Here is a 57671-nt window from a genome sequence, read left to right as displayed (position 1 = left end):
TGGGTCTAACCGGATATCTTGTATTTTGTCATAAAACTTTTGTTTTAAAGGCTTTTCTTTCAATCTTTTGAGGAATCTTTTAGCGGGATTTAAATAGATAACGGGGCGCAAATCAGTCACTCCTTTAAGTCACCAAAAAGCTCATTCGTTTCATCATTTTTCGAAGGATTATATTGCTTAGCTGCTTCACGAGATTCAGCAATAAGTTCTTCTACAGCAGGGCGAATTTTGGCTTTTTGGCTTTGGAAAGCTTTGATTAATTCCTGTCCTTCATATCCTTGTGCAATTAAGTCTTTTAAAATTTCCTCAGAAAAATCTGCAACATTAGGTGCTTTGCGCAACACAATTTCGTCTTCTCTTAGTTCACAAATAATTTCATTTCCCATATTTAATTTCTCATAAAAATATTTGGGAATGGTGATTTGACGTTTTTTTGAAACGCTAATGTGCTTCAAATCATCTACTTTTTTATCATTCAACTTTGTTCCCTCCAACTCAGATGTTGGTTGTAAAGAAGTTGTATTCCACATTATACTATGACCTCCTTTGCTGTGTGTATTCAACAAGATTTGTTATTTATTATAACAAAGAAACAATGATATTAGTAATTCTTTGTTTCTTTGAATGAGTGGTGAGTTCTTTGATTTTTGAAATTTATCTCAAAAGTGGAGTAATTAATTAAATAAGTGCAGCTAGTGATCTAATAACTAATCTCCAGTCATACAAAAAAGAAGCACTCGTTTAGAGCGCTTCACGAATAATTTTCTTATAATATAAAACGGAGAGAATTCCGAAGATGGAATACAGTGCGGTGTAAAGTACCATCACGATTAACATAGGTGTCCAGACTTCTGAACCGAAGAAGAACCAGCCTGATTGAACAGCAAAGTAACTGTGTAATAGTCCGACAACTAAAGGAATACCAAAATTGAATATTTGCTTGATCTGAATCCCTTTAATTAAGTCTCCTTCTGTGAAACCAAGTTTTCTTAAAATGGTGTAGCTTGGCTTTTCGCTTTCACTTTCATCCATTTGTTTAAAGTAAAGGACACAACCTGATGTAATTAAGAATGTTAGGCCTAGAAACCCGACAATAAACATCGTTAGTCCCATATTCATTTTCTGGTCTCGACTTGATTGTAATTGTGATTCGTTGCCGCCCTCATTAAGGTTTTCTTGATGGAAGAGGGTGTTGGCACGTTCCAAGTTTGTGGCGTCATTAATATTAATGCCTGTGTAGACTAGTGAGCTTTTTTGGATATCTGGATTCATGTTGTCTTTAAGTTTTTCGAAAATTGATTGATCAACGACCCCTAACGGCATGCCTCCACTATTTGTATAGTATGATGACACAAGGTATTCGCGGTTTAAGCCTGCAAAATCTTGCTTGATTACCGTATCTTGAGCTTTTAATTCAATTTCTCCAGAGTCTTCAATGGTCATATAGGACTGCATTATATCTGAATATCCTGTTAATAATGTTTCGCCCTCTGATAGCTCAATATCGTCAAAATCTTCGTCACTCACAATAGGGAGTGGTAGTTCAGAGGTGTCGACGTTCGTGTTGTCCATATTGACATCAAGGATACCACTGACATCTGCGGTGACTTGAAATACTTCGACTTGATTCTTGTCATATGAAATCCCTTCTTCATTCAAAGCTTGTGTGAATGTTTCTATACTTTTTTCATTGACTAACGCAAAGTCGGCGACTACGTAATCTTCTGCGGTCTGTTCAGCAGAATAATAAGCGATATAGCTTAAGCTCAGAAGACCAATCGAAAGAGCTGAGACAGTAGTGATAATCGTGAGTAATAATGCATTCGATTTCATTCGGAACATAATCGATGACAATGATAACACTTTATTGATACTTAAATAGCCATTGTTTTGTTTACGAATGAGTTGGAATATGAAAGCTACAGACCCTTTGTAAAACAGATAGGTCCCAGTTATGACGGACCCTAAAATAAAGGCCATAGCTGAAAACAGTTGAGTGACAGTTGTGAAATCCCCATCAAATAGCTTTTGTGAAACATAGTAGCCAGAGCCAATCATTACAATTCCGAGAATGCCGATTATAACTTGCCAAATTGACATCTTTTTAACTTTGACTTCAGTTGATTGACGAACTTGAAATAATGCTAAGATGCTTTGTCTTTTAATAAAAATAGAGTTCATTAACATAATCAGTAAATAAATACCGATAAATACGAACAAGGTTTGAACCAAGGCTTCAGATGAGAAACGTAAGGTAGCCACAGCTTCTACACCAGTAATCTTAAAAACGATCATGACAATTAGTTTAGAGATTGAAAAACCAACTAAAATACCAATCGCAACTGATGTGAAATAAATGATGAAGTTTTCTATGCTTAGAATCTTAATGATTCGGTTCTTTGTCATGCCAATTAATTGGAAAAGCCCAATCTCACTACTGCGTCGTTTAATAAATAAGCTGTTCGCATAGATGAGAAAGAATCCGACGATTGCTACTAATAAGATTGATCCTGCTTTTATTGCGGCTTCTCCCCGTACAGATCCTTTGGTGGCATCCATCGACGGATCGTACTGCAACGTCACAAAGGCAAAGTAAATCGCGACACTGAAGATTAAGGCGAAGACATAAAGATAATAGTTGCTCAAATTTTTTCTGAGGTTACGGATCATCAGATGATTAATGCTCATGTTGAACCCCACCTAATACACCCTGTGTTTTCATAATGTCTTTAAAGAAGCTTTGTCTGTCTTCGTGTCCTTTGTTGAGTTGCGAATAAATTTGACCATCCTTAATGAAAATCACGCGACTGCTATAGCTTGCCGCAACTGGATCATGGGTCACCATCATAATGGTGGATTCGCGGTTTTTATTCAGTTCACTTAGTTTGTCTAGAAGGTTAGATGCAGATTTAGAATCCAGTGCGCCAGTTGGTTCATCAGCAAAAATAATACTCGGTTCATGAATAAATGCACGTGCAGCTGAGGTACGTTGCTTTTGTCCGCCTGAAATTTCATTCGGATATTTATCACGAACGTCATATATCCCGAGTTCGTTAGCGACTGCTTCGAATCGCTCATTAGCTTGAGATCTCGACACTTTTTGAATCGAGAGAGGTAAAAGAATATTTTCTTTAACTGTTAATGTGTCTAATAGGTTATACTCCTGAAAAATAAAGCCTAAATTATATTTGCGAAACTCGGCTAACTTTTTGGATTTCATGTTCGTAATCATGCTTCCATCAATCTTAATTGTTCCTTGGCTAACTTGATCGATGGAAGAAAGAACATTAAGTAGCGTCGTCTTCCCGGAACCAGATGCCCCCATAATACTGACAAATTCACCTTTTTCAATGTTAAGGTCAATGCCTTGTAGAACCTCTTGTTTGTTAAATTTGTTTCCGTAGCTCTTGTGAATTTTCTGAGCCTCTAAAATGTTCATGGTTAGTACTCCTTTCAATGAATCTGAATTAATTGTATAAGGGGGACGGGGTTGTTTTCCTTCATTTCACCTAACAATTAAACGACGCATGTGACATTTTTGTCATTCGATTTGTTGTTTTAGGTTTAGTAGAATTTTAACTTTCAAGGGGAGGTTGAACATGATTGGAGCCTAAGATCAATTTCATGAGGCATGTTGAAACATCTATTAATGACTCATCATGCATCCGTAATAGTCACGAAATCATTTCTCTTAGGGAAAATGAGTTTTATTGCTGTACCTTCACCAAGTTCGGAATTGACATGAATATTAATTTGTAAAGATTCTGAGACTTGTTTCGTCAGATAGAGCCCCATACCAGTTGCTGAATTGTCTTGATGTGTGGCAGTTGACGTGAACCCTTTTTCAAAAATCCTTGGCATATCCTTCGCGTCAATTCCCCGACCGTGGTCTTGAATGATTAATATCGTTTGGTTGTCGTTTTGTTCACTACTAATCTCAATATCCGAGTTCTCACTGTATTTCACAGCGTTAGATAGAAGCTGCCTAATGATAAAAGCCAGCCATTTGCTGTCAGTTAACACGGACTCAACTTCCAAATTAATGTCAAATCCGATCTTTTTGTGGATGCACCACGATTTTAATGTCCTGATTTCTTGATAGATCATGGGTTCCAGTTCCGTTCTTTCTATATAGAGGTCATTCTCGATAAAGGACATGCGTTTTTTATGTAATTGTTGGTCGAGTAATAAATGGATGCGGAGCCACTCGTAATTGAGGTCAGCTTTTAACGTGTTATCTTCAATTCGGTCGATGATGAGTTGCATGGCTGTAAGTGGTGTTTTAACTTCGTGAATCCATGAAAGAAGTTCATTTTTTTCTTGTTCTAATGATGTTCGGTTCTGAGACTCTATTTGCTTTAGGTGTTCAGCTTGTTCAGATAAGTTATGGTGGACTATTTTTTCAAAGGGTGAAGCGGGCTCTGGTAACTCAGACTCATCAAATTCATTACCCCAATCGTTCAGGGATTGATAAAATTTCGATTCTTTAACGAAGCGAATACTAAGGAATAAAACAAAGATGGTACTCGATAGGAAAACGTAATACGAAATCGAATTCATAGAGATATTAGGGTCAATATAAGCTATAAACAACAGTAAGAGTTGTAAAAGTATAAATAACATAATCCAACTGCGACGCTCGATTAAAAACTTCCCAATCATGATGGAGTCTCCTCTTTTGCTATATATCCTTGTCCTACTTTTGTTTCGATATTTTGCCCCAGAGCAATCTCATCTAAACGTTTTCTAAGGCGATTGACGTTTACGGTGAGTGTATTATCGCTAATAAACCGTTCATCTTCCCATAATTGGTGAATCAATTCGTCGCGACTGACGATTTTGTTTTTATGTTCAATTAAAGTTTTTAAGATGTAAGTTTCATTTTTGGTGAGTTCAATTGTGCCATTGTCGTTAGACACGCTATTCTTTTCGTAATCAACTGTTGCCCCGCACCATGTCTTAAGGTGGATATGGTCATTATTGTAGTTGTACACACGCCGAAGTGTCGCCTGAACCTTCGCAATTAAGACATCAAAATGAAAAGGTTTCTGTATGTAATCATCAGCGCCTAGTTGCATAGACATCACCATATCAGTTGGGTGGTCTCTGGATGATAGAAAAATAATGGGTACATTAGAATGATTGCGAATCATCCGGCACCAGTGAAACCCATCATATTTGGGCAGTTGGATATCGATGATGACAAGATCCGGTTTAACTTCGCTGAATTCCTCCATCACTTTTTCAAAATTAGATATGCCGAACACATCATAAGACCATTGAGTTAAACGCTCTCTAATTTCAGAGAAAAGTGACTCATCGTCTTCGATGACTAATAACTTGAACATGACGATCCCTCGCAATCTAGAAATACTTGTTAACGTAAGTATAAATGGAGTTTATTGGCAAGACAAGGTCGAGCTGGACGGGCTAAGGTGAATGTTGTTTTCGAATTTTTAAATAGTTGGATCCAGTTATTTAATAATTTAAAGGAGGATTAAAATTGTTCACTCTTTAGACTTGTGCCAACATATTGGTTTTATAAAGAAGAAATCATTTCAGACGATCGAACGACCAACGCTGTGTGAACAAGTTTATCAACAAACTATAGATGTCATTGTTCGACTTGAATTAGAACCAGAATAGAAAGTACGAGAGCAAATTTTAGTGGGGGATTTTTCAGTCAGATGAAGGAACACACCATATCCTCTGATAAACTTTAAGGGCTATTTTGTCCTATAACTATAGACATAAGGCAAGGGGGTCTTTATCTAAGTGCACATTATTATTTGAGTAATTAGTTAAAAAGCATTATTACTTTTCCGATTATTTAAACAGTGTATTTAAGTTGGTTGTTACACTTTTTCTATTCCCTAAATAGTTTAAAGTTTTGTCATTAGTAACTGGAACAGGCGAATTCAGGTTTAATAGCTTAATAGTTATTATTATAACCTTAACTAATATGACAATTTTTAATATGGGTTATCAGTTTGGGGGGAGTAGAGGAGGCATTTATAATGGATTGAAAATTTATAAAGGAATGCGTTTGGCTGAGATAGTTTAATATTAATCATATTATAATTGAATCTTAACTGTAAGGGGGTACAATAATGTCAATTAACTTGACTACCCCCGCATGCTCCACATTCAACTATCTTTCAAACCCAACCCGTTTTGCAACCATCAATACACCCAAAACGGTAGCCATCAACCCTGCGAAGTAGATCCATCCCCACATGAATCCACCTGTTTGATCGACTAATAATCCATATACAGGAGGTCCGATAATAACACCTAATGTTCCGATGGTTAAGCTAACTCCGCTCGATACACCGGAAAACTGCTTAGGGACGGATTCTGCTGCGGCGATCATCCAAATGCCGTTGAAGCCTGATACGGTAAACCCTAAAAACGCAATGAAGATAATAGTCACCCAAAATGGTGTTTCGGCTGGAATGAACGCAAGGGTCGATGCCATGACTCCGCCCACAACTGCAACTATCATTAAAACAATAATTCTATCACCTTGGAAAATTTTGTCACTGATTATGCCCCATAAAATCCTACCTAGTGAACCGAAAATTTCAGAGACAACAAGGGCTAATCCTGCAACGACAAGAGCATAGCCTAAATATTCAAATGAATAGAACACAATGTACGTATTAACGATCATTTGTCCGGCACTTAAACAAGCTGCAGAAATGCTTACTAATAGGAGTGATTTTTTTTGGACGACTTGTGTCAAGTTCTTGATGATGTCTTTCTTACCACCCTGTTCATCTTCATCCTCTTCAGGCTTTGGGAAAACATTAATGGTGCTTAAACTATATATGATTAAAATTAGGCAAGCCACAAACAGCACAACTCTCCAGCCGTACATATTGGCTAGTGGCAGCATGATTAATGCACCTAAGGCCGAGCCTGTTGTTACCCCGGTTTGTTTGATTCCCATAGCGGTTCCTAAATTGTGTTTTGGAAACCAATACATGATTCCTTTATTCGTTGCTGGATGCATCGCGCCGTAAGCTGCTCCACCTATAAAAATACAAAGTATTAATATGCTAAATGCATAGGAAAAAGTAGTGGCCATAAATGCTGAGCTAATAGTAAGAGAAACGATTAAAAACATGACTTTAAAGCCGATGCGATCTGATAAAATGCCGGCTAAAATGGATACTGTTGACTGGCCAATAAAAAAGGCTGTCGGTAGCAATCCAATTTGTGCTTTTGTTAAGTTTAAGTCTTCTTCAATCAATATCCCTAGTGGAGAAATGCTTCGTCCAATCAAGGAAACGAGTATTTGTAAGATAAATAATAAAGCTAACAATCGCCACGGGTTAAGTTTCATGATTTAAAACTCCTTTTCCAAACATAATAGCTTAATTCAATTATATTATAAATATAAAGATAAGATTTACTATTTAAAATGTTGACAATTTTCAGATAACAGTTTACCATACTTTTCAAGGAAAGCGGTTACAAAAATTTAAATTTTCAGAAAGGAGGAAATTCGTGGCTGGTATCATAAAAGCGGAGTCGTACCATATTCAGGCGTATAAATATATCCAGAAATCATTATTGGAGAAAAAATATAAACCTGGAGAACAGATTACGGAAGTCGGTTTAGCGAATGAATTAGAAATCTCGAGAGGTCCAATCCGTGAAGCGATGCGAATGTTAATGCAGGATGGGTTATTTGTTCAAAATGGCTCAAGAACTTTTGTATTCAATCCGTCTTATCAGGATGCGTTGGACTTATATCTTTGTAAAGAAAGACTTGAGCCGCTTGCTGCAAAGTTAGCCGCAAAAAATATTGATGAAGATGGAAAAATGGAACTTTCTAATATGCTGGATAAAATTGAAAATTCCGTAGCCAACGAACAACCGGTGGAGGAAATTACAACATATAATACGGAGTTTAATGATCTAATTCTAACTTTTTCAAAAAATGATCAGCTGATTCATTTCATGAACCTAATTCGATCTAAAACGATTTATATGAGAAATGCATTGTTGGGTGAGGTTAACCGTAGGGATGTGTTTTTAGAAGAATACCGAGCAATCACTGCTGCGATTAATCAAAATGATGATTGTTTAGCAGAACAATTAATGATTAAACATGTTGAAGTAGACTTAGAAATGTTGAAACAATATTTTGAGAACGCAACTGAGGAGGAATAGTAGATGACAGCTACGTTAGAGGGACTTAAAGTTGTTGAACTAGGAAATTTCATTGCAGGTCCATTTGCATCAAAGATTTTTGCTGAGTTTGGTGCAGACGTCATTAAAATTGAATCACCTGAAAAAGGGGATCCATTACGCGAATGGCGTCATGTTTACGAAGGGCGATCGCTATGGTGGAGACTCCAATCAAGAAACAAAAAATCTCTGACAGTAAATATGAAAGAGGAAGAAGGTCAGGAAGTTGTTAAAAATCTAATCAAAGAAGCAGACATCGTCATTGAAAACTTCAAACCAGGCACATTGGAAAAATGGGGATTAAGTTATGAAAACCTAAAAGAAATTAATCCGGGCATCATTATGGTACGTATTTCTGGTTATGGACAGACAGGACCATATAAAGATAAAGCTGGATTTGGGAGTGTTGGTGAATCGATGGGTGGAATCCGCTACGTAACGGGGCATCCGGAATTACCACCACCACGAGTAGGTATTAGTTTGGGGGATCAAATTACTGCAATGTATGCTGTGGTCGGTGCGATGTTTGCAGTTTATCATCGTGATGTCCTTGATACCGGAGAAGGACAAATGATTGATGTGGCTCTTTATGAATCGGTATTTAGTCTAATGGAGGGAATGCTTCCGGAATATGAAAAATTTGGAGCTATTCGTGAAAGGCAAGGGACTTCACTACCGGGCGTAGCACCTTCCAATACGTATCAATGTAAAGACAATAAATATATAGTCATCGGTGGTAATGGGGACAAAATCTTTAAACGATTGATGAATGCAATTGGGCGTGAAGATGTTGCTAATGATGAACGGTTCCAGAACAACAATGGTAGAGCAGCTGAAGCAGACTATTTGGATGAAGTTATTCAGGCGTGGACGGATACGGTCGATTTGAATGAAGCGATGGACGTATTAGATAAAGCAAGTGTTCCAGCAGGTCCAATTTATAACATCGAAGACATCGTAAATGACCCTCAATATCAAGCACGTCAGATGTTTGAAGAGCATCAGTTAAACGATGAAGAAAATATTCGCTTACCTGGCATCGTCCCAAAGATGAGCAAAACGCCTGGAACAACCAAGTGGCTTGGCCCTGATTTAGGTGCACATAATGAGGATGTACTAAGCAATATATTGGGGATGAGTTCTAAGGAAATCAAGGCATATAAAGATAAAGGAATTATTTAATGAGAGGAGGATTTAAGTGATTCATATCCAGGAAGTCGTCACTAGAGATGGACTTCAAAACGAAAGAGAATATGTGCCGACTGAGAAAAAAATTGAATTGATTAATCGGATAAGTCAAACAGGTGTCAATAAAATTGAGGTGACCTCTTTTGTTTCACCGAAAGCCGTACCGAATTTAAAAGATGCAGAAGAAGTTATGAAGAATATCGATCGTAACCCAGATGTTACGTATACTACTTTAATTCCAAATCTTAAAGGCGCTCAAAGGGCGGTAGAATGTGAAGCAGATGAAGTAAATCTATTAGTTTCAGCCAGTAATACGCATAATTTAAAAAACGTAAAGAAAACGACAGAAGACACATTTGAAAGTTTTAAAGAAATAATCGACTATCTTTCGGATAAGAATATCGCACTTAGCGGAGCACTCGGCACTTCGTTTGGTTGTCCATTTGAGGGAAACGTACCAGAAGAAAGAATTCTAGACTGTGTGCAGAAATACATCGACTTAGGTGTTAACCGGATTACATTAGCGGATACGACAGGGATGGCAACGCCAAAGCAGGTATATGAACTATCAAGTAAGGTGTTGGATGAATTCCCTAATATTACGTTGACTCTCCATTTTCACAATACGAGAGGAATGGGACTGGCTAACGTGCTAGAAGGTATCCGAGCTGGTGTGATTCACTTTGATGCTTCTCTTGGGGGCATTGGAGGGTGTCCGTTTGCACCAGGGGCATCTGGAAATATTTGCAGCGAAGATTTGGTGCATATGCTTCATTTTATGGATTATGAACTGAATGTTGACTTAGATAAAATGATTGAGACTTCAAAATACTTACAGACACTATTATCGCATCCACTCGATGGACAAATTATCAATGCCGGTAAAATAACTGATCTACATTCGGTAGATGGCATCTAATTAGGAGGTGGAAGGATGTCACAACAGACGCTGTTCGACAAAGTTTGGGAGAAACATTTGATTGAAATGGAAGAGCAACAATTATTGTTTATTGATTTACACCTGATTCATGAGGTGACTTCCCCGCAAGCTTTTTCAAAACTTCGTGAAGAGGGGCGTCTGGTTCGTCGGCCAGATTTAACATTCGCAACGGCTGATCATATCGTTCCAACAGGAGAACGGGATAATATACGTGATATATTGGCAAAAAAACAAATTGATTTTTTGACGAAAAACTGTGAAGAATTTGGAATTACTCTTTATGATATCGACCACCCAGACAATGGTATTGTACACATTATTGGACCGGAGTTAGGTCTTACGACACCAGGAAAAACGATCGTTTGCGGAGATAGTCATACATCGACCCACGGTGCGTTTGGATCCTTGGCATTTGGTATTGGGTCCAGTGAAATTACACATGTATTGGCAACCCAGACTTTGCCTCAAAAAAAGCCAAAGACAATGAATATTCATATCGATGGTCAGCTCAAAGATTACGTTACTTCCAAAGATATTATTCTAAAAATTATCCAAGAGATCGGTACAAACGGAGGTGCTGGTCATGTTGTCGAATTTACAGGTAGTGCGGTAGATGATATGTCGATGGAACAACGCATGACACTTTGTAATATGATCATCGAGGCAGGCGCTCGTGCAGGGATGATTGCTCCGGACGAAAAAACGTTTGAATATTTAGAAGGAAAAAGATTTGCTCCTAGAGGTGAAGCATGGGAAGAAGCGGTTGCAGAATGGAAGACTCTAAAAACAGATCCAGATGCAAGTTATGATAAAACAGTCGTGATTCATGCTTACGAAATCAGTCCACAAGTGACATGGGGAACAAATCCTTCCCAAGGAACTTCGATTGAGGGTGTGGTACCGGACCCAAATGATCTAAATAAAGGGGCAGATCAAGACACTGCAAAAGCGGCACTAAAGTATATGGATCTGAAACCGCTTACAAAAATTGACGATATATATGTTGATAAAGTTTTTATTGGATCGTGCACAAATTCACGGATAGAGGATTTAAGAGTCGCAGCAGAAGTGTTGAGAGGGTACCAAGTTTCCAGCAAAGTTGAGGCACTTGTTGTTCCGGGATCCTATCATATTAAACGTAGAGCAGAGGAAGAAGGGCTGGATCAAATCTTCATCAATGCTGGATTTGATTGGAGAGAACCAGGATGCAGTATGTGTCCAGGGATGAATCCAGATATGGCTAAACCAGGTGAACGGATTGCATCTACATCAAACCGAAACTTTGAAGGCCGACAAGGAAAAGAAGCAAGAACACATTTAGTTAGCCCAGCGATGGCTGCAGCGACTGCGGTTAAAGGTCATTTTATTGACGTGCGCGATTGGACATTTAAAGAGGACGGTGAAAAAAATGCAACCTTTTAGTCGATTTAGTGGTCAGACCATCTCAATTAATCAAACGGATATTGATACAGATATTATTATTCCAGCTGAATTTTTGAAGCGGATTGAACGGTCCGGGTTTGGAAAATACATGATGTATTACTGGCGCTATGATTCTGATGGAAAGGTGAAAGAGGATTTTCCATTAAATCAAGAGGCTTATGAAAATGTGTCGATTTTAGTTACAGGTGATAATTTTGGTTGTGGATCATCTCGTGAAAATGCTGTCTGGGCATTACATGATTATGGATTTCAAGTGATTATAGCACCATCATTTGCAGATATCTTCAAAAATAATTGCTCGAATAACGGATTACTTACGATTGAGTTGGATCATGAAACGATAGATTTATTACATGCTAAGTCAAAAGCAAAGCCCCCTTATCATTTGGAGGTCGATATAGAGAAACAAGTGGTTTTTGATCATGATGGATTCGAGGCTACTTTTAATATTGATCCGAAAGTGAAGTACAAACTTCTCCATGGCTTGGATGATATCGACTTAACGTTATTAATGGAAGATAAAATCAATGAATACGAATCCGAACGACCTATTTACTTGAATCCATCCACATAAACTTAAGGAGGATGAATGGATGTTTAAAAAAGAACCGATCAAAAACGTTAAATTATGGATTGTGTTAGGTATCCTTTTTCTAGCTAGTGTTCCTTGGTATTTGCCTGCAGGAAGCTATGAACCTATTATTTTAGGAATCCCTTATTGGGGTTGGATTGTTTTGATCGTATCAGTTGCTATTTCAGCGACATTGACATATGCAATTAATAAACTATGGATTTCTGAAGAGACTGAAACAGACGAAAATTAAAAAGGAGTGTTTAGATGTCTGAAGATTTGGCATTTGGCGGCTGGTCTGGCATTCTTATTATGGCTGCTTATGGATTGATTATGCTTGGAATTGGTGTCGTTACTTACTTGCGTAATAAAAATATAAAAGCATCCAATGCGAACTATTACCTAGGTGGTAAAGGTTTGGGTGTTATGGTTTTGTTTTTCACCTTTTATGCAACACAGTATAGTGGAAATACAATTATTGGTTATGCGCCTCAGGGCTACCGATTGGGTTTTATGTGGTTACAATCGGTTACGTTTATGATTTTAGTTATTGTGGGGTATATGATTTTTGCACCAAGACTTTATGCGCTTTCAAAGAAATACAATTTTGTCACACCAACAGACTGGCTGAATAAAAGATTTAAAAATAAAGGAATAACGATTCTTGGCGCTTTCTTAATGTTGTATGGTTTGGGGAACTACTTACTTGAACAATTAGTCGCTGTCGGACAAGGTGTCTCAGGGCTCACCGGAAATACAATACCATATCAATATGTCGTGATCTTTTTCATTTTAATCATGTTAACATACAGTTGGCTTGGCGGTATGAAGTCGGTAGCCTATACAGATACCATGCAAGGAGTTGCGTTGCTTTTCGGTGTATTTATCCTTTTGATTGGCTCTATTACTTATTTTGGTGGATTACCTGCAGCTACCGATTACATGGAAGCTTTTGCGCCGGAGAAATTGGGTGTGCCAGATTTGTCGGGATCGGTCGGGTGGTTTAGCATGCTCTTCCTAGTCACCATCGGCGCAGCCATATACCCACACGCGATTCAAAGGATTTTCTCAGCAAAAAGTGAAAAAACATTGAAAAATTCAATGGTCGGTATGGCATGGATGCCGTTTGTGACAACAGGAGTTGTTTTGTTGGTTGGTATTATTGGAATGAATGTATTTCCGGGGCTGGGAACGATGGAATCGGAACAGTTGGTTGGTATGATGGCGAATGGTATCGCATCTGAAAATCTATTCTTTTATTGGGCTATGGTTCTCTTGTTCGGTGGAATTATCGCCGCCATTATTTCAACAGCTGATTCGGTACTATTATCATTTTCATCGGTTGTTTCCAGAGATTTGTATGGTAGATATATCAATCCGAAGTCGACTGAAGAAAAACAGATTAAAGTCGGTAAAATCGTGGGTATAATTGCCACTTTCCTATTGCTTTACATCGCATGGAATCCACCAGCAACTTTATTTGATATTTTCGTCTTGAAATTTGAAGTGCTGATTCAGATCGCACCAGCCTTCATTCTTGGACTTTATTGGAAAAAACTTCACACCAAATCTGTATTTGTCGGTATGGTGGTTGGAACCATTGTAGCTGCAACATTTACCTTTGCTGGACTTGAACCGTTAGGTGTGCTAAGTGGACTTTGGGGTCTAGCAATTAATACTATAATCGTTGTGATTGGTAGTTTGTTACTCCAAAAAGAAGAGTTTTATTTTGATGAAGAATTAGAATCTGTTTCGGAAGCTGTATAAATGGCGATTGAAGCTGCTTCATAGAGTGGTGATCTCTGTGAAGTGGCTTTTTTATGAGGGAATTGGTCAATATGTCAGTAGTGAGTTGGAGGGATTTGCAAAGTATATTTAATAATTAGCATATTGAAAGTATTAGGTTGAAAAAAATTAAATGGCAGCCAATATACATTAAATTTCGAAAAAGTTATTTGTATAAAATCTGCAGTATTTTTAAGTTATATTTATGAATCATTAATAAACATAGTTTAAATCAATATAATTCTAATTTGATTCATCAAATTAATCAAGACAACATGCTTTATTTATAATCTTGGTCGACATAATCTATGAAACAATCAATTTTCAAAACTAAATAATGTGAAATAAATTTTTCATAAACCCTTGAAATAGGATGGATTATGAAATAAAATTATCATATAGATGAGCAAATGAAATAATTATTTCATAATATATAAAGGGTGTGAAAAATGGATCGTGCACGTGTTGCGCAAGAATATAGTTTTGAAAGCAAGATAGCTGGTTCAGCGAAAGCGCACGAGCAAGCGAAACAGGTGATTCCGGGTGGGGTGACGGCAAATATTAAACATTTCGCGCCGCATCCGATTGTGATGGATCATGCTTCTGGTAGTCGTTTAACAGATGTCGATGGAAACCAGTACATTGATTATCTGCTTAGTTATGGGGCGATGATTTTAGGTCATGGGCATGAGCGTGTGAAAGAAGCGGTTTACCAGCAGATGGAACAATGTGGTTCGTTTGTATTCGGGACACCGCATCATTTGGAGTATAAAATGGCGCAAAAACTGGTCGATATTTTTCCGAGTATGGATCAAGTTCGGTTTACGAATTCAGGTCTTGAAGCGACATTACTAGCAATTCGTTTAGCGCAAGCCTACAATGATAAGCCGAAAATTGCAAAGTTTGAAGGGCATTATCATGGTGGGTATGATCAAGTGCTAGTTAGTGTGAATCCTAATATCGACAATGCTGGTGAGCAAGCGGAACCAAACTCTGTTGCGGAGTCGAGTGGCATGTCGGATTCCGACTTGGATGACACCATAATTTTGCCATTTAATGATCTTGAAGCAACAGGAGCGATTTTACGGAAACGTCAAGATGAGATTTCGGCTGTGATTTTGGAGCCGGTTCAGAGTGGATTTGTACCTGCAGATGAATCATTTATAAAAGGCTTGCGTCAAATTACGGATGAGCTTGGTATTGTCTTGATTTTTGATGAAGTGAAAACAGGTTTTCGTTTAACAGTAGGTGGTGCTCAACATCTTTATGGGATTGAACCTGACCTTACAGCACTTGGTAAAGTGTTAGGTGGTGGATTCCCAGTGGGAGCATTAGGTGGTAAGTTTGACCTGATGAACCTCATGTCTCCTGAACGTGGTGGTGACATCTTAACTTCAGGTGGTGGCCAAAAGGTAACGGACCGCGCCTTGTTCCATAGTGGGACTTATAATGGCCATCCAACTGTGCTAGCAGCAGGCTTAGCGACGATTGAGTATCTAGAAGAAGATGGTGTTATGAGTGACCTGTTGCGCAAAACGGAGCAATTACGCCATGGTCTTGAAACAGTCTATCACCGTTACGGGTTGCCAATGCAAACGGTTGGCTTAGGGACTATATTTAATATAATATTGAGTCAAGAGACAGTTCGGAATTATCGTGATTTAACTGAAATTGACCTAGAAACGCGTAAACAAATCGACTATGAACTGCTTGACTTGGGTATTTATACAAAACCAGGTAATCGTTACTCCATGAGTACGGCTCATACTGAACAGGATATTCAAAAGACAATTGATGCCCATGAAGTGGCGATTAATCGTTTGTTAAATCAATAAAAGAGGTGGAGATCATATGGCTGATTTATATGAAGTGATTCAAAGCAAGCTTCAAGATATGAGTAAATCACAACGGGAAATTGCACGATATGTGATGGGCCATATGAATTCTGTCCCTTTTTTAACGGTTGGCGAATTAGCGAAACAAGTTGGAGTTGGGGAGGCGACAGTGTATCGCTTTGCTACTTATTTAGGCTATAGTGGGTATCCTGAGTTTCAAAAAGCGTTGCAAGAGGCGATGAAAAAGCAGTTGACGACAGTCGAGCAATTGCGGATCTCAGAAGATATGTATGATCAAGAAAGTCAAGCGACGATGGAAATGTTTGAAGAAGAGGTTGAGCGCATTCGTGAAATGTCACAGCAATTGAATATGGATGATTTTCAAAAAGTCGTGGATAAAATTGTTGGTGCGAAGCGGATTTTTATAGTGGCCAATCGGAGTGCTGTTGCGCTCGGATCATTTTTGGAATTTTATTTCGATGTCATGTTGGAAAATGCGGAGTTAATCAGGAATCCACATGGTATTTCAGAGAAATTGTTTCGAATCGATGAAGATGATGTCGTAATTGGTTTGAGTTTCTCTCGTTATACAAGGAGTACAGTAGAGGCATTGTCTTTTGCGCATGACCGTGGTACTCAAGTCGTGTCGATTACGGATAATCAATTATCCCCACTTGTACCATATTCAGATATAGCGTTATTTGCTCGTAGCGATATGTCGTCATTGATCGATTCCTTTGTTGCGCCGTTGAGTTTGATTAATGCTTTGATTACGGCGGTGGGACATGAGAAAAGTGCTGAAATCGAGCAACATTTAGAAGAACTAGAAAATGTCTGGGATCGCTTTAATATATTCAGCGATGACAAGATGTGAATATTTCCTGGGGAATTCTCGGATTGTTAGACACTTAGTGGTTATTGTTAAACAATGAGCGAACATTGTTTAACAATTCAATTAGATTGTTTCATAATCTAGGTTGAATGTTTAACAATTTAAGTAGATTGTCTAACAAAACAGAAAGCCCTTCGCGCAGGCGGAGGGCTTTCTTCAATATAATCAACAATTTAGAGGAATTGTTAATCGCTTAATTGTTAATCCATTCATCAACTGTGTCGCGGTTGTCTTCGATCCATTGCTGTGCAAGATCTTCGTAGCTTGCGTCTTCGTTTTCAGCTTTTTGGATCATGCTTTCAAGTTCATCAACGCTGATTTCCCAGTTTGATAGGATATCATACGCTTCTGAGTATTGTGGTTGATCTTGGATGCCTTGATAAGATAAGACATACACGTTGTCATATTGGAAGTGACCTTCAGTGTCTTCTAGGAATTTAAGGTCATGTTTCGCGAATACTGAGTGTGGTCTCCAACCAGTGAAGACGAATGGTTCTTCATTTTTGATTTTCTGATCGACAACACCTAGCATCGCTGCTTCACTGCTTGGCTTAAGTTCAAAGCCGTCTAGGTTATAATTTTCATCATTCATAACCGATTTGGAAAGTTCAACAATGCCGGCACCTTCACCGATTGTTAGGATTTCACCGTCAAATTCTTCGCCGCGGCCTTCTAAGTCCCCGATTGTTTCAGCATCAACATACTCTGGAACGACCCAACCAAGAGGGACTTCTTCGTAACTTGTTGATACTTTCTGTAATTCGTCCTTGTAGTCTGACCATAAGGCTTCTTCAGTATATGGTAACCAAGCATCCATGAAGAAATGGATTTCTTCATTTGCCATGCTTTCCCAAATAACAGGTTGATCGAGTAGTGTAACTTCAACTTCATACCCAACTTCTTCTAAAATGCTTTTCGCAATCTGAGTTGGAGGTGCTGTACTTGACCATGATGTTTGGCCAATCACAATTTCCCCTTTTTCAGCATCTTCACTATTACCTTCTGAGCTACTGTTCTCTTCTGTCTGTTCGTTACTATCTTGACCTTCTGTTTCTCCATTATTTCCCTCTTCTGAAGAACCGCCGCAAGCGGCTAGCACTAGCACTAAAATTAGTGCACTCATTGCTAAAAGCTTCTTCATGTTTAAAATCTCCCTTTCCTGTAATAGATTGTGTGATGTTACAAAGTGATTGAAATAAGTGATGTTAATATTTATATCAATCTACCGTGATTAATCGGTAGTTGACTGCTGTGGATTAGTGATTTCTTTAAATTTAGCTTCCATTGTGTCTGCTGTGAATTGCATCTGATCAACTTGATCGGCTTTGAAGTAATTGTATTCTTTGCCGTTTAGTTTCTTAATCAGTTCATCAGTGCTAAATATTTTCAAGTTATATACCCAGTTAGTCATGTTGAGCATAGCCGCTTGGTGCGCTCCTTCATTACTAGCTGTACATAAATCATGAATTAAATTGATTTGGTAATCACGGAAATAAGCGTCAAATACGGACGTCATTAAGCACCCATCAGTTACGACACCGCCAATATATAAGTGTTCAACGTCTAAACTTTTCAACATTAAATCAAGGCTTGTATCGAAAAAAGCGCTCCAACGATATTTATTAATTACGACATCATTTTCTGAGGGCTGAATTTCATCGAAAATTTCTATTTGGTCAGTAGCGTCATTATAAAAATAAGGTGTGCCATCTTCATTTAAAGGTTCGTCTTTTGATAAACCGATAGTGTCTTCACGGTTGATTTGTCGAGTGTAGATAATCGGAATATCTGCCTCGCGAAATGCTGGGATAATTTTTTGAGCGTTATCTAAAACGTGATTCATGTCATCTAATCCGAAGTTAGATTCTTTTTGTAGGTCAATTAATACTAAAGCTGATTTATGATTTGTCATTTGAGTTCTCCTTTTCATCATGTTTAGGTAAATGGTTAAATATATCGCCTGATTCGAATGAATTGGCTAGACGCATGAGCCAGTTTAAGTAGTCCTTTGCGTCCTGGATTAGTTCCATATCGCGATTTGCAATTTGTTCAGCTTGGTCATCGTTAGCATTTTCGGCAACCTCGTTAAAAATTGGTTCAGTTTGTTCGATTGCTTTATGGATCAGGTTGCGTTCAGTGCGTAACGTTTTGACGAAATAAGTAAGGAAGTTTCTTAAGAAATCTTTCTCAGCGATAAAGTGATCTTTGCGTTCACCTTTCTTCCAAACTTTCGTCACCATTTCGGTTTCGATGAGTTCGCGAATGCCGTTACTGACACTGGCCTTGCTCATAGCAACTTGGTCTTTAATATTATCTAAAGTTAGTGGTTCGTCGGAAAAATATAGGACGCCGTATATTCGTCCAACTGAAGCGGATACGCCATATACTGTCATGGATTGCGCAATAGCACTGATCATAACGTCTTCGGATTCATGAACGCGATTTAAATCTTCGCTCATATTGATCGCCACCTTCCGTTCAGGTAATCAATTTATTTAATTTATATAATACATTTTAAACGTATTATATATAATGTCAACAGCTGCAGTCCTAAACCCAATAAGGAGATAAGGGTCTAAACCTATTCATTGCTGGTGATTTGAGCGATTGAAAAATTTTAAAATAATCGAAATTTCAGCTCAAATGTTGTATATTGCAATATATAAGGTGTTTTTTGACTAACTGAAAATTGAGGTGTTGTTATTTTGAGCACATACATAAAATTTATTGCTCCATACTCATCGATGGTCACGGTTATTGAAGAGTGCAGTTCAGAAGTAGAGGGAATTGAAATCTCAATTGAAGTTGGAAATATGGAAGATGGTGCGCAGATTGCGAAACGGGCAGAACGTGACAACTACGATATTATTATCAGTCGAGGGGGGACAGCACAATTACTTCGCCATGTGACACGTATCCCGGTGATTGATGTGACCATGTCAGGTTACGATATCTTGCGTGTTTTAATGATGACACACGAATTCAATGAAACCAAAGCACTGATTGGCTATCCGAATATGTTGAGTGGAGCACAAGCAGTTATTGATCTACTCGATTTATCTGTGGATTTATTTACGATTGATTCGATTGACGAAATTGAACAAATGGTTTATGAAGTGCGTGAATTGGGCTATCAAGTCGTCATTGGAGATGTTGGAATTGTCGAATCAGCAAAACGTCACGGCATGGAAGCATTTCTAATTCAGACAGGGCGAGAGACGATTATTGATGCTTTAGAAGAGGCGAGAGCGAGTGACATCTTTTTCAAGTGGAACTTTTCCCGAACAGAGATGTTATCGAAAATTATTAAGCACCAAGATCGTGATGTTATGGTGATTGATGATCAGGGAGATATATTATTTGAAGCTTGGCATACATTTGATCGTTGTCCTATTAATGATACAGAGTTGGCGCAAATTCCTACGACTATTGATTTTAACTATTTAGTTAATTGGCGATATTATATTAAAGGTCACCAACAAGTGGATGTTAAAGTGGAGCATTTCGTACATGAAGAAACGTTATATTTCTTATTACATTTTAATCAACATGATGATATTTTGAATCAACTAGATTGGGTGGAGCAGATTAGTGTGAAGCAGAAACCGACTGTGATTGCTGAGAGTGACCCGATGCAAGCAGTAATGCGCGTCATTCATAATGGGGTGAGTGCGCATCAATTATTCTTTTTGATCGGTGAGACAGGCACAGGCCGTGGATTGCTCGCGCATTATATCCATCATTTGAGCTGGTCGGGTAAAACATTAGTAGAAGTTGATTTAAGTCGTTGTCAGTTTGAGTATTTGGATGAATTGCTATCGCCTGAAGTAGGGACGATTTACTTGCGTCATCTGTCACAAATGTCTATTGAACGTTATCATGTACTTGGGCGATTTTTACAGAAAGCGTTAGCTGCGGATAAACATGTGGTTCTATCGGTTAATCAATCAGTCGTTCATCAGTTTGATACACCATTAATTGACCGAAGTATTGAGGTGTTTGTGCCCCCGTTAGAAGATCGTCCGGAAGATTTTAAAGGTTTAGTAACATTGTTTGCCGCTTATTTTCATCAACATTTTGGGACGAGTGTCATGAAAATTCAAACCGATGTTATTGAGGAATTAAAACGCTATGAGTGGCGTGGTCATGCCCGTGAGTTAAAATCGTTTTTGAAATCAGTCGTTCTTGCGGAGCGGGGTTATGTCTTGAAATATGAGCACGTCAAAAAATATTTACAAGAGAAATATAGTCCTCGTTCAACATCAGTCTATCAATTAGAAGGTACATTGGAGGATATTGAACATCAAGTGATTCAATCTGTGTTAGAAGAAGAGAATTATAACCAATCTAAAGCGGCGAAGCGTTTAGGAATCAACCGTTCGACATTATGGCGTAAATTAAAACAGAATTAGACACGGATGTAGCGTTTTCATTAGCTTGGAAAAGCGATACAATAGTAGAAACAGGCTAGAATCGAACAACTTTAGAGGAGGCTCTAATAAATGGGGGAATACGAAACACAATCAGTTGGGGTAGTCCCTGATAAGTTTGTGCAGGGGTATGAATACATAACGGAGCATATATGTGATGGAGCTCCACTGAAAGATATTTTGAAAAAGCTTGTTAAATACTTTGAAGACCAGTTCGAATCGTCTAAGGCGTCGATTATGTTACTGAATGAAACGGGTGATTATTTCGTTGACGGGATCACTTATAGTTTTCCTGAAGCTTTATTACATCAGTATTACGGTGTTCCGCTTCAAGACGGAATTGGTGTAAGTGGTCATGCCGTTTCTCGTAAATCATTATCGGTCTCATCAAATATTGATAATGATCCATACTGGGATAATTGGCGTCAGATAGTTAATGAATTAGGTATTCAATCGTGTTGGTCCTTACCTGTCATGCGACATGAAAGTGACGATGTCATCGGTGCGCTAACGGTGTATTCATCTGATATCAAAGAGCCGACAGATGAAGAACTTAAACTAGTTGAAGCGTATAAAGCATTGCTAAGTTTAATCATGAATGACTTTTACGAACGTCATAGTGGGGAAGAATCAGGCATACAATCAGAACCGATGCTCCCACCGAAGTCATTATCAGAGAGAGAAAAGTATTTATTTATGATTCGTCGTGGTCTTGAGGAAGGTCAAATTCGTCCGCATTATCAACCGATTATGAATAAATCAGGTGATGTTTATGGATTCGAAGTGTTGGTTCGTTGGCCTCATCCAGAACGAGGCGTAATCCCACCTAATCAATTCATTCCTTTTGCTGAAGAAGAAGGTTTAATTGATGAGATTGATCAGTATGTGGCGGAGTATGCTTGTCGTGAAATGAAGTCGTTAATTGATCAAACAGGTCAAAACTTTATGTTGACGATTAATGTGTCTGCGAATCATATTACGAAGCGCCATTTCATTGAGAAGTTGAAAAGAACCTTGGAAAAGACCGGATTCCCTCCATCTTTATTAGCAGTCGAATTAACGGAAACAACTTTATTAAATGACATGGATGATGCCATTTATGTGATGGATCGGTTGCGTGAATTAGGGGTTCAGTTATGGATTGATGACTTTGGAACGGTATATTCATCGCTTAATTATTTAAAGAAATTACCAGTTGATGTCGTCAAGTTAGATGGCTCATTTGTCCGCGAAATTCATCAGGAAATGGTTGATCGTATGATTTGTGAATCGATTGTCCGATTAGCGCATAACCTTAACTTACAAGTGGTCGCAGAAGGGATTGAGGATGAGTCACAACTTAACGTATTAAGTCAAATGGATTGTGAATGGTATCAAGGTTATTACTACCAAAAACCGATTCACTTTAATGAGTTGCAAAACTATGTGCAAACTGTCAATTGGGTGAAGCGTAAAGGCCTAGCCTAATGGTTGGGATAAGGAGGAACCGTGTTTGAGTTTTTCGCGTGAAATAGTGATTCAAGCACCTGTTGATGATGTGTATCAAGTGGTGACGAAATATGAATATATCTCGGAAGCGAGCCATATTGTTGATGTGTCAATTGACCATGTTGATGATTTAGCGGCGGGAGATCAATTGATTGAGACGAGACAAGTGCGTGGACGTAAAGTGGATTCAACATGGACGATTGATGAGATGAAGGAAAATCAACTTTTCGTCGTGTCGAGCGATCAGAATCAGTTACATTTAACATATATTTATACCTTTTCTGAAGTAGAAGAAGGGACACATATTCGCTTGGATGTCATGATGAAAACGAAAGGTTTACGCAATAAATTAATGAAACCATTCATTAAGAAGATTATTGAAGGCGAAGATGGGGAACAGTTACAATATATTAAAAATTATATTGAAAAGAGTTCATAAGGAGGAACTGAAGTTGGCACTATTAAGTGAAACTGAAGTGAAACAAACATTAGAACAATTACCTGAATGGAAATTAGATGATGGTATGCTTCGCCGAGACTTTCAATTTGATGAGTACTTAAAAGGCGTCGATTTTGTTAGACAAGTCGCGAATCAAGCAGAAGCAAAGGACCATCACCCATATGTCATCATTGATCATACCACGGTGACGATTAAATGGTTTAGCTTTGATCAAGGTGGATTAACGGATAAAGATACAGCTATGGCTGCTTACTGTGATGAGTTATTTAATTTGAAATAATAGAGGACGCTGAGAGCCTGCGCATGTTCAATACATGCGCAGGTTTTTTAGGTTAATGTGAGAAGGCAATAACTCCGCGGAGTTATTGCCTTCTCACCACATTAATTTAATAATTAGGTCGACTTATTTAATAAATAAGAGGATTTATCTAATAAATTCAGAGAGTGAATCACACAAAAAGCAACGCGATGCCCACGCCTACTGCACCAAATAATAGAGCGTAGCCGATATTCCAGAGGGTAAGCTGGTACGGATTGCGTTTAAAATATTGATTAAGCATGGTGATCGGAATATTAAATGTTCCAGTCATATCGTTTGCTACGACTGAAATAACCATCACGATAGAAACACTAAGCGGGCTAATCGTATCGAGAAACGGTGTTACCACAATCCCCTGTAAGCTGAGTGTGACAAGCGGATGGAACCCTGCAAACGCTAGAACGACAGCACTTAAGAAAATAAAGATAAATAACCAGAGCGGTTGTTCTTCTAACCAGGATAGTTGATTTAATAATGGCTCGAAAACACCTGTGTCTTGGACGACTTCATTAAAGAAGCCGATCGGGACTAAGAGCATGACGAAATTTTGCATCGTCCATAATTGTTGGTGCCAGACTTCACGATTGTAATGAATAAAGGTGCGTAAACGGTTGATCGCAAGTGCCCAAATGATAGTAAAAGGAACAATGGTTAAAATAATCGCATCGAAAAATTCAAGAGCTAACAGGTTGTGCGTAATGGCAGCAGTCGTAACAAACAACACGAGAAATAACCCGAGTAAGCCTATGTGTTTCCATGACTGGCTATGTGATTCGGGTTGGTGAGTCTTTTCATCCGTTAACTGATATGATCGATAACGTGTGTAACCTAGACCTACATCAATTGCAGCCATTATCAATGAAAATCCAAGTAAGACGGGAAGCAATTCTAAATAATAAGCTCCCGTTATCCCAACGACGAGCGCGATATAAACTTCGATCGGGCTCCAAGTATTTGCGGTGGCAAGCGGCCGTAAAATCGCTCGAGTCGCGAATTCATGTGTTAAGCGGTCATTGAATTGAGCTGTTTTATCTTTGACTAACTGATAGGATAACGGCACCATAGACAAGAAAATAAATAGCGTTAAGATGTAACTCGTTAAATAGGATTTTGCATAAAAGGACCCGAGATGATGAGTGTTCGACTGCAAAAGTTGATAGATTGATTGGTCAAACTTCCCGACGATCATAAAATGATTAATAAATGGAATTAGGTATAAGAGCGAGATTAATAGCCCCATCGAAGTCATATAAGGTAATAGATTGCTGATCGGTAAATCATAAATGATAAACAAGCCTGCTCCGATACTCGCAAAAATGATACCAATTAATTGATACGTTTTACTCGCATTATGTATGGAAAAGAGTACAGCAACTAACCCAATGCCCCCTTGTATGAAGGTGAGCAACTCATTTGTCGCAAATAAGTTGATGATATATAACAGGACAAATGATGTATACAAATAAAATCGCATTCTAAGCATGGGGGATCGCATCCTTTGTTAAAGAAAATAACCATGCAGCAGCACGGTTATTGTTTATAAACGAGATCAAATTGTTCAACAACGACGGGTAAATCATCCTCAAATGTTTCACCGATTGAGTCCATTTCACGGGAAAAGAAGTTTTCGTGAGCATCGTACCAATACTCATAACTTTGGTCGCCTTCACCTTCTTTTTCCGCAATATCTTCTGGAATCGAACGGAATGGGATGATATCGATATCTGTCACTCTGATAATAGCTTCTGGATTGCCTTGATAATCTGTGACGATGCTGAAGCTACCTTCATCAGCGACTTTTTCATCATGGTATTCGTACATGCGGTAAAGTGAACAAGTGGCTGTTTTTTCACCTGCTTTAATTAAATCGAGTAGTTCTCGTGCCATTGCTTCACCGTCACCAAAATATTCAACTTTATATGGTGTATCTTCATTGGCAAGTTCCGGGCGATCACTTATAAATTGTTGCCAAAATTGTTTCACTAAATCTTCATTCATCATAATACCTCCGTGATGCTATGTATGTTAAGTTATATATTAGCATAGCATGTGTTATTAGTTATAGTAGAATTTTCCTTTTAAAGGAGGACAACCATTTTGCCTTATAACAAACTATTATTACGACTATCTGCGTTATTCGCTGCAGTGGGCGCGATCCTTGGTTCGCACATGGCTGGAGCAGGAAGCCTCGCTTTCAGTACGATTCATGCCCACATTTTACTCGTCGGCTGGTTAACCCTATTTTCATGGTCGATGTTTTACAAAGTGTATAACCCTATCCCGTCTTTATTGACGACGCTCCATGTCTGGTCTGGGATTATCGGCGCGTTCGGACTAACGATTGGCATGTGGTTATATTACATGAATCCGTTTGGGTTACCTGAAGCCTTTGTTACGGTATTCTTTATCGTTGGCGGAACCATATTACTCATCAGCTTTATTTTATTCGTTTTTGTGACATTTCGCAAAGTTGAAGATTAATGATCGATTGCCTGCGCTTAATTAGCGTAGGCTTTTTTGGATTTTAAGACCGTTTTTGGCCGACTAGCACAGTTAGATCAAGTGTCACATGTTGCACGTACTGAAGCTTGTTGATGTCCGCATCTTGGGTGAGTGGTGTCATGTGAATCAGATCCTGGAACATAGCTTCAGTTAATGCTTGATGCGCGAATACGCGATGTTCGCGGATAATATCAAAAGCTTCACCGAATCGATTGACTACATCGGTATTCGAGTAATCGGTTTGGTCTAGTTGTTGACGAATTTCTTTTAAATAAGCTTGATTAGGCACGACTTTGATGACAAAACCATCCTCAGCTAATACCCGTTCAAATTCGGCGTAATTCGATGGGGATAAAATATTGAATAACACATCAACCGATTGATTTGTCAGTGGCATGTTGGCGAGGTCTGCGACGATCCACTGAACATCTTCATCGTGTTTAGCAGCTTGTTGAATTCCTTCTTTAGCTAAGTCGATGCCAATTGGAAAAGGGGTGTTTTGTTGTTTATTGAGCTGCTGTAAATGAGATCCTTCTCCGCAACCAGCGTCTAAGACAATTTTGGGAGCTAAATCTGCTAACTCCTGATCGAGCTGATTGACTAGAGGTTGATAAAATCCAGCTTCGTTCAAGCGTTGGCGCGCACTGAATAGTGATGTGTCATAGATCGTCGACTGTGAGTGTTTGGCCATATTAAGATAACCTTGTTTGGCTAAATCAAAGACATGTCGATTCGGACAGATGATGTTTTGATAATCTTTTAAAGTCACAGTCTCATGACAAATCGGACACCTAAGCGCTGTGATATTTTTTTGTAACCGCTCAGCTGCACGTTGTTTTTTGCTTAGCTTTCCCACGTCCGTCACTCCATAAATTCTGATGTACCTACTATAACGTGAATAGGCAAAAAAGTCACTTGTGTGAAAGTTTTGGCGATTTTGTCTTTAACAAGATGAACGATTGTATTACAGTGGTATATAACATGAGACGTCGTGAGGTGACGATGATGTTTATTTGGGCCATGAGCATATGGGTTTTGGTGCTTGGAATGCTTATTATTCAGGAAAAGTTCATGAAAAAGTCTTACAGGCAAACGACGAAAAATTTGATTGCTAACAGTGGGTTTACGGTTGTGATGTTCGTTGGCACTATTGATCTGTTATTGACAAGAGGTTTGACGTGGGAAGCTTTGGTAATTGGACTCGGCATGATAGTAGGGATTATAATGACTGTCATGTCGTGGAGAAAGTATCGCGCAGATAGATAATAGAGGAGTGATAGGAATGGAAGATCAAATTAAACAACAAGTGGACTTATTTCGAAATCGATTAATAGAAGGACTTGATGAATCGCTTAATCATTCAGGTGTGAATAGCCGACGTGTGGCTGAACGGTTAACGGCATTAGCTGAGATTGGCATGACAGAAGAAGGGGGATGCCGTCGCATTTCTTTTTCACAGGAAGAGAAGCAAGCGAAAAATCTTGTGAAACAGTGGATGGAAGAAGACGGCTTGAACGTACATATCGATGGGTCTGGTAATGTGTTTGGCCGTGTAGAAGGTGAGATAGATGGGCCAGCTGTTGTGTCAGGTTCTCATTTAGACAGTGTTATGCATGGTGGTCATTTTGATGGGCCTTTGGGTGTATTGAGCGCACTTGAAGTAGCTTCAGCTTGGAAAGGTGCTGGAGTGAAACCAACTGTTCCTTATGAAGTCGTGGTCTTCACCGACGAAGAAGGAGCACGTTTTAACGGTGGCTTATTAGGCAGTCAATCGGTTGTCGGTGAACTTGATATGGAAGAAGAAGTGAAGCGTGTCGACTTTAATGGCCGTCCGTTTACGGATGTTTTGGCTGATGTAGGCTTAACACCAGATGGATTCCGTAAATCGAAGCGTGATTTGAATGATGTGAAGGCCTTTATCGAAGTTCATATTGAACAAGGGAAACAACTAGAGAAACGTAATTTACCCGTTGGTGTCGTGACAGGCATTGCTGGGCCGACGTGGTTAAGTGTGACATTTTCAGGCGTTGCGGGTCACGCTGGAAATACGCCGATGAATGATCGGACGGATGCGTTAGTCGCAGCAAGTGAATTTATGTTAAATGTGAAAGACTTTCCTGGTCAAGTGAGTGATTCTGGTGTCGCGACTGTCGGGAAATTGTCTGTTGATCCGAACGGCGTGAACGTGATTCCAGGTGAAGTTACTTTGTCAGTTGATATTCGTGATATTAAGTTAGAATGGAAAGAAGAATTATCGAAGCGGATTAAAGAATATGCTCAACAAGTGAGTGACGCCCATGGTACAACCGTTTCGATCCAAGAATCGATGAATGTGGCGCCAGTCGAAGTTCCTGCTGACATGCAATCACAAGCGGGTGAAGCTATGCGTGAGGTACTAGGTGAAGCCCCGTTTTATCTACCAAGTGGCGCTGGTCATGATGCGATGATTTTAGGCCGCTATGTACCGATGGGAATGTTGTTTACCCAAAGTTTAGATGGTGTTAGTCATAATCCTGCTGAATGGTCGTCCTTGAGTGACTGTGTACAAACGATTCATGTGTTGAAGCGGTTTGTTGAGAAGGTGATGGAAGATTAAGATGACATGTGCTGTGTGTTTATCAACGAGTTAGATGGGGTTACCATCGAGTGAGATAAGCTTACCATCGAGTTGATCAGTTTTACCAGCGACCTACGCCTATTAACCATCGAGTAACGGTAAATTCCATCGCGAGAGAACAATTTACCATCGAGTTGACTAGAAATATCAGCGCGATCATTTTTCCTTCTTGGGTTAGTAGATTGTGATGAATGAAAAAGTCTGATAGAATATTAATTTGTGCAAACGTTTAGAGCAGTTCGCGAAATCCTGCTTAATCAAAACTAAGGAGATGAGAAACATGTCAGAGAATTATTATTTACCTCGGTCTGGGCCGATGCCACGGCCTGAGAGTGTGGAGCATGGGCGTGAGATTTTGAAAGAGGAAGCGTTCCCGGCTCCGAATGTTCAGACGGTATCATTTAATGCATTAGAGTTTACGGCGGTTTGTCCGAAAACGGGTCAACCAGATTTCGGGCGTGTAGAAATTTCGTATACCCCGAATGAAAAGTGCATTGAATCGAAGTCGTTTAAGTTTTATCTATGGTCTTTCCGCGATCAAGGGGCATTTTGCGAGTCATTAGCTGCGCAAATTGCAGATGATTTTGTTTATGCGATTGATCCATTGCACGTTGAAGTAACCGTGCATCAATCGGCACGCGGTGGTATCGAACTGTCGACTAAGGCGGTGCGTGACCGTGATGAGTAAAGACCAGAAATTAATTTTATTAAATATTATTTTTGCGACATCACTCGTCATTGCGAACGTATTAGCGGGGAAATTGGTCGCATTTAGTGAGACCTTCGTTGTTCCAGCGGCGGTTGTCGTTTACGCGGTATCGTTTTTGATTACCGATGTGATTCACGAAGAGTATGGCAAACAACAAGCGAAACAGACGATTATATTCGGCTTTGTGGCACAAATTTTCGCAAGTATCATGATTTACTTCGGGCAGCTATTACCAGTTGCACCGTTTGCACAAGAGTCACAAGCTGCTTATGAAACATTGCTTGGCCAAAATGCTCGCTTCGTCTTAGCATCTGGTGCGGCGTACTTAACATCACAATTTGTGGATGTGTATATTTTCTCCGCAGTGAAAAAGATGACGTCGAACCGCTTTAAGTGGATGCGTAATAACTTAAGTACAGCGTCATCGCAATTTGTAGATACGACGATTTTTATTACGATTGCTTTTGCTGGAAGCGTTCCGAATTTATGGATGATGATCTTGAGTCAATATGTCATTAAACTATTGATTGCTGCAATCGATACGCCGATCTTTTATTGGCTCACACGACAAAATAAATATGAACAGTCGACTGAAGTCGAAGCGAAACAACCTGCCTGAGGGGTAGGTTGTTTTTTTGTAAATAATATAAAAATCGAAATATTCTAAACAAATAGACTTAGTTGTGTTAATTTTATATAAATTAAGAATTGAGAAGGGGGTATTACATGAGAAGAGTTTTTTTGGCAGGAAGACTTGGTGAATCATTGGTTAACGAAATGAGAAATTTAATAAACGAAGATGTACTGATTACGGATCCAAGTGGGGTTGTTACAGCTAGTACTGACCCTGAGAGGCTAGGTCAATTTCATGAAGGCGCATTGATGGCAATTGAGAATAGAGAGAAAAAAGTAATGACTGAACATTTAACGACAGTACTTTCAGGTGTTAGAAAGGGCGTCGTATTGCCAATTTTAATCGAAGGTGAACCAATTGGAGGGGTGGGAATCACAGGTGATCCTCAACTTGTTAGTCCATATGCTACCTTAGTACAAAGAGTAGCGGAGTTATTTATTAGCGATGCATTAATAAAGGAAGCAAAAGAACAATACGCGAGAGAAATTGATTTCTTTATATTTGATTGGTTAAGAACAAATAAGTCAAGAATTGACCTGAATGAAAAAGCAGAACTATTGGATGTTGAAATGGGTTTATACGAGCGAGTTATAGTAATTGAGTCCTATTCAAATTCGATGCAATTTTCATACCAAGATATCAACCTCTTGAAGAATTTATGGAACTATGGAAACAACTTGATTATTGCAAGATGGGGACAAAATAAATTGTTATTTATTGTATCTAATGAGGATGGTGATTTGTCAAAGGATAAACTCTCTTTTTTTAAAGAACAAATAGAGAGTACTTTTGGCGATTCGTTTTCGTTAGGTGTAGGACAAAAAAGTGAAATTGACTTAGCAAGATCATTAGAACAAGCAGAAAGGGCAAATGAGATTTCAAAAAAGAGAGGAAAGGTGATTTTTGAAGAGGAGCTTAGGTTTGATGTTCTTCTTTATGAAATTGATTCTGATGTTCAATGTGAATTTATTAACAGAACAATTAAGCCAATACTTGAAGACGAAGTGTTGCTAGAGAGTTTGGAAGTTTGGTTTGAAAATAATATGTCTTATGTTAAATCTTCAGAAATGTTACATATCCATAAGAATACCTTAATCTATAGAATTAAGCAGGTGCAAAATAAAACAAAATTGGACCTTAAATCACCTCATGATTTATCTATGCTTTATCTTGCATTTCGTTTTTGGTATAAAGCATAAAAAACTGAGTGATTTTCATGTGATTTTTGTTTTATATTATATATAAATTAATTTTTCAGAATATTATAATATGATTTAAGATTTAGATAATTAAAAGGAGAGGAGGTAAAAAAATCAATGATCAAGCGCTAACAGAGTTGAAAAGGATTGTCGGCAAAGAGAATGTCCAGACATCAAATGCTGCAAAAATTTCTTATTCTTTTGATGCGACAGCTGGATTTCAGCATTCACCGGATGTCATTATATCTCCAGAAAACGCTGAACAAATTCAGGCTATCGTTAAAGTATGTCATGAAAATAAGATTCCAATAGTCCCTAGGGGATCAGGGACAAATTTAGCGGCTGGAACCACTCCTAATGAAGGAGGCGTTGTACTATTATTCAATCATTTAGATAAAATCCTTGAACTCGATGAAGAAAATTTAACTATTACAGTTCAACCAGGTGTTATAACACAAGAGGTTATTGAATATGTGGAAAACAAGGATTTGTTTTATCCACCTGACCCAAGTTCAAAGAAGATTTCAACAATTGGAGGAAATGTTAATGAAAACTCTGGAGGTTTACGTGGATTAAAATATGGCGTGACAAAAGATTACGTTTTGGGTGTTAAGGCTGTGCTTTCAAATGGTGAGATATTACATACAGGAGGCAAACTTGCAAAAGATGTTGCTGGTTATGATTTAACAAATTTGCTAGTAGGTTCTGAAGGAACTTTAGCAATCATTACAGAAATAACTTTGAAATTATTACCCAAACCTACTTATAAAAAGACAATATTAACGATGTTTGACTCATTAGAACTTGCAGGAGATGCGGTATCCCAAATAATATCTAAAAAAATCATTCCCACCACATTAGAATTTATGGATCAAGGAACAGTGCGTGTGGTTGAAGAGTTTAACAAGATAGGTCTACCAACTGATTGTGAAGCTATATTGTTAATAGAACAAGATGGTTCTGAAGAAACAGTAAGAGAAGAAATGAAAGCGATTTCAAACATTTGTTCACAGGTAGGTGCAACTGAAATACATGAAGCAGAAGATGAATATCAGGCGGAGCAACTTAGAACCGCAAGACGTGACGCATTGTCGGCTTTAGCTAGGCTACGACCAACTACAATATTGGAAGATGCAACAGTACCTAGATCTAAAATTGCAGAAATGGTCAGGGAAATTAATCGTATTTCAGACAAATATGATGTGATGATCCAAACATTTGGTCATGCAGGAGACGGAAATTTACATCCTACTTGTTTGACTGATTTGAGAAATGAAAAAGAGATGGAAAGGGTCGAACATGCACTTGATGAAATTTTCCAAGCCTCGATAGATTTAGGAGGTACGATTACAGGTGAGCATGGTGTAGGGGAGATGAAAGCTCCATACCTTGAGTGGAAAGTAGGTAAAACGGGGATAGATTTAATGAAGAATATCAAACAAGCTATCGATCCCCACAATATTTTAAACCCTGGGAAAATCTTTGCGAAATCAACTAAGAAAAGGGTGGTGGTGAATAATGGCTGATGCTGCATTATCGGTAAGAATTCAACAAGGATTTCAAGAAGAAGTAGATGAAACAAAATTATTAGATTGTATGAAATGTGGCTTCTGCCTGCCAGCTTGTCCTACATACGTTGAAACGAAAAATGAGATGCATTCCCCAAGAGGTAGAATTTCAATAATGAAAGCTGTAAGAGAGGGTGATATTCCTTTTGATGATTCTGTAGAAGAAGCTTTAGATTTATGTTTAGGCTGTCGAGCTTGCGAGCCTGCGTGTCCGGCAGGTGTTGAATATGGTAGCCTTCTTGAATCAGCAAGAAATGTTATTTCTAGAGAGAAAAATCCTACGATTAAAGAACGAGCCGTTAAACACACAGCATTTGAACATCTTTTTAAAGATCAATGGAAGATGAACTCGTTAGTAGGGTCAATTAGGGTATATCAACGAAGTGGAATGAAATCAATTGTTGATAAATTACAACTAACACGTGTTTTACCAGAAATCTTATCAGAGCTTGAAAGTGTTATGCCTGAAATCCAAAAAAGACAATATACTGCACAATCTCAAAATAGCTCAAAAAGGAATTTTAAAGTAGCATTTCTTAGTGGTTGTTTAATGAACACAGTGTTTTCTAAGACTAACGATTCGACAATTTTACTTATGGAACGTTTAGGCTGTGAAGTAGTAGAGCCTAAAGGTCAAGCTTGCTGTGGTGCTTTACATGGACATTCAGGCGAATTAGAAAGTGCTAAAGAAAATGCCAAAAGAAATATAGACTTATTTTTAGAAGAAGAAGTAGATTTTATTGTGAACAATGCTGGTGGGTGTGGGGCTTTTCTATCAGAATATGATCATTTATTAAAAGATGATCCTAATTACAAAGAATTGGCAGAAGAGTTTTCTAATAAAATAATTGATATTTCCTCTTTATTGAGTAAGCTCGATCTTTTTAATTATACATTAAAAACGAAAAACCAAGAGCAATATGTGCTAACTTATCAAGATTCGTGCCATTTAAGAAATGTCAATAGGGTTTTTGAAGAACCTCGCGATATTCTAAAAAGCGTACATGGTGCTGAATATGTAGAAATGAAAGATGCAGACCAATGTTGTGGCTCTGCTGGTGTATATAATTTAGTGAATGACGAAATGTCTATGAAAATACTAGATAGAAAAATGACGCATGTAGAAGATACACAAGCACAGATCGTAATTACATCAAATCCTGGTTGCTTATTACAGATGAAGCTCGGCATTAAAAGAGCCGGTTTAGAAAATGAAATGAAAGCGCTTCACATTGTTGATTTTATAAATGATTATTTAGAAATACAAATTTAGGAGGATAATTTATGAAGAAAAGCTTTTTGTTTGTTTTTATTGCTTTGTTGACGTTAGTTTTATCAGCTTGTGGTTCTAGTGATGCAGAAGAAGCAGGTTCAAGCGGGGATTCCAAACAGGAACATGATTTACAAATGTCTGTAACTGTATCTGAGTCCTCTACTTGGTACGAAGCTGCTGATAAACTAGCATCTGATTTAGAAGAAGAAACTGATGGCAGAATTACAATGGAAATTTATCCAAACGAAGGATTGTCTGGCGGTGACTCAGGAAAGGCTGTTGAATCCTTATCGAAAGGAACGATAGACTTAACGTTTAATTCAACAATTATTTATTCAATTATGGATGAACGTTTCGGTGTAGCTAGTGCACCATTTTTATTCAAAAATCTTGAAGAAGTGGACGAAGTGTTTAACGGTGAAGGTGGCGAAATGATTAATGATATTCTTCGTGAAAAAGGCGTTGAACCACTAGGTTTTGGACAAAACGGTTTCCGACAAGTGACTAATAGTGTGCAAGAAATCCAATCGCCAGAAGATATTGAAGGTTTAAAAATGAGAATTCCTGGAATAAACATGTACACGGATTTATGGTCTGAACTAGGAACGGATCCTACAACTATGACTTTCTCAGAAGTGTTTACATCGTTAGAACAAGGAGCTCTAGATGGCCAAGAAAATCCTATTGATGTTATTCACTCAGCACAATTAAACGAGGTTCAAGATTACATCACAATGTGGAACTATTCATATGATCCACTTGTATTGGGGATGAATAAAGAATTGTTTGATTCTATGAGTGAAGAAGATCAGCAACTTATTAAAGAATTAGGGAAAGAAGCTTCAGAGCATCAAGTTGAACTAGCAAGAGAAAAAGAAGAAGAACAAATTAATGAGTTAGAAGAACAGGGCATGGAGTTTTATTATCCAACTGATGAAGAATTAGAGCAATTCAAAGAAAAAGTACAACCTATTTATGATGAGTACGAAAGCAAATGGGGTGAAGACTTACTAGAAGCATTCACTCCATAGATAGGAGGTAAATAAATGAATAAGATTTTTAATTATATTGAAGAAGTGTTTGTGGTCTTAGCAATGTCGATTATGTCGATTATAACGTTTAGTAATGTAGTGAGTAGGAACTTGCTAAGTTCTTCAATAGCATTTACTGAGGAAATTACAATTAACTTGTTTGTCTTATTAACATTTGTTGGAGCGTCTATAGGTGTGCGTAAAAGCGCGCACCTAGGCTTCAATCTATTATACGATATATCATCTGTACTAATGAAGAAGATTCTAATAATTTTTGTAGGATTAATCACACTGTCAGTTTTCCTTATTATTACATATTTCGGGTATGATATGGCTCAATTTCAACAAAGTATTGGGACAGAAACTCCAGCATTAGGTTGGCCACAATCTTATTTTTCTTATGGATTGTGTGTCGGAGCATTATTCTGTGCAGTAAGAACTGTTCAATCTACTTACTATGAATTTATCAACCTTAGACAAAAAGGAGGAGAGTAATAACTATGGATATTATATTACTTTTTGGGGTATTCTTCCTCCTTATTGCACTAAAGGTACCAATAGCAATTGCAATCGCAGCGACTTCAATAGTTACACTTTTTAATACAGATGGAGTAGTTGGCTTAGAAAGCTTAGCAGATATCATGTACACGGGTATTTCTAAATTTACATTATTAGCAATTCCGTTCTTTATCCTAACAGGGGTAATAATGGAACACGCAGGGATTTCTAAAAGGTTAATTAACTTAGCTCAAACTATCGTAGGCCATTATAAAAGTGGAATTGTGTTTATTACAGCAATAGCTGCTATATTTTTTGCGGCAATATCAGGATCAGGGCCAGCAACAGTTGCAGCTATTGGAGGGATTCTAATTCCTGCATTAGTGAAAAATGGATATAAGAAGGAAACTGCTTCAGCTTTAGTAGCAAGTGCTGGTTCTACTGGTATTGTAATTCCCCCGAGTATAGCTTTTATCGTTTTTGCTGTCGTTGCAGGAGATCAAATGTCTGTTTCTATTGGCGATTTATTTATGGCTGGAGTCATCCCGGGGGTACTTTTAGGTATCGCTTTTATAATCGCAACTCTGTTTGTAAGATGGCGTAATGATTTAAAAGATAAACGTGAAGAGAACGAGGAAAACCAAGTGAAGGAAGAAATTGAATTAATGCCCAAAGCAACATTTAAAGAAAAGGCTCAAGCATTTTATTCAGCTATATGGGGGTTACTAATTCCTATAGTGATTTTGGGGGGCATATATGGTGGTATTTTTACACCAACAGAGGCAGCCGTTGTTGCGGTTTTCTATGGTTTATTTGTCGGTTTCTTTGTTTATCGAGAACTTAAACTAAAAGACATGTACGTTATTTTTAGAGACGCTTCAGTACAAACAGCAGTGATTATGTTAATAGTTGGGTCAGCTTCAGTATTTGCGCATATTATTACTTCAGAGAGAATAGCTAATGATTTGGCGGACATGGTGTTAGGGTTAACAGAAAATCCTATTATTATATTATTATTAATAAATTTAATATTACTACTAGCTGGTGCATTTATAGATGCTATTTCAGCAATGTATATATTTGTACCAATCTTAATGCCAATAATTATCTTTCTTGAGGTTGAGCCAATGGCATTTGCTGTATTTATGACAGTTAATCTAGCAATAGGATTATTCACACCACCAGTTGGAATAAACTTATTTGTTGCTTGTGGTATTTCAGGAGCTACATTAGCTGGCTTGTCTAAAACAATAATTCCTTATTTTATTGCTGCGTTCATCGTATTGTTATTTTTAACATTTGTTCCGAGTATATCAACATTCCTTCCGAATTTACTTGAACAATTTAAAGTAGAATGAATTATCTATTAAATACTAATTTAGGAGGCAAAAATATGAATCAAGTTGCAATTGTAACCGGAGCTGCCGGTGGAATAGGTGGTGCTTCAGCTGTAAGGTTAGCTGAAGATGGGAATAGTATTTCCTTGGTCGATATTAAGTCATGTGAAAATACGATACGAAAAATAAGAGAAGTGAATCCAGAGGCAAAAGTAATTGAGCACATAGGTGATATTAGAGATCAATCTTTTGTTAATGATGTCGTATCAAATACTGTATCAGAGCTAGGAAGTATTGAGGTTTTAGTTAATAATGCAGGTACTTGTGGTCGTGTAGATATTGAAGAAATGACAGATGACATTTGGGATAGAGATTTAGATACAAACTTAAAAGCTGCTTATTATTTTGTCAAAGCATGTGTATACCCTCATATGATAGATAAACAATATGGAAGAATTATAAATATCAGTTCAGTATCGGGAATAAATGGAGGAGTTTTGTCAAATAAAGAAGGAACTAAAAAAGGGCGATCAGGCCCAGCATATGCAGCGTCGAAGGGCGCATTAATCGCGTTCACAAAATGGGTTGCTAAAGAGTTTGGTGATACGGGTATTACTTGTAATTCAGTAGCGCCTGGTGCAACAGAAACAGAAATAACAGAAGGGCTAAATTATAATTTTGATCAACAGGTTATTAAAAGAATGGGTCAACCAGAAGATATAGCAGAAGCGGTGAGATATTTTGCATCACCAAATTCAGGATATACAACGTCTCAAATCTTGAAAGTGGATGGAGGTGTGAGTATTGGCTGATATTCAATCTGTATACAGTTCAGATGGTGAAAATATATACGGTCGATTAGAAAAAGGTGATGACTTATTAGAAGGCATATTAGAGGTGTGTGACAGTCACGGGATTAGTGCAGGGTCATTTAGTTGTATAGGATCCTTAGAAAAAGTAGGAATTTTACAAATTGGTGAAAAAGATGGAGATATAGGCTATACGGAACCTATTTATATAAATAAACCAGTAGAAATTCTATCTGGAACTGGCTTTATAGGTCGTGATCTTGAAGGTGAAATGGATATTCATTTTCACGGCTTGTTTGTAGACATAAATGGTCAGATTTCAGGAGGGCATTTTATCAGAGGTAAAAATCCAACTCTAGTAACCATGGAATTTATTGTTCACACTGCTAAAGATGTTAATTTACAGAGAAAAACTGATGAATCATGGAATTTACCTGTATTTCAATTTTTTCAAGGAGATGATTATTGATGGAAACAATTGCGTCACAAGCTAAAAAGATGATCAAATCATATCCAAACAAAATAGCTGTTAAATCTGAAAATAGATCTATTACTTACCGAGAATTATATGATCGTGCGATGGCAATCTCACATTATTTATATACTAGGGGAGTTAACAAAGGTGATCGAGTAGGTATGCTAATGTCTAATCGGCTCGAGCATGTAGAATTAGATTTAGCAGCAGCATTTAGTGGTTTTGTAAAAGTACCTTTAAATTTTAAGCTTCACCCTAAAGAGCATGAATATATGATTAATGATTCTGGTTTGAAAATTTTAATTGGAGAAGAAGAATTAATAGACCCAATAGATTCTCAAATTGAAAGAATATATGTTGGTGAAAGTTATGAAAATATTATAAAAGAAAATGATGGCGAAACTGTCAATGCGGAGGTTAATGAAGATGAATTGTTTGCCATCATGTATACTTCTGGCACAACCGGAAATCCTAAAGGAGTTATGCTGAGTAATCGGAATATCTTAGCAGGAGCATTATCTTTAAGTTCAATTTGCGAAGTTAATAAAAATGATGTGATTGGACATGTTGCTCCATTAACACATGGCAGTAACTTTTTGTCTCATGTTGCATGGTTACATGGAAATACACAAGTTATATATAATAAATTCCAACCTGAGGAATTCATCGACGAAGTAGAACAAGATCAAGTATCAGTAATCTTTTTAGTTCCAACAATGGTGAACTTGATGATTCAACATCCGGACTTTGATCCTAAAAAGTTAGAATCTATTAAATCGATAAATATGGCAGGGTCACCCATTGCTGCAAGCAAACTAGAATTAGCATTAGAACAGTTGGGAACAAAGTTTGTGGAAACATACGGACAAGTAGAAGCTCCAATGTGTATAACTGTGATGCCGCGAGATGAAATAAGTGAAAAATTAGAATCAGCTGGAAGAACCGGACCATTTGTCGAAATGAAGATAATTGATGAATACGGAAATGAACAAGAAGATGAAACTGTCGGAGAAATTGTATGTAAAGGCTCTTTAGTTATGCAGGGCTATTGGAATAATCCTGAAGAAACTGACAAGACTTTAAAAGATGGCTGGCTGTATACTGGAGACTTAGGCTGGAAAGATGATAAAGGGTACCTCCATATTGTTGATAGAATAAAAGATGTCATTATTTCTGGTGGTGTTAACATCTATCCTAGAGAAATTGAAGAAGTATTAAATAAACATGATGGCGTAAAGGAAACTTGTGTGATTGGCGTACCAGACGATAAATGGGGAGAATCAGTCATAGCTTATGTTGTGCCAAATAACCAAGTAGAAGTGAATGAAGATGAACTTGTTTCACTTTGCAAGGAAAACTTGGCAAGTTTTAAAAAACCCAAAGGAGTGTATTTGACAGAAGAGCTTCCGAAAAGCTCATATGGAAAAATATTAAAAAGAAAATTGAGGGAACACCACTTTGAGGGGGTGAAATAATGAACGCATATATACATGGAGTTGGTATGACAGAGTTTGGAACACTTGAAGACAGAACAATGAAGGATTTAATGTTGGATGCATCTGTTGAGGCAATAAAGGATGCTGGTGATCCTAAAATAGATGCCGTTTTTGTAGGTAACTTTATGGGGGGATCTGTTTATAATCAAGAAATACTAGGTTCAATTATATCAAATGAACTTGGGCTTGGTTATATACCAACTTCTAAATCCGAAGGCGCCTGTGCCTCAGGTGGAATTGCATTTAGACAAGGTTTGCTTGGCATATTAAGTGGCGAGTACGATACGGTTTTGGTAACTGGTGTCGAAATGATGAAGCATATTAGTACTTCAGAAGTTACTAGTGCGATTAATGCAGCAATGGATAATGATTCTAACGAAAAATATGCTGGGCTTACTTTCCCTGGTTTTTTTGGGGTGTTAGCTAATCGATATTTGTATGAAACTGATGCTACTAAAGAGCACTTAGCTATGGTTGCACTTAAAAATAGAAATAACGCAATAAATAACCCTCTAGCACAATTTAAGAAACCAACTTCTATTGAAGAGATTATGAATGCAAGAATGATAACTGAACCATTAGGATTATTTGATTGTTCACCTATTACTGATGGGGCTTCTGCTGTAGTTATTTCAAAAAATGAATCTCAAATAAAAATCAGGGCTACCTCTCAAGCTTCTGGTCCAACTCAGATGCAAAACTCTGAAGAATTATTATCTATTCCAGCCGTACATGAATCAGGAAGGTTGGCATATGAAAAAGCAGGGTTGGGTCCTAATGACGTTGACGTAGTAGAAATTCATGACTGTTTTAGTATGACAGAAATTATTTCTTCTGAAGAACTTGGATTTTTCAATAAGAGAGAAGGTTATTTAGCAGTGGAAAATGGTGAAACTATGCCAAATGGAAGTAAACCAATTAATACAAGCGGTGGTTTGCTTTCTAAAGGACACCCTATTGGAGCAACTGGTGTTTCTCAAATTTATCAAATCACTAAGCAACTTAGAGGTAATGCCGTAAATCAAGTTGATGGCGCTAGAATAGGACTTGCCCAAAATCTTGGCGGTACAGGCTCATATTCCACTGTTCATATCTTAGAAAGGGTGTAATTAGTGATAGCATATCAGTGTATAAATTGTGGATTTCAAAGTGTTACTAAAAAGTATTATTGTCCTGAGTGCAAGGGCTCAAAATATGAAGAAGTTAATGTTAGTGATGAAGGTGAAGTGTTTAGTTATACAACAATTCATATTCCACCAGAAGAGTTTACAAAGTATGCGCCATACCAAGTTGTTTTGGTTCAATTAGAAGATAAACTTAGGGTAACAGGTTTCATGGAAGTCCCCGTCGCGATTGGAGATAAAGTCACATTTAAAGAAATTAGAGAAGGTGCTTATGTGTTCTCTAAATAGATCTTATCCCCTAACTATACTAGCATAGTTAGGGGATCTTTAATGGTTTGAAAATCAGCTGATACTGATTAATTGGAGTATAGCTCTGAGAAATGAATTGTGATTGTTAACAACATATCACAAAACACAAAAAACCACCTAGCTAAGGGGGAAGCTAGGTGGTTAACCTATTTTTAAAATCTATTAAAGGGGAAGGTTCACACAAGCAATTTGGCTTATACTTATATATTACAAGGTCATAGCTGATTTGTCTGTGAAAGTGAAGTGACGTTTTGTTTACGACTATGTTACTAATATTACAAACTGTAATGTTGCCTAGGTATATACAATCGGCAGAAGGTTGGCCCCCTTATGGCTTAAATGCAACCCCACTATTTAGCCGTTGTTTGAAGTTTCTAAATATAGTTTAGCTTATGAAGTACCAAATGTCTGTTAAGCTTAAGTAAAGGTTATGTGAAGATTGTGTAAAGCAACAAATAATCATGTCACAAGTTTTAGACCGACTGTTGCGGCTATGATGCAAAAGATAAAGAATAAGCGTAGGCGGTTGGCTGGTTCATCAAATAATAAGATCCCCATGATCGCGCTGCCAGCAGCACCGATTCCCGTCCAAGTAGCATAGGCAACACTCATCGATATGGCATTCATGGCAACCGACAATAACGCGAAGCTGATTGAAAATGCCACAACCATGAACAACACCGATTGCCAATTACGATAACGATTAATGAAGTTGATTCCTAAAACACCTGTCATCTCAAATAATCCTGCAAAAATTAACGCTGTCCAATACATTATGCTTCACCCTGTTCTTCCGTTACAAATTTCAATCCTACAATACCGATGACTAGTATGCCGATAAACAAAACTTTTAGAAGCTGAAAAGGCTCACCAAAAAAGACCATATCGACAATGACAGTGCCAGCTGTACCAAGACCAGCAAATACTGCGTATACAGTCCCGACAGGAAGGTGTTTAGCTGCTAATATCAAGAAGAGAAAGCTGAGGAAAATGGCAATGACAGTGCCTGACCAGGTGAGTATACTGTTCGCGTGACTCAAACCAATTACCCAAAATATTTCAAAAAAGGCACCTGCAACAACTTTTAACCAATGGATCGCCGTATGTATAACCTCCTTAGGAATCCAATATTCAGGGCAAAAGCAAAAGCCCAGGAGATGTCAGATTCAACATCTCCCGGGCTTTTGTCCCTCCGTGTCACAGCGGAGTGCTGTGTGTTTTCTCTTGGACCAGACCGAGACAACTAAAATGTCTCGCGGAACCCTAGAAAACTAGTGTGTGGTTTTAATTAATTATTGTTCAATTGGCATTTTAACACGCACAATTAAAAAAAGCTATGTATAGATTTTTTCTCAACAATTTATTTTGTGATAGAATTTAAAAGAATGAAAGCAGTAATGGGGGAGCGAACATGAATCAGTTGCAGCAAAAAAGTGCACAGATCGTGAATCATAAAGCGTTTCAACCGACGATTATTACATTGATTTTGATTAATGCTGTGATTGTTGGCTTAGAAAGTTATCGGGGATTATATGAGTCATACGGTGAATGGTTCGTTCGAATCGATACATTTGTGTTAATCATTTTTACTTTGGAAATTATTTTGAAATTGATCGCAGCCAAGCCAACAGTGAATTTCTTCAAAGATGGATGGAATGTGTTTGACTTTGTGATCGTGTTATCAAGCTTTATTTTTATGGGATCACCGTTTGTAACCGTCTTACGTATCTTGCGTGTTTTACGTGTTTTCCGGACGATTTCAGTTATACCATCACTTAGGAAAATTGTGAATGCTTTAATTTTAACGTTACCATCTCTCGGAACCATCATGCTCTTGCTGGGCATTATGTTTTATGTGTTTAGTGTCATGGGAACATTTTTATTCCGTGATGTAGCACCGGAATATTTCGGCACGATTGAAGATACGTTGTTGAGCTTGTTCCAGATTATTACGCTCGAGTCATGGGCAAGTGCGATTATGCGCCCGATTATGGATGAAATATGGTGGGCATGGACATACTTTGTTGCCTTTATTCTGTCGGGAACTTTTATTGTCCTGAACTTATTTGTAGGTGTTATTGTGAATAACTTTGAGAAAGTTGAGCAACTTGAGAATGGCGAGACACCTGAAGATGATCAACTGAAAAAAGAAGTAACCCAAATGCGCCAAGAAATCCGTGAACTGAAGCAAATCATCCGCGATGAACGCGAATAATTTTGAGATTGTTTGATAATGAAGCGAGATTGTTTAACAATCTCCCCCCTTTGTCTAATAATTGAACTGCATTGTTAAACAATGTCTAGACATTGTTTAACAATCAGGGGGCTTTGTTAAATAATAAAAGCCGCTCTGGCCATACATGCCAGGGCGGCTTCATTTCAATTATTAGTGGGTTTGACCTGTGTTAGTCATGGGTGCGTAGCTGTTCAATAGCTGATTTGTTGTGTCTTGATCGAATTGGGCCACTTGATAATAGCCTTTGTCATTCTGATACAAGAACATTTCGTAAGCCATTTCGGAAAAATTCGGCACGCTGTCTTGTAACACACGGCGCATAACAGGGTTTGTCGCCTCTAGCGCTGCATTATTAGCGGCTGTTGCGCAAGCTTTTAATTGACCAAGCATAAATCCTGAATAACATTGGTCGTTTAATTGTTGCGGGTTTTGTTCCGGCTGTTTCGGCTGGCTCGGTTGCAAGCCGTATGTGACATCATTCGAAATCTCCATGTTGTAAACAGCAGTCGGTTGAGCTGGTTTTTGACCAGACTGATACGCATCAACCATCGTGTTATACGTTTGCGTTAAGTAGTTGTACTGATTCGATAAAATGCCTTGTAATTGTTGACACTGAATGTTCTGCTCGTACATCTTATAATGTTCCATCGCACCAATAACTGTCGAAATTGCTTCATGAGCGTCATAAATAGCGTGCCCACCATTGCTCATGTGCGTTGGTAATGTTTCTGATTCTTTCATTTGGCTGTTCGGGTTTTGTTGTTGATCCATGTAAAATCCTCCTTATAAACTGATTGACAGTTTTAGGGTCAGCCAAATAGCAAGAATTATACATGTTTTTACCTCAGGATCTTAAGAAGAAAAAGGTTTTAAATACCATGCATCCATCGCATTATGATCTGATCCTTCGATTGGATCGCTCAATCGCTCAAAGCCAAGTTTTTCATATAAACGATTGGCAACATCGAGTTTGGTAGATGTTTCAAGATAGCAAGCATCATAATGTTGTTTCGCAAACGCTAACGCCACATTCATTAAGTCATAAGCCACGCCTCGACCTTGTGCTTTTGGAGCTACATAAAGCTTCTGTAACTCACAAATATTATCTTCTTCATGAAATGGCCCAATGCCAACACCACCAACTATTTCACCGTCTTCATTCTCGGCAACCCAGTATTTGGCATAAGGATCTTTCGCATAGAAATCAGCTAAGTTATGTAATTGCGGATCCACATAAGCTGTGCCAGGAATATCAAGTCCGAAAGATTCGAGTGAGCGTTTAATAATCGTCTCGATCGCTTGATTATCTCTTGCTTCAATTTCACGAATTTGCATCAAATCACCTCTGATCGTTTAATTAGAAAAAAGACGTACCAATAAGAAAGTCTTACTGGTACGCGGATTGGTATTGATTATATTTTTCATGAAAAAAAGTTATATTTCAACCATTATTTTAATCGCCTTTAAGATTAACCACTAATCAATTAACTTAAAAAACGATATGCCATTCATCTTTTTGATTTAACATTTCACGGGCAAGTTCTTGAGCACCTTCTAAGCTATGATTGGCTGCCCAACCACATTGTACTTCATTGCAAGCTGGAACTTCATCAGCTTCAAGCACGTCTTCAAACGTTTTCTCTAAAGCAGCCATGATCGCCTTTTCGTCATCGTTATTTAAGACGGATAAATAAAAGCCTGTTTGGCAACCCATTGGCCCGATATCGATCACATTGTCGAGGTGATTGCGAATGTTTTCAGCCATGAGGTGTTCGATTGAATGAAGGGCATCCATTGCCATATGGTCTTGGTTAGGTTGTTTAAATCGGATATCGTATTTGCGGATCGTATCCCCATTTCCGCCTTCTGTCACACTAACAAGACGTACATAAGGCGCTTTCACTTTGGTATGGTCTAAGTTAAAGCTTTCGACGTTCATTTGTTCAGCCATGTTTTAGTCTCCTTTCAATTACCACTATTTATTCCATGATAACGTAAATTCATCAAGCCTTCATGTCATGAGCATATGAAATAACGCCGCTCTAGATTAGAACGGCGTCATCAACGAATCTTAAAGGTCAATATGCGCATGACGGTTAGCGTATTGGTTAACAGGACCCACGTATTGGTTTAATTTCCATGAAGCTTCAATCGCATTGGTAATAAATTGTTTAGCGAAATAAACAGCCTGTTCTGGTGTGTGGCCGTTAACAACAGCAGACGTAATTGCTGAGGCAAATGTGCATCCAGCTCCATGATTATAAGGTGTGTCAATCGCATCATGTTCAAGTAACGTAAATTCGTCACCTGCATAATAAACATCAACCGCACGGTCCCCTTCGACTTCGGAACCACCTTTCACGACAACATGTTTCGCACCTAATTCATAAATGCGTTCAGCAGCTTCTTTCATTTCATCAATCGTTGTAATATTGTTCATATCTGCGAGTTGACCTGCTTCAAACAAGTTTGGTGTCGTGATTAATGCTTTTGGTACTAAAATGTTCCGTAGCGCTTTAGCGTTCTCCGGATAAACTGGTTCATCTTGTCCTTTACACGCTAAGACTGGATCAATAACTGCATCAAGATTGTATTGATCTATCGTATCTGCAGCAAATTGAATAACATCGGTGGATGGAAGCATGCCTGTTTTCATAATGTCGATACCAACCCCATCTAAAATGGTTGATGTTTGAGCTTTAACTGTTTCTAAATCAATCGGATAGACATCATGTGCCCAGCCATTCTGAGGGTTTTGAGCGACGATCGTCGTTAACGCTGTCATCCCATAAACGCCATTTTCTTGATATGTTTTTAGGTCGGCTTGAATCCCAGCGCCACCGCTTGTGTCAGAGCCAGCTAAGACAAAAACTTTCTTCATTGGAGAACCTCCGTTTTTCGTATTCATTCCATTAATTAGCATTTTATCGTTATTTTTAGGTTTTGCCAACTGATTTATTGTGTTGACTTAACCGTTTGGTCGTTGATCGGGTCCTTTTCTTCTAGCTCACTTTGCTTTGTTTTCGTTAGAAGTAGTGCTACACCACTTGCGATCAGTAAGGCACTGGTTACATAAAACACGCTTGCAATGCCATAATAACCAGCGATCACACCACCCATCACGGGACCAATCACATTTCCTAAAAAGCGTAAGCTCGTGTTATAACCAAGGACTTCACCCTGAATGGCGATTGGCGCTGCTTGACGAATGTAAGCCATGCGAATGGGAATAATCCCGCCAAGCGTTAGACCGAGCATGAAGCGAACAATCACAAGTTGCCATACTTCCGTAACTAAAGCGCCTGGGAAGTAAACAATCCCAGCGAGAATCACGAGTAGAATTAGGATTTTATCATACCCGACTTTATCGGCGATAATTCCCCAGCGACGCGTCATTAACAAGTTACCGAGCCCTGTAATGGAAAAGGCGATTCCAGAAATGAATGCTAAGTTAGCAGGACCATTTAATTCTTCTACATACAAGGCTAAAATCGGTTGAATAGAGAAGTGAGCGATTTGAATAAACATCGAAATGACAAGCACTGCTAATAACATCGGGTGTCTTATGATATGCAACAACACTTCTTTCTTCGAATAGCTTTCTTTATCCTCAGGTGATGCTTCTAGACGTACTTCTTTTAGGGCGAAGAAGACTAGAAGAGCCGCAATTAATAAGGCGATTGAGATGATTTGGAAAGCTTGGGCGAAACCGATCCAGTCAGCCAAAACACCACCGAGTAATGGTCCTGTTAAAGTTCCGGTGACAGTACCAGTCTGAAGTGTTCCCATCACACGGCCTGAAATATGCTTCGGTGTTTGTGTGGAAATAAGTGCTTGAGATGTTGAGATAAAACCAGCGAATATACCCATGACAAGACGTAATGTGAATAACTGTATGACAGAGTCGACAAACCCCATCGTGAATACTGAAGCGGTCAGCCCAAATGCCATCACGACTAGGATGGGTTTACGACCGAACTTATCTCCGATTCTTCCCCAAATGGGTGAGAAAATGATGGCTGTGACGAACGTAATCGCAAATGTCCAGCCAGCCCAATTTGTCACGTATTCTTCTGAAAAGTTGCCAAATGTATCAATATAAAGCGACAAAAACGGCATTACCATGGTCATGCTGCCCGCAATAAAAAAGTTGGCAAACCACATGATTGCCAAGTTCCGTCTCGCTAATTGCTCTTGATCTGACGTCAAGGTACCCCTTCTTTCTAATTCTTTCGTAGTCCGATTATTTCGATACACTAAATATACCAAACATTTGGGCGTGTGTCGAACAAATTACTTTATTTTTGTACACAATAAAAACAATCTTTGATATCAATTTGGAAAGATTTCAGTGCTATGCTATTAACTTTATTAAACTCAAAAAACGCTATGCCTAGGCATAGCGTTCGTAAGGTTTAACCGTTCAATTCGTCCGGAAATGATGTTATATAACTTAAACTTCTTTATCGTAATCGAATAAATCCCCTGATAAATAACGCTCGCCAGAATCAGGGATGATTGCGACGACGACTTCGCCTGGTTGTTTACGTTTAGCGACTTCAATGGCAGCATAAGTTGATGCTCCAGCTGAAGTGCCGACTAAAATGCCTTCTTCACGAGCAAGGCTACGTGCAACTCGATAGGCTTGATCATCTTCAATCTTAAAGATTTCATCATAGATGTCTTGGTTTAAAATGTCTGGTACAAAGCCTGGGCTTGTGCCGACAAGCTTGTGTTTACCAGGTTTTCCACCTGATAAGACAGGCGATCCTGCAGGTTCAACCACATGGACCGATAAGTCTTCATATACTTTCTTTAATTCCTCGCCCGTTCCTGTAATCGTACCACCTGTACCAGCTGTTGCTACAAAAGCTGAGAGTGGTTTGCCGATTTGTTCCATCGCTTCAATAATTTCCTTTGCTGTGGTATGGCGGTGGGCATCGGAGTTGGCTTCATTTTCGAATTGCATCGGCATAAAGCTGTTTGGGATTTCGTTCATCAATTCTTTGGCACGACGGATTGCACCGGGCATCTTCTCGTCACCAGGTGTTAATTCAACGCGCGCTCCGTATGCTTGGAGCAAATTAATCCGCTCTTTTGTCATCGTATCAGGCATGACCAAAATAGCTTGATAACCACGCGCTGCAGCAGTCATCGCTAGACCAATACCAGTATTACCGCTTGTCGGTTCAATAATTGTCGAACCTGCTTTAAGTTCGCCAGCTTTTTCGGCTTCGATCATCATATTATAAGCGGCGCGGTCTTTTACACTACCGCTTGGATTGAAGAATTCAAGTTTTAAATAGATATCAGCACCGTCTTTTGGACTTAATTTATTTAACTTAACGAGTGGGGTATCCCCAATTAAATCCGTTATATTATTTACAACACGCATGGTCCGTCACATCCTTTATTCGTCTTTCGTCCATTACCTAGTTTAGCAATAGGAATTACAGCCATTCAAGTTTTTTGATTGATTAATGCAACTTCAAACAAACAGCTGTTGTATCGTCAGGCACATTTTGTTGTGCGGTCATATTGTATAAATAGGTATAGAACTGATCAAAGTCATTCGGTAGTTCATCTTTCTCAATTCGTTCATAAATGCCGTCTGTCATGAAGTAGAGGGCATCGCCTTGATCCAATGTTAACGTATGTTCAGTGAATTCCATTTCTTCTTCAATCCCAATTAGTGATCCAGGAACAGCACTTCCATGAGTTTCGCCGTCTTTTTCATAAGCAAAGAAATTAATACCTGCGGCCACGTAGGTGACATGGCCTGTGTTTAAGTCGATATCAGCACAAAACGCTGTTGCGAAATAAGAAGCAGGAAGGATTCGAGTACACGCGCGATTAACCCATGCCACTTTGTCTTTAACACTCATGTTTTCGCGGGCAATTTGGTTAAATAGAAGGTTAATCGTGCTCGTCTGTAAAGCTGTCGCAACCCCGTGCCCCATGACGTCAACTAGGTAAATGAATAAGCGGTTTTCTTTCTCATTATAATCATAACCGTAACTATCACCACTCACATAATGGCTAGCTTCATGTATGAATTTGAGCGTAATGGTTTCGTCATCGACATTAGGTTGAAGCAATTCCTTCTGTAAATGTCCCGCATACTCCACGTCTTTCTGTAATTGGAGACGATCACGAATATCTTCACCAATCGCTACAATACTTGATTGGGTGCCATCAGCACCTCGAAGTGCTAAGAAGTTCCATTGAAATGGTAAATATTCTAAGTCTTTAGTAACGAGTGAGCTTTCAAAGGCAGAAGTCCCTTTTTCAAAGGTCTCATTAATGATTGTATTCAATTCGTCGGTTTGAATTAATTGTGTAATTGGTTGGTTTATCAACTCTGTAATCGAATAGCCTGTAAATGGCAATAATCGGCTGTTTGCATTATGCACATGACCATTTTGATCAAGCATAATAATTAATTCTGGCAAGGCATTAAACAGGCGATCTTTTTCGAATAAATTTTTCACGAGACCCTGTTCGAATTCTTTACGACGAGTTATGTCTTGTTGAATACCTATGAAATAAGGTACATCACCTTGGTTATCTGTGATGGGGTTGATGATCAGTTCATTCCAAAAGGTAGAACCATCTTTACGGTAGTTTAAAATTTCAGTTTGAGCTGGTTGGCGGTTTTCAATACAAACTTTTATGTAATTAATTGTATCTTGATCCGTGTCTGGGCCTTGAAGTATGTTGCAATTATGACCCATGACTTCTTCTGATTCATAGTCTGTTAATTCTGTGAACGCTTGGTTGACATATATGATTGGATTATTAAATTGTTTAGCATCTGTAATGACAATGGAAGAAGAAGAGTGTTCAACCCCAGCTGTTAAGTAAGCATTTCGTTCAACGAGTTCATTAATTGCCTGTTGTTGTTCTGAAAGATCTTGAACCTTCTGCTTCACTTCAATTTCAGTCATGGCCCAGTTTGCCAGTTTTTCAAGTTGGTCGAATTCTACTTTAGTTAACTTTTTTGGTTTGGAATCAAGTACGCATAATGATCCGATAATATGGCCATTGCTTAACCTTAATGGCACACCTGCATAAAAGCAAATGAGTCCATTGGTAACAAGTGGATTATGTTTAAAGCGATCATCTTCAGCTGCATCTTCTACTTGAAACGGTTGGTTTTCAACAAATAAATACTGACAAAATGACTGATCACGAGGGGCTCCACGATTTTGTTCTAGTTGTTCAGGTAATCCGATACATGATTTGAACCATTGCCAATTCGAATCAACGATGGTGATCAGGGCCATTTCGACATTGAAGATACTTTTCGCAAGTTCCGTGATATTGTCAAAAGATTCTTCTTGTTGGCCGAATTCTATATTGAGCTGATGGATTGAACGTAAGCGCTCGATTTCTTGGTTGATGTCTGGATAGATAATTTGTGGTGCTTGTAGCTCCTTGTTCCATTTTGCAAAATGTTCATTCACACATGATTCCCCCATTAATTCTCTTACTCTATTTTATCATAAATTCATCTGTTTAAGGGTGATTATGTTAAGATAAAAGAAACAGAAGAACGGGGTGTACTGCCTGTTTTAAGTTGATTAAAAAAGGGGAATTAATCATGACGAATAAACATGAAAGGGATATTCATACTGATTTTAAAGATCGTATGACGTATAGTGATTATTTAGATTTGGACTCTATTTTAAATAGCCAGAATCGCTTGTCAGACCATCATGATGAAATGTTGTTTATTGTGATTCATCAAGTGAGTGAGTTATGGATCAAGTTGACACTACATGAGTTAGAAGCCGCGGTGAAAGCGATACAAAATGAGGAGTATCAACCGGCCTTTAAAATGCTTGCCCGTGTGTCGAGCATTCAAACGCAGATTATAAAAGCTTGGGACGTTTTATCAACCATGACACCGAGTGAGTACTTAGGTTTCCGCGATCAATTAGGCAATGCGTCAGGTTTTCAGTCTTATCAGTATCGTTTGGTGGAGTTTGCGCTGGGCTATAAAACATCCCATGCGTTGAAAATATATGAGAATGAACCTGAAATTTATGATCGTTTAAAATCAGCATACGAGGTACCAGGCTTGTATGATGTGGCCATTGAAGCGTTGGCGAAAGCAGGATTCGCGATTGATCAGTCTGTTTTAGAACGAGATTTAACAGAAACCTATCAAATGAATGCTAGTGTGGAACAAGCTTGGATCGAAGTTTATCAAGACCCAGACCGCTACTGGAATTTGTATCAATTAGCTGAGAAATTAGTCGATATCGAAGACTGGATGCAACAATGGCGATTCCGTCATATGAAAACGGTTGAACGCATTATCGGCCATAAAACAGGCACGGGTGGTTCTTCTGGTGTCGGTTATTTAAAACAAGTGCTCGACCATTACTTTTTCCCAGAATTATGGAATGTTCGGACGGCGCTGTAATAGGGATCAGAAGAGAAGGAGTGGCATACAGCGAAAGTGGCGCTTCATACAGAGAAACCCTCAACATTTATCATTGATGAGGAGATCCATAAATTAGGCCCTCTAGACTGAGATCTAGAGGGCCTTTATTAAGATTCAAACATTTGTTGTTTAAGTTGTTCGTTACGCTCTTTGAACACGTCATTATGAGATGAAACCATCGCTTGTCCGTTCGAATCAGGTGAAATAAATTGTTTCGCTTGATTGACTGCGTTGGCTGCATCTTGGAATGTTCCTGCGATTAAGTTTAATTTTCCGTCATGTTTTAAAATGTCGCCAGCTGCGAATATGCCTGGAACCGAGGTTTCACTAGTTGCGTTTCCTTCTATGAAATAATCATCAACCATATTTAAGTCTAACTCGCTTTTTTGTAGGAGTTCAGCATCCATTTCATAACCGTGATTCACAATCACTTCATCGACTGCCACTTGTTCGACTTCATTTGTTTCTTGATTTAACACTTCGACATACTCAATCATTTCTCGGTCAGGGCAAGGGACGAGGTTTGCGATACAAGAGTTAAATAGGCAAGTCGCATTACTATTCATCAGTTGGTCGACTTGAGCTTCATGACCTGATAAATGATCTTTTCGACAAGTCACGAAAACTTTTTTGGCGATTGGCTCGAGTTCATTCGCCCAATCTATAGCTGAATTACCGCCGCCTGAAATAATCACAGTTTTGTTTTGGAAACGTTTTAACGATTTAACCGTATAGTTTAAATTCGATACTTCAAATCGATCGGCATTATCTATTTTTAGTTTTTGAGGTTTTAAAATTCCGCTTCCTACTGCCACAATTACGGTCTTCGTCCAATGCTTGTTGCCAGAATCACCCGTTAAGTAAAATAGCCCATCATCATCTTGTTGCATACTAACGACTTTTTCCCCGTAAACAACAGTCGGATCAAATGTTAAGCCCTGTTCAATCAACTGGTTGATAAATGTCTCGCCAGTTACAGGAGGCTGCCCGCCTACATCCCAGATCATTTTCTCAGGATAAACGTTGACTTTACCGCCTAAAACATTCTGATATTCAATAATTTTTGTTTTCATACCACGTAATCCACTATAAAAAGCTGAATACAATCCAGCTGGGCCACCGCCGATTATTGTTACATCATATATGTCATGAGTCATAAGAAGCTCACCTCGCTCAAAAATTGATAATCATTCTCATTGAATTCTAATCGATTTATCATTTAATTTCAACCCTTTTGAATCCAGTTATAATCGTTATGATCAACTATTAAGCATTGAATTATTAGAAATGTTTAATTGAGAATAGGTGTTGACTTTCATTGTGTATGTGGTTTAATAGGGGATGTGATGACAGTGATAATCATTATCAATAAAGGCAGGAGGAATAATCTGTGCGGATAAAAGGTGAGCAATTATTAGTCGGTTATGATGACCATACAGTGTTGGATCATTTAGATGTCGATATTCCAGAAGGTCAAATAACAGCCATTATTGGTCCGAATGGTTGTGGCAAATCGACTTTACTTAAAGGGTTAACACGTATTCTATCGCCAGATTCAGGCCAAGTCTTATTAGATGGTGAAGATATCGAAAAACAAAAAACAAAGGATGTCGCTAAGAAGATGGCGATTCTTCCGCAAAGCAACGATTACGCTAACGGGCTTACAGTTGGTGAACTCGTATCTTATGGACGTTTTCCGTATCAAAAAGGATTCGGTCGTTTGAGTGAGGAGGATGTGGAAGTGATTCACCAAGCGATGGAATCAACTGGAGTAGAGACATATAAACATCGTCCAGTTGATGAATTATCAGGTGGTCAACAACAACGTGTGTGGATTGCGATGGCTCTAGCTCAAGATACAGACATGATTTTTCTTGATGAACCGACAACCTATTTAGATCTTGCTCACCAACTTGAAGTATTAGAATTACTTCAAAATCTTAACCAATTAGAAGGCCGAACGATCGTCATGGTTTTACATGATTTAAATCACGCTGCTCGATTTGCTGATTATATCATTTCAATGCGAGAAGGCTCGATTATCAAAGAGGGCCGTTATGATGACGTAATGCAAGATGACGTGCTTCGTCGCGTGTTTGATATTGACGCCGTTGTTGGTCAAGATCCGCGTACAGGTAGACCTATTTGCCTTACTTATAACTTAATCAAAGGGGAGAAAGACAATGACAATAAAGCGGTTAATTCCTTTACTGATGATCGCCATGCTTATGCTAATTAGTGCTTGTGGTAATGATGATGAATCAGAAAACACAAATGCTGAGGGATCCAGTGATTCCAATACAGAAGAAACGAATGAAGAAGATAACACTGAATCTGATGAATCAGCTGATGGTGAGATGCGAACATACGAATCAGAGAATGGGACAGTCGAAGTTCCGGCCAATCCTGAACGCGTCGTTGTCTTATCGACATATACAGGGAATGTGTTGTCGCTTGATACAAATGTGGTAGGTGCAGATCCGTATTCCATGAGTAATCCACGTTATGAAGAACATTTAGATGGCGCTGAAGCGGTAACGTCTGAGGACCTAGAGAAAATTATTGAATTAGACCCTGATTTAATTATCGGTTTAGACAGTGAGAAAAATCTAGACCGCTTACGTGAAATTGCGCCAACGGTTACATATACGTATGGTAACTTAGGCTACTTAGAACAGCACCGTGAAATTGCTAAACTATTGAACAAAGAAGAACAGGCCAATGAATGGATTGAGGATTTCAAAACACGTGCACAAGAAGTTGGAGAAGAGATTAAAGCTGAGATTGGCGAGGATGCAACTGTAACCGTATTCGAAAACTTTGAAAAGCAATTATATGTGTTCGGTGATAACTTTGCCAGAGGAACTGAGATATTATATCAAGAAATGGACTTAGCGATGCCTGAGAAAGTGGAAGAAATGGCGATTGAAGATGGTTTCTATGCGTTATCATTCGAAGCATTACCTGAATACGCTGGTGATTATATTATTTATAGTAAAAAGAATGATTTAGATACTTCATTTGAACAAACGGAAACATTCCAAAGTATTCCGGCAGTGCAAAATGATCGTATCTTTGAAGCAGATGCGAAGGAATTCTATTTCAACGATCCGATTTCGCTCGATTATCAGCTACAATTCTTTAAGGAACACTTCTTAGGGGAAGAAGAGTAATCTATTGAGGCGGGGTGAACCCGCCTTTTATTCATGAGATAAAGGTTGATCGTTATGAAAACGCGTTTTTCTTACATATTTATAAGCTCTATTATTCTATTAATCGTCATGATCGGAGTGTCAATGGCTTTTGGAGCGATTGATACGACAGTGTATGATGTCTGGCTATCTATTACCCAATCGAATCCAACTGGCGATGTGTTAATTTTACGTGAAATTCGCTTGCCAAGAGAACTCGGAGCCTTATTAGTAGGCATGGCCTTATCTGTTGCGGGTGCTATTATGCAGGGGATGACGCGTAACCCACTAGCAGACCCAGGACTACTTGGCTTAACAGCAGGAGCTAATGCAGCTTTGGCTGTGGCGATCGCCTTTATTCCGAATATGAATTATTTCGGGATTATGATTGCTTGTTTTATCGGTGCAGCAGTAGGGGCGGCGCTTGTTTTTGGTATTAGTGCATTGAATCCACGTGGCTTTAATACTTTTCGTATTATTTTAGCTGGCGCTGCGGTGTCTGCCTTTCTCTATGCAGTGGCAGAAGGAACGGGGATTTTATTTCAAATTTCTAAAGATGTCTCGATGTGGACGGCAGGTGCTGTGATGGGAACATCCTGGGGGCAATTAGCTGTTTTAACACCTATTATTGTCGTAGGGATTTTAATTGCCCTATCATTATCAAGACAATTAACGGTCATGAGCTTGAATGAAGAAATGTCTGTTGGCCTTGGGCAAAATGTAGCTCGAACGAAAACATTATTGTTTATTGTGATAATTCTATTAGCGGGTGGCGCTGTGTCATTAGTCGGAAATTTAGCGTTTGTCGGCTTGATGGTGCCTCATATGGTTCGCCCCATTGTCGGAAAGGATTATCGTTTTATCCTCCCAATGAGTGCAACGGTTGGGGGTATCTTTATGCTAGCGGCTGATACGATTGCACGTACGATTAATGCCCCTTATGAAACCCCGCTGGCTGCGATTGTGTCTGTTGTTGGGCTCCCGTTTTTCCTTTATGTCCTGAATAAAGGAGGGCGATCGTTCTCATGATTCATCCAAGTGTGATTCGAAAACAACGGTTATTGGTTCTGGCGTTCACTATTTTATTATTGTTAACGATGATGGTTGGTTTGCAAATAGGTGATTCAACACTAGCGTTTGATCGCATGATCGCGACTCTATTCGGTAATGGAACATTTGAAGAAGAATTTGTTCTGTGGTCAATCCGTATACCACGTATGCTTGTGACGCTATTAGCTGGTATGGCTCTAGCGCTATCAGGAGCGATTTTACAAGCGATGACGAAGAATGATTTAGCAGACCCAGGGATTATTGGAATTAATTCTGGAGCGGGTGTCGCTGTAGCGATCTACTTCTTGTTTTTCCCGATAGCAGCTGGTTCATTTGCGTTTATGCTACCGTTCGTGGCGTTTTTAGGCGCGTTTCTGACAGCATCTATGATTTATTTGTTCTCTTACCGGAAACAGTCTGGCGTTGAACCTGTTAGACTGGTGCTTACAGGTGTCGGTTTTTCGATGGCCTTCTCTGGATTAATGGTGGTGTTAATTAGTTCAGCTGAGCGGGAAAAGGTCGATTTTATTGTCCAGTGGATGGCTGGTGACATCTGGGGCACAGATTGGTCATTCGTCTGGATCTTATCACCGTGGCTGTTGTTGCTCGTGCCAGTTGTGTTTGCCATGGCTAATCAGATGAATATGTTAAGCCTGCAACAACAAGCCGCAGTCGGTATAGGACTCAGAATTGAAAAAGTCCGCGTGGTATTACTGATTATCGCTGTTGCCCTAGCTGCCTCTGCAGTATCTGTAACTGGAGGTATTTCATTTATTGGCTTACTCGCCCCGCATATTGCGAAACAATTGATTGGACCGCGGACACAATTATACCTACCAATTTGTCTTCTGATCGGAGGTTGGTTATTGCTTGTCGCTGATTTAATCGGTATGAATTTACTATCAGTCGGCAATCTACCAGCTGGAATCGTGGTCGCGTTAATTGGTGCACCTTATTTTATCTATTTATTGATGAGGAAATAATCTAAGATGAAGTTTTGAACGAAATTAAAGCTGAAATGTGGAGGAGATAGTACCTGATACAGCGAAAAAGAGTGCTCATACAGCGAAAAAGCGCTCTGATACGGCGAAAAAGGATGCTGATACAGCGAAAATGTGTTAATATACAGCGATTTTCCTGAATTATACGGCGAAAATACGTCTTGATACAGCGAAATCCCCACCGAGGTGGGGATTTTTTAAATAGATTGCAAGACTGCGCGCACGGGTGAACCATCTGCGCCTTCTAGTTTGAGGGGCAAGGCTGATAAATAGTAGTGACCAGCTTCAACACCATCTAGTGCGACGCCTTCTAGAATATGAATGTCGTTTTCCTCAAAGGCGTGGTGTGTGTCGAGTGACTTGCTGTCTAATGGGTCGACAGACGGTAAGTCGACGCCGACAAGCTCGATACCATGTTCGTGGAAAAACGCTCCAAGCCTTGAATCAAGCTCAGGAATTTCGGTTGGAAACGGGTCGCCATTTGGCCAAGCATCGGTCTTTAAAATCACGCGTCGTACATCGGATAAATTGATAAAGTTTAAATCCTCAGGGGTGATCCGTTGTTTTGTTGTGAGATCAATAATTAAGACAGGGCCCATGTACAAATCTA

58 protein-coding genes and 1 riboswitch (1 of these 59 only partly in view) are annotated in these 57671 nt (G+C 38.7%); of the genes, 35 read left to right on the top strand and 23 right to left on the bottom strand.

What is annotated here, in order from left to right:
- Positions 1 to 116 precede the first annotated feature (116 nt).
- From J2S77_RS00565 to J2S77_RS00540, 6 genes are all read right to left on the bottom strand, one after another.
- Positions 117 to 530: an AbrB/MazE/SpoVT family DNA-binding domain-containing protein gene (locus J2S77_RS00565; protein ID WP_306973660.1), complete on the bottom strand. Its 414-nt coding sequence runs from the start codon at positions 528 to 530 to the stop codon at positions 117 to 119.
- Between the two features lie 211 nt (positions 531 to 741).
- On the bottom strand, positions 742 to 2688 hold the full coding sequence (locus J2S77_RS00560; RefSeq protein ID WP_306973658.1) for an FtsX-like permease family protein: 1947 nt from the start codon (positions 2686 to 2688) through the stop codon (positions 742 to 744).
- Positions 2678 to 3439 carry an ABC transporter ATP-binding protein gene (locus J2S77_RS00555; protein WP_306973656.1) on the bottom strand — a complete coding sequence of 254 codons (762 nt, stop codon included), beginning with the start codon at positions 3437 to 3439 and terminating at the stop codon, positions 2678 to 2680. The genes J2S77_RS00560 and J2S77_RS00555 overlap by 11 nt, the downstream gene beginning before the upstream one ends.
- A 218-nt stretch (positions 3440 to 3657) precedes the next feature.
- The gene (locus J2S77_RS00550) at positions 3658 to 4662 is read right to left on the bottom strand and encodes a sensor histidine kinase (protein ID WP_306973654.1); all 1005 of its coding nucleotides are present in this window, start codon (positions 4660 to 4662) and stop codon (positions 3658 to 3660) included.
- Positions 4659 to 5348 (bottom strand): response regulator transcription factor, encoded by a 690-nt coding sequence (locus J2S77_RS00545; protein ID WP_306973652.1) that lies wholly within the window; start codon positions 5346 to 5348, stop codon positions 4659 to 4661. Before J2S77_RS00545 ends, J2S77_RS00550 begins: the two co-directional genes overlap by 4 nt.
- A gap of 803 nt (positions 5349 to 6151) precedes the next feature.
- The gene (locus J2S77_RS00540) at positions 6152 to 7348 is read right to left on the bottom strand and encodes an MFS transporter (protein WP_306973650.1); all 1197 of its coding nucleotides are present in this window, start codon (positions 7346 to 7348) and stop codon (positions 6152 to 6154) included.
- 164 nt (positions 7349 to 7512) lie between these two features.
- On the opposite strand from J2S77_RS00540, the gene J2S77_RS00535 reads away from it, so the two are divergent.
- The 9 genes from J2S77_RS00535 to J2S77_RS00495 all read left to right on the top strand — a co-directional run bounded on the left by J2S77_RS00535 (position 7513) and on the right by J2S77_RS00495 (position 16835).
- Entirely contained in the window at positions 7513 to 8181 is a 669-nt protein-coding gene (locus tag J2S77_RS00535; protein ID WP_306973648.1) for a GntR family transcriptional regulator, read from the top strand.
- Between the two features lie 3 nt (positions 8182 to 8184).
- Positions 8185 to 9381 carry a CaiB/BaiF CoA transferase family protein gene (locus J2S77_RS00530; protein ID WP_306973646.1) on the top strand — a complete coding sequence of 399 codons (1197 nt, stop codon included), beginning with the start codon at positions 8185 to 8187 and terminating at the stop codon, positions 9379 to 9381.
- Positions 9382 to 9397: 16 nt separating this feature from the next.
- Positions 9398 to 10306, top strand: a complete 909-nt coding sequence (locus J2S77_RS00525; RefSeq protein ID WP_306973644.1) for a hydroxymethylglutaryl-CoA lyase — start codon at positions 9398 to 9400, stop codon at positions 10304 to 10306.
- A gap of 15 nt (positions 10307 to 10321) precedes the next feature.
- Positions 10322 to 11749 (top strand): 3-isopropylmalate dehydratase large subunit, encoded by a 1428-nt coding sequence (gene leuC, locus J2S77_RS00520; protein ID WP_306973642.1) that lies wholly within the window; start codon positions 10322 to 10324, stop codon positions 11747 to 11749.
- The gene (leuD, locus tag J2S77_RS00515; RefSeq protein WP_306973640.1) at positions 11736 to 12344 is read left to right on the top strand and encodes a 3-isopropylmalate dehydratase small subunit; all 609 of its coding nucleotides are present in this window, start codon (positions 11736 to 11738) and stop codon (positions 12342 to 12344) included. The genes leuC and leuD overlap by 14 nt, the downstream gene beginning before the upstream one ends.
- A gap of 19 nt (positions 12345 to 12363) precedes the next feature.
- Positions 12364 to 12594, top strand: coding sequence for a hypothetical protein (locus tag J2S77_RS00510; protein WP_306973639.1), 231 nt, complete (start codon positions 12364 to 12366; stop codon positions 12592 to 12594).
- Between the two features lie 14 nt (positions 12595 to 12608).
- Positions 12609 to 14108 carry a sodium:solute symporter family protein gene (locus J2S77_RS00505; protein WP_306973637.1) on the top strand — a complete coding sequence of 500 codons (1500 nt, stop codon included), beginning with the start codon at positions 12609 to 12611 and terminating at the stop codon, positions 14106 to 14108.
- A gap of 467 nt (positions 14109 to 14575) precedes the next feature.
- Entirely contained in the window at positions 14576 to 15961 is a 1386-nt protein-coding gene (locus J2S77_RS00500; protein ID WP_306973635.1) for an aspartate aminotransferase family protein, read from the top strand.
- 16 nt (positions 15962 to 15977) lie between these two features.
- Positions 15978 to 16835 carry a MurR/RpiR family transcriptional regulator gene (locus J2S77_RS00495; RefSeq protein WP_306973633.1) on the top strand — a complete coding sequence of 286 codons (858 nt, stop codon included), beginning with the start codon at positions 15978 to 15980 and terminating at the stop codon, positions 16833 to 16835.
- Between the two features lie 211 nt (positions 16836 to 17046).
- On the opposite strand, the gene J2S77_RS00490 is transcribed toward J2S77_RS00495, so the two are convergent.
- The 3 genes from J2S77_RS00490 to J2S77_RS00480 all read right to left on the bottom strand — a co-directional run bounded on the left by J2S77_RS00490 (position 17047) and on the right by J2S77_RS00480 (position 19312).
- Positions 17047 to 17994: a glycine betaine ABC transporter substrate-binding protein gene (locus J2S77_RS00490; RefSeq protein ID WP_306973631.1), complete on the bottom strand. Its 948-nt coding sequence runs from the start codon at positions 17992 to 17994 to the stop codon at positions 17047 to 17049.
- A gap of 90 nt (positions 17995 to 18084) precedes the next feature.
- On the bottom strand, positions 18085 to 18765 hold the full coding sequence (locus tag J2S77_RS00485; protein WP_306973629.1) for a cysteine hydrolase family protein: 681 nt from the start codon (positions 18763 to 18765) through the stop codon (positions 18085 to 18087).
- The gene (locus J2S77_RS00480) at positions 18752 to 19312 is read right to left on the bottom strand and encodes a GbsR/MarR family transcriptional regulator (RefSeq protein WP_306973627.1); all 561 of its coding nucleotides are present in this window, start codon (positions 19310 to 19312) and stop codon (positions 18752 to 18754) included. Before J2S77_RS00480 ends, J2S77_RS00485 begins: the two co-directional genes overlap by 14 nt.
- A gap of 246 nt (positions 19313 to 19558) precedes the next feature.
- Between J2S77_RS00480 and J2S77_RS00475 the strand changes: the two genes are divergently transcribed.
- The 4 genes from J2S77_RS00475 (at position 19559) to J2S77_RS00460 (ending at position 23511) form a co-directional block, all read left to right on the top strand.
- Positions 19559 to 21265 (top strand): sigma-54-dependent transcriptional regulator, encoded by a 1707-nt coding sequence (locus J2S77_RS00475; protein ID WP_306973625.1) that lies wholly within the window; start codon positions 19559 to 19561, stop codon positions 21263 to 21265.
- Positions 21266 to 21355: 90 nt separating this feature from the next.
- A complete protein-coding gene (locus J2S77_RS00470) occupies positions 21356 to 22750 on the top strand; it encodes a sensor domain-containing phosphodiesterase (RefSeq protein WP_306973623.1) in 1395 nt (464 codons plus the stop codon).
- A 25-nt stretch (positions 22751 to 22775) separates the two neighbouring features.
- Positions 22776 to 23210, top strand: a complete 435-nt coding sequence (locus J2S77_RS00465) for an SRPBCC family protein (protein WP_306973621.1) — start codon at positions 22776 to 22778, stop codon at positions 23208 to 23210.
- 13 nt (positions 23211 to 23223) lie between these two features.
- Positions 23224 to 23511, top strand: coding sequence for a 4a-hydroxytetrahydrobiopterin dehydratase (locus J2S77_RS00460; RefSeq protein WP_306973619.1), 288 nt, complete (start codon positions 23224 to 23226; stop codon positions 23509 to 23511).
- Positions 23512 to 23680: 169 nt separating this feature from the next.
- Here the strand turns inward: J2S77_RS00460 and J2S77_RS00455 are convergent, their stop codons facing one another.
- Together J2S77_RS00455 and J2S77_RS00450 are read right to left on the bottom strand one after the other, a co-directional pair.
- Positions 23681 to 25033 carry a hypothetical protein gene (locus J2S77_RS00455; RefSeq protein WP_306973617.1) on the bottom strand — a complete coding sequence of 451 codons (1353 nt, stop codon included), beginning with the start codon at positions 25031 to 25033 and terminating at the stop codon, positions 23681 to 23683.
- Between the two features lie 47 nt (positions 25034 to 25080).
- Positions 25081 to 25548, bottom strand: coding sequence for an ASCH domain-containing protein (locus tag J2S77_RS00450; protein ID WP_306973615.1), 468 nt, complete (start codon positions 25546 to 25548; stop codon positions 25081 to 25083).
- Positions 25549 to 25647: 99 nt separating this feature from the next.
- Between J2S77_RS00450 and J2S77_RS00445 the strand changes: the two genes are divergently transcribed.
- Entirely contained in the window at positions 25648 to 26031 is a 384-nt protein-coding gene (locus J2S77_RS00445; protein ID WP_306973613.1) for a hypothetical protein, read from the top strand.
- A gap of 43 nt (positions 26032 to 26074) precedes the next feature.
- Here J2S77_RS00445 and J2S77_RS00440 read toward each other — a convergent pair whose 3' ends face one another.
- Positions 26075 to 26908, bottom strand: a complete 834-nt coding sequence (locus J2S77_RS00440; RefSeq protein ID WP_306973611.1) for a methyltransferase domain-containing protein — start codon at positions 26906 to 26908, stop codon at positions 26075 to 26077.
- Between the two features lie 125 nt (positions 26909 to 27033).
- Between J2S77_RS00440 and J2S77_RS00435 the strand changes: the two genes are divergently transcribed.
- The 15 genes from J2S77_RS00435 to J2S77_RS00365 all read left to right on the top strand — a co-directional run bounded on the left by J2S77_RS00435 (position 27034) and on the right by J2S77_RS00365 (position 41110).
- A complete protein-coding gene (locus J2S77_RS00435) occupies positions 27034 to 27318 on the top strand; it encodes a hypothetical protein (RefSeq protein ID WP_306973608.1) in 285 nt (94 codons plus the stop codon).
- Between the two features lie 16 nt (positions 27319 to 27334).
- Positions 27335 to 28648 (top strand): M20 family metallo-hydrolase, encoded by a 1314-nt coding sequence (locus tag J2S77_RS00430; RefSeq protein ID WP_306973606.1) that lies wholly within the window; start codon positions 27335 to 27337, stop codon positions 28646 to 28648.
- Between the two features lie 301 nt (positions 28649 to 28949).
- The gene (queF, locus tag J2S77_RS00425; RefSeq protein WP_167261178.1) at positions 28950 to 29357 is read left to right on the top strand and encodes a preQ(1) synthase; all 408 of its coding nucleotides are present in this window, start codon (positions 28950 to 28952) and stop codon (positions 29355 to 29357) included.
- On the top strand, positions 29350 to 29997 hold the full coding sequence (locus J2S77_RS00420; protein WP_306974195.1) for a queuosine precursor transporter: 648 nt from the start codon (positions 29350 to 29352) through the stop codon (positions 29995 to 29997). The genes queF and J2S77_RS00420 overlap by 8 nt, the downstream gene beginning before the upstream one ends.
- A 107-nt stretch (positions 29998 to 30104) precedes the next feature.
- A complete protein-coding gene (locus J2S77_RS00415) occupies positions 30105 to 31211 on the top strand; it encodes a CdaR family transcriptional regulator (protein WP_306973604.1) in 1107 nt (368 codons plus the stop codon).
- A 137-nt stretch (positions 31212 to 31348) separates the two neighbouring features.
- Positions 31349 to 32737: a glycolate oxidase subunit GlcD gene (glcD, locus tag J2S77_RS00410; protein WP_306973603.1), complete on the top strand. Its 1389-nt coding sequence runs from the start codon at positions 31349 to 31351 to the stop codon at positions 32735 to 32737.
- Positions 32730 to 34052 (top strand): (Fe-S)-binding protein, encoded by a 1323-nt coding sequence (locus J2S77_RS00405; RefSeq protein WP_306973601.1) that lies wholly within the window; start codon positions 32730 to 32732, stop codon positions 34050 to 34052. The genes glcD and J2S77_RS00405 overlap by 8 nt, the downstream gene beginning before the upstream one ends.
- A gap of 11 nt (positions 34053 to 34063) precedes the next feature.
- Positions 34064 to 35083: a DctP family TRAP transporter solute-binding subunit gene (locus J2S77_RS00400; RefSeq protein ID WP_306973599.1), complete on the top strand. Its 1020-nt coding sequence runs from the start codon at positions 34064 to 34066 to the stop codon at positions 35081 to 35083.
- Between the two features lie 15 nt (positions 35084 to 35098).
- Positions 35099 to 35578, top strand: coding sequence for a TRAP transporter small permease (locus J2S77_RS00395; protein WP_306973597.1), 480 nt, complete (start codon positions 35099 to 35101; stop codon positions 35576 to 35578).
- A gap of 5 nt (positions 35579 to 35583) precedes the next feature.
- The gene (locus J2S77_RS00390; protein ID WP_306973595.1) at positions 35584 to 36939 is read left to right on the top strand and encodes a TRAP transporter large permease; all 1356 of its coding nucleotides are present in this window, start codon (positions 35584 to 35586) and stop codon (positions 36937 to 36939) included.
- A gap of 35 nt (positions 36940 to 36974) precedes the next feature.
- Positions 36975 to 37730, top strand: a complete 756-nt coding sequence (locus tag J2S77_RS00385) for an SDR family NAD(P)-dependent oxidoreductase (protein ID WP_306973594.1) — start codon at positions 36975 to 36977, stop codon at positions 37728 to 37730.
- Positions 37723 to 38196: a PPC domain-containing DNA-binding protein gene (locus J2S77_RS00380; RefSeq protein WP_306973592.1), complete on the top strand. Its 474-nt coding sequence runs from the start codon at positions 37723 to 37725 to the stop codon at positions 38194 to 38196. Before J2S77_RS00385 ends, J2S77_RS00380 begins: the two co-directional genes overlap by 8 nt.
- Positions 38196 to 39677 (top strand): class I adenylate-forming enzyme family protein, encoded by a 1482-nt coding sequence (locus tag J2S77_RS00375; RefSeq protein ID WP_306973591.1) that lies wholly within the window; start codon positions 38196 to 38198, stop codon positions 39675 to 39677. Before J2S77_RS00380 ends, J2S77_RS00375 begins: the two co-directional genes overlap by 1 nt.
- Positions 39677 to 40807 (top strand): thiolase C-terminal domain-containing protein, encoded by a 1131-nt coding sequence (locus J2S77_RS00370; protein WP_306973589.1) that lies wholly within the window; start codon positions 39677 to 39679, stop codon positions 40805 to 40807. The genes J2S77_RS00375 and J2S77_RS00370 overlap by 1 nt, the downstream gene beginning before the upstream one ends.
- A gap of 3 nt (positions 40808 to 40810) precedes the next feature.
- Complete coding sequence (locus tag J2S77_RS00365; RefSeq protein WP_306973588.1) at positions 40811 to 41110, top strand: Zn-ribbon domain-containing OB-fold protein; 300 nt, start codon at positions 40811 to 40813, stop codon at positions 41108 to 41110.
- 480 nt (positions 41111 to 41590) lie between these two features.
- Here the strand turns inward: J2S77_RS00365 and J2S77_RS00360 are convergent, their stop codons facing one another.
- Together J2S77_RS00360 and J2S77_RS00355 are read right to left on the bottom strand one after the other, a co-directional pair.
- Positions 41591 to 41905: a DMT family transporter gene (locus tag J2S77_RS00360; RefSeq protein ID WP_306973585.1), complete on the bottom strand. Its 315-nt coding sequence runs from the start codon at positions 41903 to 41905 to the stop codon at positions 41591 to 41593.
- Positions 41905 to 42228 (bottom strand): DMT family transporter, encoded by a 324-nt coding sequence (locus J2S77_RS00355; RefSeq protein ID WP_306974193.1) that lies wholly within the window; start codon positions 42226 to 42228, stop codon positions 41905 to 41907. Before J2S77_RS00355 ends, J2S77_RS00360 begins: the two co-directional genes overlap by 1 nt.
- Before the next feature lie 74 nt (positions 42229 to 42302).
- A riboswitch (guanidine-I (ykkC/yxkD leader) is annotated at positions 42303 to 42409 on the bottom strand.
- 133 nt (positions 42410 to 42542) lie between these two features.
- On the opposite strand from J2S77_RS00355, the gene J2S77_RS00350 reads away from it, so the two are divergent.
- On the top strand, positions 42543 to 43346 hold the full coding sequence (locus tag J2S77_RS00350) for an ion transporter (protein ID WP_306973582.1): 804 nt from the start codon (positions 42543 to 42545) through the stop codon (positions 43344 to 43346).
- 171 nt (positions 43347 to 43517) lie between these two features.
- On the opposite strand, the gene J2S77_RS00345 is transcribed toward J2S77_RS00350, so the two are convergent.
- The 7 genes from J2S77_RS00345 to J2S77_RS00315 all read right to left on the bottom strand — a co-directional run bounded on the left by J2S77_RS00345 (position 43518) and on the right by J2S77_RS00315 (position 50833).
- The gene (locus J2S77_RS00345) at positions 43518 to 44138 is read right to left on the bottom strand and encodes a spore coat protein (protein WP_306973581.1); all 621 of its coding nucleotides are present in this window, start codon (positions 44136 to 44138) and stop codon (positions 43518 to 43520) included.
- 81 nt (positions 44139 to 44219) lie between these two features.
- Positions 44220 to 44702 carry a GNAT family N-acetyltransferase gene (locus J2S77_RS00340; protein WP_306973579.1) on the bottom strand — a complete coding sequence of 161 codons (483 nt, stop codon included), beginning with the start codon at positions 44700 to 44702 and terminating at the stop codon, positions 44220 to 44222.
- A gap of 154 nt (positions 44703 to 44856) precedes the next feature.
- Positions 44857 to 45318: an S-ribosylhomocysteine lyase gene (locus J2S77_RS00335; RefSeq protein ID WP_306973577.1), complete on the bottom strand. Its 462-nt coding sequence runs from the start codon at positions 45316 to 45318 to the stop codon at positions 44857 to 44859.
- A gap of 120 nt (positions 45319 to 45438) precedes the next feature.
- Positions 45439 to 46248 carry a bifunctional hydroxymethylpyrimidine kinase/phosphomethylpyrimidine kinase gene (gene thiD / locus J2S77_RS00330; protein WP_306973575.1) on the bottom strand — a complete coding sequence of 270 codons (810 nt, stop codon included), beginning with the start codon at positions 46246 to 46248 and terminating at the stop codon, positions 45439 to 45441.
- Between the two features lie 74 nt (positions 46249 to 46322).
- The gene (locus J2S77_RS00325) at positions 46323 to 47531 is read right to left on the bottom strand and encodes an MFS transporter (protein WP_306974192.1); all 1209 of its coding nucleotides are present in this window, start codon (positions 47529 to 47531) and stop codon (positions 46323 to 46325) included.
- Between the two features lie 289 nt (positions 47532 to 47820).
- The gene (cysK, locus tag J2S77_RS00320; RefSeq protein WP_306973573.1) at positions 47821 to 48762 is read right to left on the bottom strand and encodes a cysteine synthase A; all 942 of its coding nucleotides are present in this window, start codon (positions 48760 to 48762) and stop codon (positions 47821 to 47823) included.
- A gap of 82 nt (positions 48763 to 48844) precedes the next feature.
- Positions 48845 to 50833, bottom strand: coding sequence for a PAS domain S-box protein (locus J2S77_RS00315; RefSeq protein ID WP_306973571.1), 1989 nt, complete (start codon positions 50831 to 50833; stop codon positions 48845 to 48847).
- A 116-nt stretch (positions 50834 to 50949) separates the two neighbouring features.
- On the opposite strand from J2S77_RS00315, the gene kynA reads away from it, so the two are divergent.
- Entirely contained in the window at positions 50950 to 51798 is an 849-nt protein-coding gene (kynA, locus tag J2S77_RS00310; protein ID WP_306974190.1) for a tryptophan 2,3-dioxygenase, read from the top strand.
- A gap of 128 nt (positions 51799 to 51926) precedes the next feature.
- Here kynA and J2S77_RS00305 read toward each other — a convergent pair whose 3' ends face one another.
- Positions 51927 to 52976 (bottom strand): NAD(P)/FAD-dependent oxidoreductase, encoded by a 1050-nt coding sequence (locus J2S77_RS00305; protein WP_306973569.1) that lies wholly within the window; start codon positions 52974 to 52976, stop codon positions 51927 to 51929.
- 233 nt (positions 52977 to 53209) lie between these two features.
- Between J2S77_RS00305 and J2S77_RS00300 the strand changes: the two genes are divergently transcribed.
- Genes J2S77_RS00300 through J2S77_RS00285 form a run of 4 tightly spaced genes read left to right on the top strand, consistent with a single transcriptional unit; the run spans position 53210 to position 57043 of the window.
- Positions 53210 to 54058: an ABC transporter ATP-binding protein gene (locus J2S77_RS00300; protein WP_306973567.1), complete on the top strand. Its 849-nt coding sequence runs from the start codon at positions 53210 to 53212 to the stop codon at positions 54056 to 54058.
- A complete protein-coding gene (locus tag J2S77_RS00295; RefSeq protein WP_306974187.1) occupies positions 54009 to 54992 on the top strand; it encodes an iron-hydroxamate ABC transporter substrate-binding protein in 984 nt (327 codons plus the stop codon). Before J2S77_RS00300 ends, J2S77_RS00295 begins: the two co-directional genes overlap by 50 nt.
- A gap of 54 nt (positions 54993 to 55046) precedes the next feature.
- Positions 55047 to 56039 (top strand): FecCD family ABC transporter permease, encoded by a 993-nt coding sequence (locus tag J2S77_RS00290; protein WP_306973565.1) that lies wholly within the window; start codon positions 55047 to 55049, stop codon positions 56037 to 56039.
- Complete coding sequence (locus J2S77_RS00285) at positions 56036 to 57043, top strand: FecCD family ABC transporter permease (protein ID WP_306973562.1); 1008 nt, start codon at positions 56036 to 56038, stop codon at positions 57041 to 57043. The genes J2S77_RS00290 and J2S77_RS00285 overlap by 4 nt, the downstream gene beginning before the upstream one ends.
- Before the next feature lie 215 nt (positions 57044 to 57258).
- Here the strand turns inward: J2S77_RS00285 and kynB are convergent, their stop codons facing one another.
- Positions 57259 to 57671 carry the 3' portion of an arylformamidase gene (gene kynB, locus J2S77_RS00280; protein ID WP_306973561.1) on the bottom strand. It continues 202 nt past the right edge of the window, so only the last 413 of its 615 coding nucleotides appear in the window; its start codon lies beyond the right edge, outside the window; its stop codon occupies positions 57259 to 57261.

It is taken from the genome of Alkalibacillus salilacus (assembly GCF_030812915.1).
Classification (GTDB): Bacteria; Bacillota; Bacilli; order Bacillales; family Alkalibacillaceae; genus Alkalibacillus; species Alkalibacillus salilacus.
This window is presented reverse-complemented; position numbering and strand designations above follow the sequence as displayed.

Excerpts from the sequence above, each read along its gene's own strand:
- J2S77_RS00385 (WP_306973594.1), top strand. The coding sequence starts at position 36,975 with ATGAATCAAGTTGCAATTGTAACCGGAGCTGCCGGTGGAATAGGTGGT.
- J2S77_RS00555 (WP_306973656.1), bottom strand. The coding sequence starts at position 3,439 with ATGAACATTTTAGAGGCTCAGAAAATTCACAAGAGCTACGGAAACAAA.
- J2S77_RS00405 (WP_306973601.1), top strand. The coding sequence starts at position 32,730 with ATGGCTGATGCTGCATTATCGGTAAGAATTCAACAAGGATTTCAAGAA.
- cysK (WP_306973573.1), bottom strand. The coding sequence starts at position 48,762 with ATGCGTGTTGTAAATAATATAACGGATTTAATTGGGGATACCCCACTC.
- J2S77_RS00285 (WP_306973562.1), top strand. The coding sequence starts at position 56,036 with ATGATTCATCCAAGTGTGATTCGAAAACAACGGTTATTGGTTCTGGCG.
- J2S77_RS00530 (WP_306973646.1), top strand. The coding sequence starts at position 8,185 with ATGACAGCTACGTTAGAGGGACTTAAAGTTGTTGAACTAGGAAATTTC.
- J2S77_RS00325 (WP_306974192.1), bottom strand. The coding sequence starts at position 47,531 with ATGTGGTTTGCCAACTTTTTTATTGCGGGCAGCATGACCATGGTAATG.
- J2S77_RS00495 (WP_306973633.1), top strand. The coding sequence starts at position 15,978 with ATGGCTGATTTATATGAAGTGATTCAAAGCAAGCTTCAAGATATGAGT.
- J2S77_RS00510 (WP_306973639.1), top strand. The coding sequence starts at position 12,364 with ATGTTTAAAAAAGAACCGATCAAAAACGTTAAATTATGGATTGTGTTA.
- J2S77_RS00490 (WP_306973631.1), bottom strand. The coding sequence starts at position 17,994 with ATGAAGAAGCTTTTAGCAATGAGTGCACTAATTTTAGTGCTAGTGCTA.
- J2S77_RS00375 (WP_306973591.1), top strand. The coding sequence starts at position 38,196 with ATGGAAACAATTGCGTCACAAGCTAAAAAGATGATCAAATCATATCCA.
- J2S77_RS00560 (WP_306973658.1), bottom strand. The coding sequence starts at position 2,688 with ATGAGCATTAATCATCTGATGATCCGTAACCTCAGAAAAAATTTGAGC.
- J2S77_RS00450 (WP_306973615.1), bottom strand. The coding sequence starts at position 25,548 with ATGAATGAAGATTTAGTGAAACAATTTTGGCAACAATTTATAAGTGAT.
- leuC (WP_306973642.1), top strand. The coding sequence starts at position 10,322 with ATGTCACAACAGACGCTGTTCGACAAAGTTTGGGAGAAACATTTGATT.
- queF (WP_167261178.1), top strand. The coding sequence starts at position 28,950 with ATGTCAGAGAATTATTATTTACCTCGGTCTGGGCCGATGCCACGGCCT.
- J2S77_RS00540 (WP_306973650.1), bottom strand. The coding sequence starts at position 7,348 with ATGAAACTTAACCCGTGGCGATTGTTAGCTTTATTATTTATCTTACAA.
- J2S77_RS00545 (WP_306973652.1), bottom strand. The coding sequence starts at position 5,348 with ATGTTCAAGTTATTAGTCATCGAAGACGATGAGTCACTTTTCTCTGAA.
- J2S77_RS00435 (WP_306973608.1), top strand. The coding sequence starts at position 27,034 with ATGAGACGTCGTGAGGTGACGATGATGTTTATTTGGGCCATGAGCATA.
- J2S77_RS00505 (WP_306973637.1), top strand. The coding sequence starts at position 12,609 with ATGTCTGAAGATTTGGCATTTGGCGGCTGGTCTGGCATTCTTATTATG.
- J2S77_RS00500 (WP_306973635.1), top strand. The coding sequence starts at position 14,576 with ATGGATCGTGCACGTGTTGCGCAAGAATATAGTTTTGAAAGCAAGATA.
- J2S77_RS00305 (WP_306973569.1), bottom strand. The coding sequence starts at position 52,976 with ATGACTCATGACATATATGATGTAACAATAATCGGCGGTGGCCCAGCT.
- J2S77_RS00470 (WP_306973623.1), top strand. The coding sequence starts at position 21,356 with ATGGGGGAATACGAAACACAATCAGTTGGGGTAGTCCCTGATAAGTTT.
- J2S77_RS00290 (WP_306973565.1), top strand. The coding sequence starts at position 55,047 with ATGAAAACGCGTTTTTCTTACATATTTATAAGCTCTATTATTCTATTA.
- J2S77_RS00415 (WP_306973604.1), top strand. The coding sequence starts at position 30,105 with ATGAGAAGAGTTTTTTTGGCAGGAAGACTTGGTGAATCATTGGTTAAC.
- J2S77_RS00335 (WP_306973577.1), bottom strand. The coding sequence starts at position 45,318 with ATGGCTGAACAAATGAACGTCGAAAGCTTTAACTTAGACCATACCAAA.
- J2S77_RS00480 (WP_306973627.1), bottom strand. The coding sequence starts at position 19,312 with ATGAGCGAAGATTTAAATCGCGTTCATGAATCCGAAGACGTTATGATC.
- J2S77_RS00370 (WP_306973589.1), top strand. The coding sequence starts at position 39,677 with ATGAACGCATATATACATGGAGTTGGTATGACAGAGTTTGGAACACTT.
- J2S77_RS00455 (WP_306973617.1), bottom strand. The coding sequence starts at position 25,033 with ATGCTTAGAATGCGATTTTATTTGTATACATCATTTGTCCTGTTATAT.
- J2S77_RS00350 (WP_306973582.1), top strand. The coding sequence starts at position 42,543 with ATGAATCAGTTGCAGCAAAAAAGTGCACAGATCGTGAATCATAAAGCG.
- J2S77_RS00360 (WP_306973585.1), bottom strand. The coding sequence starts at position 41,905 with ATGTATTGGACAGCGTTAATTTTTGCAGGATTATTTGAGATGACAGGT.
- J2S77_RS00430 (WP_306973606.1), top strand. The coding sequence starts at position 27,335 with ATGGAAGATCAAATTAAACAACAAGTGGACTTATTTCGAAATCGATTA.
- J2S77_RS00420 (WP_306974195.1), top strand. The coding sequence starts at position 29,350 with ATGAGTAAAGACCAGAAATTAATTTTATTAAATATTATTTTTGCGACA.
- J2S77_RS00400 (WP_306973599.1), top strand. The coding sequence starts at position 34,064 with ATGAAGAAAAGCTTTTTGTTTGTTTTTATTGCTTTGTTGACGTTAGTT.
- J2S77_RS00485 (WP_306973629.1), bottom strand. The coding sequence starts at position 18,765 with ATGACAAATCATAAATCAGCTTTAGTATTAATTGACCTACAAAAAGAA.
- thiD (WP_306973575.1), bottom strand. The coding sequence starts at position 46,248 with ATGAAGAAAGTTTTTGTCTTAGCTGGCTCTGACACAAGCGGTGGCGCT.
- J2S77_RS00340 (WP_306973579.1), bottom strand. The coding sequence starts at position 44,702 with ATGCAAATTCGTGAAATTGAAGCAAGAGATAATCAAGCGATCGAGACG.
- J2S77_RS00395 (WP_306973597.1), top strand. The coding sequence starts at position 35,099 with ATGAATAAGATTTTTAATTATATTGAAGAAGTGTTTGTGGTCTTAGCA.
- J2S77_RS00550 (WP_306973654.1), bottom strand. The coding sequence starts at position 4,662 with ATGATTGGGAAGTTTTTAATCGAGCGTCGCAGTTGGATTATGTTATTT.
- leuD (WP_306973640.1), top strand. The coding sequence starts at position 11,736 with ATGCAACCTTTTAGTCGATTTAGTGGTCAGACCATCTCAATTAATCAA.
- J2S77_RS00345 (WP_306973581.1), bottom strand. The coding sequence starts at position 44,138 with ATGGATCAACAACAAAACCCGAACAGCCAAATGAAAGAATCAGAAACA.
- J2S77_RS00390 (WP_306973595.1), top strand. The coding sequence starts at position 35,584 with ATGGATATTATATTACTTTTTGGGGTATTCTTCCTCCTTATTGCACTA.
- J2S77_RS00565 (WP_306973660.1), bottom strand. The coding sequence starts at position 530 with ATGTGGAATACAACTTCTTTACAACCAACATCTGAGTTGGAGGGAACA.